Source organism: Chromobacterium haemolyticum (assembly GCF_002081825.1).
Classification (GTDB): domain Bacteria; phylum Pseudomonadota; class Gammaproteobacteria; order Burkholderiales; family Chromobacteriaceae; genus Chromobacterium; species Chromobacterium fluminis.
In genome coordinates, this window is the sequence record NZ_MUKU01000037.1 from 1 (window position 1) to 50643 (window position 50643).

Annotated in this window: 55 protein-coding genes; 11 read left to right on the forward strand and 44 right to left on the reverse strand. The window is 55.3% G+C overall.

Going from position 1 to position 50643, the window contains the following annotated elements:
* From B0T39_RS20225 to flgB, 19 genes are all read right to left on the reverse strand, one after another.
* A partial coding sequence (locus B0T39_RS20225; protein ID WP_217806301.1) for a hypothetical protein occupies window positions 1–982 on the reverse strand: 982 nt, incomplete at its 3' end.
* 170 nt (window positions 983–1152) lie between these two features.
* Window positions 1153–1638 carry a chemotaxis protein CheW gene (locus B0T39_RS20230; protein WP_081549835.1) on the reverse strand — a complete coding sequence of 162 codons (486 nt, stop codon included), beginning with the start codon at window positions 1636–1638 and terminating at the stop codon, window positions 1153–1155.
* Between the two features lie 4 nt (window positions 1639–1642).
* On the reverse strand, window positions 1643–3775 hold the full coding sequence (locus B0T39_RS20235; RefSeq protein WP_081549837.1) for a chemotaxis protein CheW: 2133 nt from the start codon (window positions 3773–3775) through the stop codon (window positions 1643–1645).
* Window positions 3776–4045: 270 nt separating this feature from the next.
* A complete protein-coding gene (locus B0T39_RS20240; RefSeq protein ID WP_081549839.1) occupies window positions 4046–4423 on the reverse strand; it encodes a response regulator in 378 nt (125 codons plus the stop codon).
* A 229-nt stretch (window positions 4424–4652) separates the two neighbouring features.
* Window positions 4653–5450, reverse strand: a complete 798-nt coding sequence (locus tag B0T39_RS20245; protein WP_081549841.1) for an OmpA family protein — start codon at window positions 5448–5450, stop codon at window positions 4653–4655.
* 21 nt (window positions 5451–5471) lie between these two features.
* Window positions 5472–6326 carry a flagellar motor stator protein MotA gene (motA, locus tag B0T39_RS20250; protein ID WP_081549843.1) on the reverse strand — a complete coding sequence of 285 codons (855 nt, stop codon included), beginning with the start codon at window positions 6324–6326 and terminating at the stop codon, window positions 5472–5474.
* Window positions 6327–6583: 257 nt separating this feature from the next.
* On the reverse strand, window positions 6584–7732 hold the full coding sequence (locus B0T39_RS20255; RefSeq protein ID WP_081549845.1) for a flagellin N-terminal helical domain-containing protein: 1149 nt from the start codon (window positions 7730–7732) through the stop codon (window positions 6584–6586).
* A gap of 887 nt (window positions 7733–8619) precedes the next feature.
* Complete coding sequence (locus tag B0T39_RS20260) at window positions 8620–9636, reverse strand: hypothetical protein (protein WP_141111324.1); 1017 nt, start codon at window positions 9634–9636, stop codon at window positions 8620–8622.
* A 3-nt stretch (window positions 9637–9639) separates the two neighbouring features.
* Entirely contained in the window at window positions 9640–10542 is a 903-nt protein-coding gene (locus tag B0T39_RS20265; protein ID WP_081549849.1) for a flagellin N-terminal helical domain-containing protein, read from the reverse strand.
* Between the two features lie 11 nt (window positions 10543–10553).
* A complete protein-coding gene (flgK, locus tag B0T39_RS20270; RefSeq protein WP_081549851.1) occupies window positions 10554–11909 on the reverse strand; it encodes a flagellar hook-associated protein FlgK in 1356 nt (451 codons plus the stop codon).
* Between the two features lie 759 nt (window positions 11910–12668).
* On the reverse strand, window positions 12669–12968 hold the full coding sequence (locus B0T39_RS20275; RefSeq protein WP_081549853.1) for a hypothetical protein: 300 nt from the start codon (window positions 12966–12968) through the stop codon (window positions 12669–12671).
* 382 nt (window positions 12969–13350) lie between these two features.
* Window positions 13351–14433, reverse strand: a complete 1083-nt coding sequence (locus B0T39_RS20280; protein WP_254894614.1) for a flagellar basal body P-ring protein FlgI — start codon at window positions 14431–14433, stop codon at window positions 13351–13353.
* Between the two features lie 26 nt (window positions 14434–14459).
* Complete coding sequence (locus tag B0T39_RS20285) at window positions 14460–15107, reverse strand: flagellar basal body L-ring protein FlgH (protein WP_081549857.1); 648 nt, start codon at window positions 15105–15107, stop codon at window positions 14460–14462.
* Complete coding sequence (gene flgG / locus B0T39_RS20290) at window positions 15107–15889, reverse strand: flagellar basal-body rod protein FlgG (protein WP_176219616.1); 783 nt, start codon at window positions 15887–15889, stop codon at window positions 15107–15109. The genes B0T39_RS20285 and flgG overlap by 1 nt, the downstream gene beginning before the upstream one ends.
* A 14-nt stretch (window positions 15890–15903) precedes the next feature.
* Window positions 15904–16629, reverse strand: coding sequence for a flagellar basal body rod protein FlgF (locus B0T39_RS20295; RefSeq protein WP_081549859.1), 726 nt, complete (start codon window positions 16627–16629; stop codon window positions 15904–15906).
* Between the two features lie 2 nt (window positions 16630–16631).
* Window positions 16632–17804, reverse strand: coding sequence for a flagellar hook protein FlgE (locus tag B0T39_RS20300; RefSeq protein WP_081549861.1), 1173 nt, complete (start codon window positions 17802–17804; stop codon window positions 16632–16634).
* Complete coding sequence (locus B0T39_RS20305) at window positions 17801–18514, reverse strand: flagellar hook capping FlgD N-terminal domain-containing protein (RefSeq protein ID WP_081549863.1); 714 nt, start codon at window positions 18512–18514, stop codon at window positions 17801–17803. The genes B0T39_RS20300 and B0T39_RS20305 overlap by 4 nt, the downstream gene beginning before the upstream one ends.
* A gap of 2 nt (window positions 18515–18516) precedes the next feature.
* On the reverse strand, window positions 18517–18933 hold the full coding sequence (flgC, locus tag B0T39_RS20310) for a flagellar basal body rod protein FlgC (protein ID WP_081549865.1): 417 nt from the start codon (window positions 18931–18933) through the stop codon (window positions 18517–18519).
* 4 nt (window positions 18934–18937) lie between these two features.
* The gene (gene flgB / locus B0T39_RS20315) at window positions 18938–19396 is read right to left on the reverse strand and encodes a flagellar basal body rod protein FlgB (RefSeq protein WP_254894615.1); all 459 of its coding nucleotides are present in this window, start codon (window positions 19394–19396) and stop codon (window positions 18938–18940) included.
* Between the two features lie 24 nt (window positions 19397–19420).
* Between flgB and flgA the strand changes: the two genes are divergently transcribed.
* Window positions 19421–20125 carry a flagellar basal body P-ring formation chaperone FlgA gene (gene flgA, locus B0T39_RS20320; protein WP_081549869.1) on the forward strand — a complete coding sequence of 235 codons (705 nt, stop codon included), beginning with the start codon at window positions 19421–19423 and terminating at the stop codon, window positions 20123–20125.
* Here flgA and B0T39_RS20325 read toward each other — a convergent pair.
* The 15 genes from B0T39_RS20325 to B0T39_RS20395 form a co-directional block, all read right to left on the reverse strand.
* Entirely contained in the window at window positions 20115–20864 is a 750-nt protein-coding gene (locus tag B0T39_RS20325; RefSeq protein WP_081549871.1) for a glucosaminidase domain-containing protein, read from the reverse strand. The genes flgA and B0T39_RS20325 overlap by 11 nt on opposite strands.
* A complete protein-coding gene (gene flgN, locus B0T39_RS20330) occupies window positions 20839–21255 on the reverse strand; it encodes a flagellar export chaperone FlgN (RefSeq protein ID WP_176219617.1) in 417 nt (138 codons plus the stop codon). Before flgN ends, B0T39_RS20325 begins: the two co-directional genes overlap by 26 nt.
* Complete coding sequence (locus tag B0T39_RS20335; RefSeq protein WP_081549875.1) at window positions 21224–21532, reverse strand: flagellar biosynthesis anti-sigma factor FlgM; 309 nt, start codon at window positions 21530–21532, stop codon at window positions 21224–21226. The genes flgN and B0T39_RS20335 overlap by 32 nt, the downstream gene beginning before the upstream one ends.
* Before the next feature lie 13 nt (window positions 21533–21545).
* The gene (gene fliA, locus B0T39_RS20340) at window positions 21546–22238 is read right to left on the reverse strand and encodes an RNA polymerase sigma factor FliA (protein WP_081549877.1); all 693 of its coding nucleotides are present in this window, start codon (window positions 22236–22238) and stop codon (window positions 21546–21548) included.
* Window positions 22239–22243: 5 nt separating this feature from the next.
* Complete coding sequence (locus tag B0T39_RS20345) at window positions 22244–22705, reverse strand: flagellar basal body-associated FliL family protein (protein ID WP_141111325.1); 462 nt, start codon at window positions 22703–22705, stop codon at window positions 22244–22246.
* 22 nt (window positions 22706–22727) lie between these two features.
* On the reverse strand, window positions 22728–23735 hold the full coding sequence (locus tag B0T39_RS20350; protein ID WP_141111326.1) for a flagellar hook-length control protein FliK: 1008 nt from the start codon (window positions 23733–23735) through the stop codon (window positions 22728–22730).
* A gap of 5 nt (window positions 23736–23740) precedes the next feature.
* Window positions 23741–24052 (reverse strand): hypothetical protein, encoded by a 312-nt coding sequence (locus tag B0T39_RS20355; RefSeq protein WP_141111327.1) that lies wholly within the window; start codon window positions 24050–24052, stop codon window positions 23741–23743.
* Complete coding sequence (gene fliS / locus B0T39_RS20360; protein WP_176219618.1) at window positions 24030–24416, reverse strand: flagellar export chaperone FliS; 387 nt, start codon at window positions 24414–24416, stop codon at window positions 24030–24032. The genes B0T39_RS20355 and fliS overlap by 23 nt, the downstream gene beginning before the upstream one ends.
* Window positions 24417–24641: 225 nt before the next feature.
* Window positions 24642–26009 (reverse strand): flagellar filament capping protein FliD, encoded by a 1368-nt coding sequence (gene fliD / locus B0T39_RS20365; RefSeq protein ID WP_081549887.1) that lies wholly within the window; start codon window positions 26007–26009, stop codon window positions 24642–24644.
* A gap of 31 nt (window positions 26010–26040) precedes the next feature.
* Entirely contained in the window at window positions 26041–26478 is a 438-nt protein-coding gene (locus tag B0T39_RS20370) for a flagellar export protein FliJ (RefSeq protein ID WP_081549889.1), read from the reverse strand.
* Window positions 26475–27782, reverse strand: a complete 1308-nt coding sequence (locus B0T39_RS20375; RefSeq protein ID WP_081549891.1) for a FliI/YscN family ATPase — start codon at window positions 27780–27782, stop codon at window positions 26475–26477. Before B0T39_RS20375 ends, B0T39_RS20370 begins: the two co-directional genes overlap by 4 nt.
* Window positions 27782–28453, reverse strand: coding sequence for a flagellar assembly protein FliH (gene fliH / locus B0T39_RS20380; protein ID WP_081549893.1), 672 nt, complete (start codon window positions 28451–28453; stop codon window positions 27782–27784). Before fliH ends, B0T39_RS20375 begins: the two co-directional genes overlap by 1 nt.
* A complete protein-coding gene (locus tag B0T39_RS20385) occupies window positions 28450–29466 on the reverse strand; it encodes a FliG C-terminal domain-containing protein (protein ID WP_081549895.1) in 1017 nt (338 codons plus the stop codon). Before B0T39_RS20385 ends, fliH begins: the two co-directional genes overlap by 4 nt.
* Window positions 29444–30982 carry a flagellar basal-body MS-ring/collar protein FliF gene (gene fliF, locus B0T39_RS20390; protein WP_254894616.1) on the reverse strand — a complete coding sequence of 513 codons (1539 nt, stop codon included), beginning with the start codon at window positions 30980–30982 and terminating at the stop codon, window positions 29444–29446. Before fliF ends, B0T39_RS20385 begins: the two co-directional genes overlap by 23 nt.
* Before the next feature lie 110 nt (window positions 30983–31092).
* Entirely contained in the window at window positions 31093–31413 is a 321-nt protein-coding gene (locus B0T39_RS20395; RefSeq protein ID WP_081549897.1) for a flagellar hook-basal body complex protein FliE, read from the reverse strand.
* A gap of 339 nt (window positions 31414–31752) precedes the next feature.
* Between B0T39_RS20395 and B0T39_RS20400 the strand changes: the two genes are divergently transcribed.
* The 10 genes from B0T39_RS20400 to B0T39_RS20445 all read left to right on the forward strand — a co-directional run bounded on the left by B0T39_RS20400 (window position 31753) and on the right by B0T39_RS20445 (window position 39960).
* Window positions 31753–32694, forward strand: a complete 942-nt coding sequence (locus tag B0T39_RS20400; protein ID WP_081549899.1) for a FliM/FliN family flagellar motor switch protein — start codon at window positions 31753–31755, stop codon at window positions 32692–32694.
* Window positions 32695–32698: 4 nt separating this feature from the next.
* A complete protein-coding gene (gene fliN / locus B0T39_RS20405; RefSeq protein ID WP_081549901.1) occupies window positions 32699–33037 on the forward strand; it encodes a flagellar motor switch protein FliN in 339 nt (112 codons plus the stop codon).
* A gap of 41 nt (window positions 33038–33078) precedes the next feature.
* The gene (gene fliP / locus B0T39_RS20410) at window positions 33079–33777 is read left to right on the forward strand and encodes a flagellar type III secretion system pore protein FliP (RefSeq protein ID WP_254894617.1); all 699 of its coding nucleotides are present in this window, start codon (window positions 33079–33081) and stop codon (window positions 33775–33777) included.
* Window positions 33777–34049, forward strand: coding sequence for a flagellar biosynthetic protein FliQ (locus B0T39_RS20415; protein WP_081549905.1), 273 nt, complete (start codon window positions 33777–33779; stop codon window positions 34047–34049). The genes fliP and B0T39_RS20415 overlap by 1 nt, the downstream gene beginning before the upstream one ends.
* 9 nt (window positions 34050–34058) lie before the next feature.
* Window positions 34059–34814, forward strand: a complete 756-nt coding sequence (fliR, locus tag B0T39_RS20420; protein WP_081549907.1) for a flagellar biosynthetic protein FliR — start codon at window positions 34059–34061, stop codon at window positions 34812–34814.
* Between the two features lie 12 nt (window positions 34815–34826).
* Window positions 34827–35960 carry a flagellar type III secretion system protein FlhB gene (gene flhB, locus B0T39_RS20425; RefSeq protein ID WP_081549909.1) on the forward strand — a complete coding sequence of 378 codons (1134 nt, stop codon included), beginning with the start codon at window positions 34827–34829 and terminating at the stop codon, window positions 35958–35960.
* On the forward strand, window positions 35957–38050 hold the full coding sequence (locus tag B0T39_RS20430; protein WP_081549911.1) for a flagellar biosynthesis protein FlhA: 2094 nt from the start codon (window positions 35957–35959) through the stop codon (window positions 38048–38050). Before flhB ends, B0T39_RS20430 begins: the two co-directional genes overlap by 4 nt.
* Window positions 38051–38102: 52 nt before the next feature.
* Complete coding sequence (locus B0T39_RS25260) at window positions 38103–38498, forward strand: hypothetical protein (protein WP_141111328.1); 396 nt, start codon at window positions 38103–38105, stop codon at window positions 38496–38498.
* Between the two features lie 704 nt (window positions 38499–39202).
* Window positions 39203–39547, forward strand: a complete 345-nt coding sequence (locus tag B0T39_RS20440) for a DUF1484 family protein (protein WP_081549915.1) — start codon at window positions 39203–39205, stop codon at window positions 39545–39547.
* Window positions 39548–39570: 23 nt separating this feature from the next.
* Window positions 39571–39960, forward strand: a complete 390-nt coding sequence (locus tag B0T39_RS20445; RefSeq protein WP_141111329.1) for a hypothetical protein — start codon at window positions 39571–39573, stop codon at window positions 39958–39960.
* Window positions 39961–40744: 784 nt separating this feature from the next.
* Here the strand turns inward: B0T39_RS20445 and B0T39_RS20450 are convergent.
* The 10 genes from B0T39_RS20450 to B0T39_RS20495 all read right to left on the reverse strand — a co-directional run.
* Window positions 40745–41434 carry a Crp/Fnr family transcriptional regulator gene (locus B0T39_RS20450; protein ID WP_081549919.1) on the reverse strand — a complete coding sequence of 230 codons (690 nt, stop codon included), beginning with the start codon at window positions 41432–41434 and terminating at the stop codon, window positions 40745–40747.
* Between the two features lie 178 nt (window positions 41435–41612).
* Complete coding sequence (nirJ, locus tag B0T39_RS20455) at window positions 41613–42845, reverse strand: heme d1 biosynthesis radical SAM protein NirJ (RefSeq protein ID WP_081549921.1); 1233 nt, start codon at window positions 42843–42845, stop codon at window positions 41613–41615.
* An 87-nt stretch (window positions 42846–42932) separates the two neighbouring features.
* Entirely contained in the window at window positions 42933–43934 is a 1002-nt protein-coding gene (gene ahbB, locus B0T39_RS20460; protein ID WP_254894618.1) for a siroheme decarboxylase subunit beta, read from the reverse strand.
* Complete coding sequence (ahbB, locus tag B0T39_RS20465) at window positions 43921–44919, reverse strand: siroheme decarboxylase subunit beta (RefSeq protein ID WP_081549925.1); 999 nt, start codon at window positions 44917–44919, stop codon at window positions 43921–43923. The genes ahbB (B0T39_RS20460) and ahbB (B0T39_RS20465) overlap by 14 nt, the downstream gene beginning before the upstream one ends.
* 2 nt (window positions 44920–44921) lie before the next feature.
* A complete protein-coding gene (locus B0T39_RS20470; RefSeq protein ID WP_081549927.1) occupies window positions 44922–46109 on the reverse strand; it encodes a cytochrome D1 domain-containing protein in 1188 nt (395 codons plus the stop codon).
* Complete coding sequence (locus B0T39_RS20475) at window positions 46070–46387, reverse strand: c-type cytochrome (RefSeq protein ID WP_303245587.1); 318 nt, start codon at window positions 46385–46387, stop codon at window positions 46070–46072. The genes B0T39_RS20470 and B0T39_RS20475 overlap by 40 nt, the downstream gene beginning before the upstream one ends.
* Window positions 46384–46692: a c-type cytochrome gene (locus B0T39_RS20480; protein ID WP_081549931.1), complete on the reverse strand. Its 309-nt coding sequence runs from the start codon at window positions 46690–46692 to the stop codon at window positions 46384–46386. The genes B0T39_RS20475 and B0T39_RS20480 overlap by 4 nt, the downstream gene beginning before the upstream one ends.
* Before the next feature lie 50 nt (window positions 46693–46742).
* Window positions 46743–48425, reverse strand: coding sequence for a nitrite reductase (locus B0T39_RS20485; protein WP_081549933.1), 1683 nt, complete (start codon window positions 48423–48425; stop codon window positions 46743–46745).
* Between the two features lie 222 nt (window positions 48426–48647).
* Window positions 48648–48860 carry a DUF3079 domain-containing protein gene (locus tag B0T39_RS20490; protein WP_048410854.1) on the reverse strand — a complete coding sequence of 71 codons (213 nt, stop codon included), beginning with the start codon at window positions 48858–48860 and terminating at the stop codon, window positions 48648–48650.
* A gap of 421 nt (window positions 48861–49281) precedes the next feature.
* A partial coding sequence (locus B0T39_RS20495) for a nitric oxide reductase activation protein NorD (RefSeq protein WP_081549935.1) occupies window positions 49282–50643 on the reverse strand: 1362 nt, incomplete at its 5' end.

The window sequence follows — 50643 nt, forward strand, 5'->3', positions numbered from 1 at the left end:
GCCGGTTCGCCAACTGCGGCAGCCGCGCTTGCAAAGCGCGGTTGACGAAGCTGATCTGCCGGCGCTCGTCCACCAGCATCACATTGGCCGAACTGGAGTCCAAAGCCACCCGGATCCGCGCGTTCTCCACCACCATCGCCTTGGCCGCCTTCAGGCGTTCCTGCAACTTCGCCAACAGCGCAATCAGGCTCTGCTCCATGCCGGGCCGGTAGCGAATCGGCTGGGAGAAGTCATCCTTTGCGATGTGGTCCATATGCCGGAACAAGCGCTCCATCCGCCCGCCTATCGTGCGCGACACAAAACGCAGCTGCCAGAGTAGAGCACCGCCAACCAGTAGGAGTACCAACAGACCCGTTACGAGGGAGATCCACTGCAAACGGCTCATGAGCTTTTCCAACTCGACCACGCCTGCTTGAGCCCCTTTTTGGCTCAGCTCTTCCAGCTCACTCAATGCCATTACTAATGGGTTCCAATTCATAAGCATCCACTGCTTATGAGCTTGCTTGATATCGCCTTTACCATTGGCAATAGCCAAGATCAAACGATGCATTCCCGCCAGCGATTCGGCTTCTATACCCCGAATCACTTGCCGCAACTCCAACATGCGACTAGCATCTTTTTCACTCAAGTGATCTGAATGCATTTTGATATTTGTGAGCCCAGTCTCGATGCGTTTGAGTATCACCTCAGAGTCAGCAGTAAGTTTCACCGCTGCGCCTTCCCCTCCATTCAGATCTTCCACTTCCTGATGCAACGTTTGCTCATCGACCATCCAAAGAAGGACTCGCATTAAGTTAGTTGCAATCACTTGTGCATCGTTGAACACATCAGACAGTTGAGCAGAATCTTCCAATAAGGTCTGTTGCGTATGTCTCAGTTCGCTCGCAACCTTATTCTGCTGATAGGCAAAAAAACAAGCCTGCCACAATAAAACCAGCATGACCGCGATGACCAACCCAACAATTTTTTGCCTAAAAGTCATACACACCCTTAACCTTTAATTTACTCAACAAACTTTTGTTAGCAAGCCTACAAGGAAAATAAGACTGAGCCGGCACCCGTCAAGCTAATCAGGTCTTAAATCCTCAACGGATTTTCTCCTGCCGTGATCTACACATTCATATCAGCCTAGATATTCACACAACGCCCCCATTAGCCAACCTCACCTGCATCAGGACCAGATTCGGTGCTTATGGTTAAAAACCCCTCGCTTGAAGTCATGCCTTCTATATCCAATAAAATTACCATGCGCTGCTCCAATATCCCCAAACCATCTATGAAGGCAGCATCAATGATCGCCCCCAAATCCGGTGCTTTTCTCACATTATCAGGATCGAATATCACCACGTCCGATACGCCATCCACAACAATCCCCATTGTTCTACCAAGAACATTTAGAATAATCACCACGGTCATATCATCATAACTGAGTTGGCCAATGCCAAACTTCACCCTCAGATCTACAATGGGTACAATATGGCCACGTAAATTGATCACGCCACGGACAAATTCTGGCGAATTGGCTATTTTGGTCACCGGATCACAACCACGGATCTCCTGAACCTTCAATATATCAATACCGTACTCCTCATCTCCTAATCGGAATACCAACATCTCTCTATGTAGCTTCTCACTCATCTCTCTACCCTATGTTAGCCAAGTTATCGATTCGGCTGCTTCTAGCCTTGGCTAGCAGGCCCACCACATCTAGAATCAGCGCCACTCGTCCATCTCCCATGATGGCCGCACCGGATACCCCCGTCACGCGATGATAATTGGTTTCTAGATTCTTAATCACCACCTGGTATTGCCCCAGCAATTCATCAATCAATAATGCTATTTTTTCATTGTCCGACTTTAAAATCAGAGCCAGATTACTTCTGCCATAGGTAATTTTCGTGGCGCCCAATACTTCTCTCAAGGAAATTAACGGCAAGAACTCACCACGCACATTGACCAGCTTGGTGGAATTCTTCACGGTTTTGACATTATCCTGACCCAGTGTTACCGCCTCTATAATAAATGTCAGCGGCACGATATAACGCTCAGTACCAATGCGAATCGACATACCATCCAAAATAGCCAAGGTCAACGGCAAGCGAATAATCAACGACATTCCCTTGCCGGCCTCCGACTCCACCTCAACCCGCCCGCCCATTGCCTGGATATTTCGCTTTACCACATCCATGCCCACACCTCGGCCGGAAACATCCGACACTTGGTCCGCGGTTGAAAAACCAGGCTCGAAGATCAGCATTGCGACATCCCGGTCACTCATATTGTCGGAAACCGGTAAGCCATTCGCCTTGGCCTTGCTAATGATTTTGTCGCGGTGCAGGCCTTTGCCATCATCGCTAATCTCAATGACGATATCCCCGCCCTGTTGATAAGCGCGCAGTACTAGACGTCCTACCCTGGGTTTACCGCAGGTCAGTCGCTCCTCTGGCGCCTCAATGCCGTGGTCCACGCTATTGCGTACTACATGCATCAATGGATCGACCAGCTTTTCCACAAAGCCCTTGTCGAGCTCGGTATGCTCGCCCTCCATCTTCAATTCGACTTCTTTACCCAATTGCTGGGCCAAATCCCTGACCACCCGTGGAAAACGCTGAAACACCGAGGAGATCGGCAGCATGCGCACCGACATCACAATCTCTTGCAACTCGCGCGAATTGCGCTCCAGTTGATTCACACCAGCTTGTAAGCCATCCACCGCCACATCCTCGATCTCGCGCACCATTTGTGCCAACATCGACTGAGTAATGACCAGTTCCCCCACCAAATTCAACAACTGATCCACCTTATCCACACTAACGCGGATCGAAGACGTTATAGCCCCGGATTTGGGCGCGGCTTTTTCATGCTCTACCCGGCTAGGCTCCAGCACCGCCAATACCTCTTCAATGCAGGCGCCATCCACCAGCCCATCATGTAATGGCGTGATGGACGGCAAGGATTCGGGCGCATCCGGCACGGTAGCGCCGACTACACTGCCGCTCGCCGCGACCCCAGGTGCCCCTGCCACCACCGGCACGAAGAAACCATAACCCTCGCACTCCTCGGTCCAATCGATCGACGCGCGGGCCTGCTCGCCGGAACTGTCGATGGTCAAGCGGTCGGGGTGAATCAGGAAGGTCAAGGTCTCACGGATATCCTCCGCGCTATTTTCCGTCGCCAACACATACAGCCACGGCGAATGATGATCGCCAACGCGGCAATCCTTGATCGCGCCATAGCTGCTCAAACAAGATTGCACCGCGGCATCGTCCACCACATCCCCCGCCGCGATGCGTACATGCAAACACCCCGCAGGTGGAGTCACCGACAAATCCTCAGCCGGACACAGCGGCATGACGGTGGACTGAACATCCACCTCATCCGCGGCCTTGCCCTCCCCCAATGCCTCAAGCAATACCATCAGCTCCGCGATCTCAACCTCCGGCAAAGGCGTCTCATGCTGATAAGCCAACACCATTTGCGCCAACACATCGCGAGCGCGCAAAAAACCATCGATCATCCGTGCGTGCAACGGCAGGTTGCCTTTCCTCACCTTATCGAGCACGCTTTCCAGCACATGAGTAACGCTGGTCAACTCCTTAAACCCAAATGCGCCGGCGCCTCCCTTGATGGAATGGGCAGCCCGGAAAATCGCATTCAACTGCTCTTCGTCCGAAGCGTGGATATCACAGGCCAGCAATAAGGATTCCATTGCCGCCAGATGCTCCATCGCCTCCTCAAAAAACACCTCGCTAAACTGACTTAAGTCTATGGACATGATTTTCTCGCATGCTTGTAGACAAGGCTTCGCCCCGCCCCAAACTCTTATTACCTAATTAGAGCGGCCAATATCATCAGTTTTACTTATCATGCCGGCAGTCTTGTACGCGGCAGAAGGCCTAAGCTGGCATCAGCTAGCTGACTAGAACACAACGATGCCTAGTGCCTTAACTTTTTTGCGCGGGTCAATTCACTCGCACCAAACAGGAAATAGAGCTCCACTCAAAATGGCCTGTGCCACACAAACTGTTTAACCGATAATAACCACTTAACCAATTAAACGCCTGACCATTTCCAGCAAACGTTCCGGGTGTACCGGTTTCAACATCCAGCCTGTGGCGCCGGCCTCACGCCCCTGCAGTTTCAAATCATTGCCAAACTCGGTAGTGATTACCATGATGGGCACCATCGCATACGGTTCCAGGCGTCGAATCGCTCGCAACATGGAAATGCCATCCATATGCGGCATATTATAATCAGTCAAAATAAGATCATAAGCGCCCTCTCTGGCACACCTTAAGCCAGCTTCACCATGCTCAGCCTCAGATACTAAATAGCCACCCGACTGCAATACATGCCCCAGCATGCGCCGCATGGTTACGGCATCATCCACTACCAAAACTTTTTTCCCCACTTTATTCACCATGCCTATATTTATCCTTCCCACTGTCTCCATTTCCCCTAGATGGCAAATTCGATATTCGAATGATTTTTAAATTCAAGGCATCAAAAATACTATGCTTGACAACAAAAAACCTGGGCCACATTAGCCCTGCCACTAAAGAACAGCTTGCATAAATGGTAACACCCATATGGTCTAACGACATAAATCATGAATTTACGCAGTGTAAAAATCAATAAGGGTTATTTTCCCACTACGGCTTGCCACTTGGTGAGCGCAACAGTAACTCAACGCGGCGGTTACGCGCATGATGCGGATCTTCTGGCTGAATGAGTTGATTGTCCCCCATCCCTACCACTTGTTCGATTTGTTGCGTCGGCATGCCATCCGCCAACATCACCTGCCTAACTCGCAACGCTCGCCGGGATGCCAGCGCCAGATTATTATCGAATACGCTCGGTGCGTTATATTCCACCGCATCGGTATGACCGGTGATCATTACCTTGCCAGGTTCATCGACAATGGTCGCGACAATACCCGACAAAAGGGTATGAAAGGGCGGATTCATCACATCGCTGCCGCGTTCGAACATGCCTTTATCCTGAGTATCCTGAATGCGGATGCGCAAGCCATCCGGCGTTGCCTCCACTGACACATTCTGCTGCATATCCAGCGCCTTGGCTTTTTGCATTACCTGCTGCGCCAAATCTTTTTGCATACGCCGCAGTCTTTCTTGCTCGCTGGACGCCGCCTCCAATTGACTGCGGCTATTTCTTTCCGCCCTATCCTTTTCTGCCAGACTGGGCCGCTTGCTATTCATCTCAAATGGCCCTGTTCCACCCTCGTGAAACGGCATGCCGCTAACCGCGGCTTGGATTTCTCGCAATTCGCTTCTAGTCGACGCTTGGGTCAGCCAAAGCACCATGAATAAAGCCATCAAGGCCAAGGTAAAATCAGCAAATGCGACTTTCCAGGAACCGGAAGCCTGCTCTTCATGATTTTTGCGAGAAATTTTACGCACCAAGATCATTGGCGTAGCATTATCTTTCATCAAGATGGACCCGTTCTTTTCTTAAACTTCCATGATCCAGCTTTCCAGCTTGGCAAAGCTGGGTTTCATCTCCAGCGGAATCAACTTCCTGCCAGCATCCACCGCCAATAAAGTCGGCTTACCGGCCAATTGCGCGCACAGCACCACTTTTACGCAGACCAGGGCGGAAAACCGTTTTTGCACTTGACTCACCATCGCCGACGACAAAGGCTCCAAAATGCCGTAGCACATCAAAATGCCAATAAACGTGCCCACCATCGCCGCGGCGATCTGTACCCCCACCGACACCATGGACTCGCCGATATTGCCCATCGTGGTCACAATGCCGAGCACGGCAGCCAAAATGCCAAAGCCTGGCATCGCCTCGCCCACTTTCCCCAAGGAGCGCGCCGGCTTCAACAGCTCCTCCTCAATCGCCATCAGCTCCTGATCCAACATGCCTTCCAACTCGTGGGGTGAGATTTTTCCCATAGCCATCAAGCGAAAATTATCTACAATGAAAGACACCAGATGATGATCCGCCTGGATCAGCGGATATTTGCCAAACAAGGCGCTGTCCTCGGGATAATCGACATGGCCATCCAAGGCCTTTAAGCCCCCATCCTTGACCATTTCCAACAGCTCGTACAACAACAACAGCAATTGGCGTTGAAACTCTTGTCCATCCTGCTTGGGCATGAACACCACCCAGCGAATTTGCACCCACATATCACGCAACACATGCATTGGATTGCTAATCACCAATGCCCCCAATCCCGCGCCAAAAATGATCATCAGCTCAGTTGGCTGCCATATCGCATGCAGCGAACCGCCATGCAATACAAAGCCACCAAACACGCCAACGGTCAGCAGCAACATGCCAATTGCAAAGCGCATCCCATCCCTCCTGATTTCAAAATAAATACCGTATTATAGATAGGCACCGCCTGAACATTGCCGCACCCACCGATGAAATTCGCTGAAAATCAATGATTTCGCCCGCCACATTCTCATGTTGAGGCGTCAGCAAAGTAGCTTGCTTAATTTCTGAAATTCAACAATTTCAAAGCCCTATTTTTAAAACATACAAACCAAAAAATCGAAAAAAAGCCAGCCGCAAGGCTGGCTTGAACACATAGGTCAACAACTAAGGCTTAGCTCAACAGCGCCAGCACGTTCTGGTCGGCCATCGTCGATTGCTTCAGCATCTGCACCGCGGCCTGGGTCTTGACATTGAAGGAGCTTTGCACGGTAGATTCCTCAGCCATATCGGTGGACTCGATACCATCCTTGGAGCTGCGCATGGCTTCAGTCATATTGTCGTTACTGCGCTTGCTGGAATCCAGACGGTTGATCGCAGCACCGATGGCGGAACGGAATTCACCGGCTTGGTCAGCGATCAGACTCAAGGCACCGATCATCTTCTGTGCTTCGCCTGCATCAGAAATACCCTTTGTAACTGCCTCGGTCTTACCACTATCCTTATATCCGACATATTCGAACTTTGCAGGATCGCTGTCATCCACTTCAATTCCCAGCTTGACAAGCTCTGGATTAAGCTTATACGCGTCCGCATCACCCTTATCATCAAAGACAAACTTACCACTCTTGTCTTTTACAAAAAGATCAACCTCAGTGCCATCCTTTCCAATAACTTTTTCGTCAAAATTAACTCCAGAGACGAGCTTTTTTCCTAGCGCAACAGTAGCATCCGCCAAGGTTGCTGCCTTCGCCGCATCCTTCTCCCATACTTTTTCGTCAGTCTCCTTAACCAGACCACCAACCGCCTCATGAATTGCCTTCAACAATACAGACTTGTCAAATGCCAGCTTTTCATCCGCACCCGCGCCAATCTGGAAGTTTAACGCCTCTTCCAGCTTACCCCCTACCAGCAGCTTTTCATCGCCATAGGTCGTTTGGCCCAAGATTTGCTCAGCTTGCTTTTTCAGTTCCACATATTCGGCATCCATCGCCGCGCGGTCTTTCTGAGACAGCGAGCTGTCGGCGGCCTGGGTTGCCAGGCCTTTCATCTTGTCCAGCAAACCCCCCAGCTCTTCAAACGACTTGTCCGCGGCGCGCATCATATCGTTGGAACGCGAGATATTCTTGTTCGCGGCAGTCAGGCCGCTAATCTGCATTTGCAGGCGCTGGGCAATTTGAAGGCCAGCGGCATCGTCTGCCGAGGAGTTGATGCGCTTGCCGGTACCCAGGTTGGTCTGAGCGCTAGTCAATGACGACTGGTTTTTTTTCAGGATCAACTGAATTTGTTGAGCCGCCAGATTATTGTTAATGCTCATGCCCATGATTCATTTCCTTTTCATACGGTTAGATAGCAAACAGCACGCCGCCAATTCAGTACTGATTAGGGCTGCTGCTATCTATTCATAGCGACCTCATCACACAGAAATTTTAATTTAATTTAATTTTTTTTTATTTTCCTGAAAAAAACATTATTAAGATGATATCTCGAATCCATCTTTCAGCTTATTGACGCGTATGAGCTCATCCAACCATTGCCGCGACCATCAAAAAAACCACCGGTTCTTGGAACAGTGTTTAGAGTGTACTTACAAGAATGAAACTGGCGAAAGAAAGGGAAAGGGCATATCGCATCTGGAGATTCTGCAAATAAGTTCACCGTGCGACGCCACAGGAGGCGCAACAGACTCTAGGGGGGGCTCGAAAAACCGTCGCGAGCGGTTCGAGAGCAAGGCGCATAGCGACCGAGATAGTACAAGGAGTACAGCGAGGGAGCGAGCACGGAGCAACGCCGCTATCGGACCGTGCAGCAGGTTTTTCGAGGTCCCCTCTAATACTGACTCTTAACCACTGCGGCCAAGGCCTCATAACGAAGCTCGCGAGGTTTCTGCGTGATCAGGAAGGGGAGGCAAAGCAGGCAAGTCGGCATAGGAGCATGCCATCTACGGGAGGAGGCTCGGTTCTTAGTGCCTGTTCAAAGTCTTGCGAACCAAGCGCGACAGGGCGAAAACGGCTGAGGAAGCGGAATGTACGGACAGTACCAAGCCATCTAAAGCGGCACTCCCCGTGCGACGTCTGGCGACGCGCAGCGGACTGGGCACCGCTTCTCAACGCACCGGGCCAGGGAGCCCCCACTCCATGGCAAAACGCGAACCAGCAAGCAATACGCGGCACAAGGGACGGCAGCGCCGCCACCCTGCGCCCCGCCGGATCAATACGCGCGCATGATGTCCGCCAGCGCCGGTGGGACGCGCCCCACCGCGGTCAGCAAAGCCTGCATGCCAAAATAATCCTCGGCGGCAAAAGCCTGCGCCAAGGCCTGGCGCGCGCCCTCCACCCCCTGCCCATCGCCGCCAAGCAAGTGCTGGTCCAATAAGGTCACGATATCGGCTTGGCGCATACGGACTTCCGCCTTGACTCTGGCCACCCGCTGCAAGGCTTCGGTCGCCTGGGCCTGGCTCGAGGCCAGGCGGGAAGGGCGGGTCCAATCCTCCGGTGAAATGACAGCAGGTAGCGGCTGCAAGGGCAGCTCAGTCTGTCCCCTCGCCGGAAACAACCCATCCTCGCCAGTCACGGTCAACCGACCCAACAGCGCCGGCGCGTCCAACTCCCGCATCGACAACAGCAGACGACCGTCTGCATCCTGCTCCACCAGCAGACCAAAAACCGCCAAGGCGCGGTCCCAAGCACGCGCCTGCTCGACTCCATCCATCTCCGCGCGCAAGTTCAAGAAACTTTGCCGCTGTCCGCAACGAAAGCTCAGCCTCTCCGCCGGCAGCAGCGCGTGCTGCGCGCCTTGCAACACAAAACGACAACGCGCCGCGCCGGCGCCACACCAATGCAGCCCATCATCCAGGCCTGCGGCCGTTAGCGGCAAGCGCTGCGCCCAGCAGCGCCTGACCGCCTCCGCCGGCTGGCGCAGGACAGCCGCATTGGCCCTGTCATTCGCCAATAAGGACGCCGAACGCCGAAACCACTTCAGGTCATGGCTCAAACGATCCAGATACAAGATCAAGCGCTGCGCCTGGCTGGCTTGCGCATTTACCAAGCGCTGCGCCACATAGCGCAGCGGTATCCGGCTGGCGCTGCCCTGGTTCGGCAACGGCACCGGCGCCGCCAATGCTTGTCGAGGCCGCAATGCCGGCTGAGCCGCCTTACTGGTCTGAGCCAGCAAGCTGGCCGCCGCCCGCTCCAGCGTAACGGCCGCGCCACGTCGAATCACTGTCATCGATTACAGAATATCCCACACAGAAGTCGACATCATTTTGGCATACGCTTTCTGCGTGCCCTCCAGTGCCGTCAAATAACCATTGATGTCCATCACTTCTTTGCCCATATCCGCGCCGTCGATCCCCTCGCTGCTCACATCCAGCATCAGCGACACACCGCCATGCGCGCTACCTAGCGAGTCCGCAGAATTCCTGATATTGCCGGTCACGGCAATCTTGTTGTCCACCGACCGGCTAAACCGCTCCAGCCCCTCCAACGCGGCAGCCAGTTGCGGCTCCACATCTCCCGGCGTCTTCGACTGCGATGCAGCGTCAATCGCCTGGTCCAGGCCATTCAAAAAATCCGCCATTTCTTCCAGCGTGACATTCGCCGGCAGCCAATCACTGGCGCCCACCTGAATTTTCTGCTGTTCCAGATTACCGTTCCAGCTATAACGTTGCCCAGCCGCTTGCTTGGCGTCATAGGCAAGCGGCGGCGTCATCACCGCCGAGCCGGAAAAAATATACTGATTGCCATAATCCTTGGAATTGGCGCGGCTGAATAGATTATCGCGCAAGGTGGCTAAGCGTGCCGCATGAGTGGCCAGATCGGACTCGCTATTACCGCCATCTTTTGCCTGCAGCAAGCTGGTTTTCACCTCAAGCAGATCCGCGAACATGCTTTGTAAATGTTCTTCATTCTGCTGATGCCGGCTCTTCAATTCACCAATATTGCTCTCATATTGAGACAGTGCCGACTGCATTTGCTCGAAACGCGCCTTCTTCATCGCCCCCAGCGGGTCATCTGACAGACGCAGAATGTTTCGGCCACTGGAAAGGCGCTGCATCGAGTCCGACTGAGCCGCTTTGGCCCTTACCATCAAGCCCAGCATCAGATCATGAATTTGCTGATTCGTTACCATCATTTTCAAACACCTCACATGGCGTTAAGCATCGTATTAAAAATATTTCTGCACACCTCAAGAACCTTGATATTGCTATTCATCATCTGTTGATATTGAAAAAGCGACCCGGCTTCATAATCGTCAGAGATACCGCTGGTCTGCTGCCAACTACTATAAACAGTCTCATAGCGCGCTTCTTCCATGGCGATGGCGTCTTTATTTCCCTTGGCGGCGGTACCCACCTTATTCATCATCAGCGCCAGCCCCCCCTCAAGACTACTCTTACCCATACCCTCCAGCTCGATATCCTGATCTTTCACCTTAATCAGCAGGTTCAAGTTGTCGGAATTACCCTCAACCCCGCTTCCCGCCTTGCCTGAAAAGGCTAGTTCTTCCGGCTTCAATGCCTCCAGCTCGATGCGCCCGGTGTTGGCATCCAGCTTGAACAGATCCTTACCAGGATTGCCGGCTTGATCAAAACCTTTTTTATGCTGAGCGTTATAACGCTCGGCTGTTTCCTTAATCAGCTGCTGATGCGCGCGCATATGCGGACGCAAGGTATCATGCTCATAATCATCCAGGCCTTTAAGTTTTCCACCCAGATCATTGCGCGGCACTTGAAACTCCTGCCGTCCCGAAACAATGCTGATCTCTTGCTGACCATCCTTGCCCTTGGTCACTTTCATTTCGTAGGCCTTGGCGCCTACCACCAGCGGCTGACCACCTTTCAAGCTCACATTGACGGTGCCATTGGCCATGATGGTCGCCTGCCCGCCGGACGCTGCGGCAAGCTGCTTCATCAGATTATCACGCTCATCAAATAGTGCCGCGCGTCCTTCTCCCGCGCCATCAGGCATAGACAGAATCTGCTTATTCACCTCGGCCATATGGCCTGCCAGGCTATTGATGTCCTCTATCGTGCTCGATCTGTCCTGCTGAACGGTATTGAGTTGACTATTCAAGGTATCGGTACGGCCATTAAATGCCCTAACCATATTGGCCGCCGCATCCAATACCGAGGAGCGCAACTCCGGCTTACCTGGATCCGTACTCGCTTTACTCAATGCCGCGAAGAAGTCCTTCATTCCCAAGCCGCCGCCAGCCTTGGCGTAATTGCTGACCTCCGAACCTTGCAACTCATTATAATAGGCGCCTACCGAGTCAAACTGTTGAAGTTTGCTAGCTGCATCCCATAAGCGCTGATTAATATAGTTATTGCTAATCCGAAGAACTCCGCTGCTGGCCACGCCACCATAAGACAGCGAGCTAAAAACGACATCCCGTCTTGCATAGCCCACAGTCTTTAGATTCGCCATGTTCAACTGGGTAATATAGACACCATTCTTTGCAGCGGCGATGCCTGACAGAGTAATATGATTAGAAAACATATGGCCACTCCACACCTAAAATATTTGCCAGCACACTCGTCGATAGTCCACCCATATTCAGTCCCAATAGTCACTGGGGAAAGCCATGTCCATCATTCGAGTTCCCTATAAGACATTAAGCGACCATTTCCAGGAAAAACTTAGTCTTATTCTAAAAATAGGCAAGATTCATCAACAAAACCCACCCCGATGGCATGGAAAAACATTGCCATGCCTGGCCAAGCTAAACGACGGCTGCTTTTAGTGCTGCCTCAGCGGCAAAGCCGGAAGTATTAGCCACGATTACAATCTCATGAGCTGCAGCCGGACAAGGGAAACTACTAAAGAAATGAAATGTCGGTATCATTGATGGGTATTCCAAATGCCGTACTCATTCCATGACGTGCCGAGAAATGTAGATTTTGCGCAGGGCCTTAGCCCAAGAGCATGTTCAAAATCTCGTAAGCTAGTAGCGCGAGACCAGGCAAAACGGTTGAGCAAACGGAGTTTACCAATGCCAAATAAGCAAAGCTGAAGCCATACTCGCCGCGCGACCCTGCACAAAGCGCAGCAGACTTTGAAGCGCTGCTTATGAGCACCCAAAAAAACCCCTGATGCTGCGCTGCGCCAACTTGCCGTATCAAGTACCGCCTGCATCGGCGCGCCTTGCCTCAACCGCGAGACTGATTTTTGTTTGCCACTCCAAGCGCATCATGCTGAGACAGTCGGCAACAGAAGCGGCACCGGCCTGCCTTATCACCGGCACAGCCGCCATTGCCATTAAGTCGTCATGGTTTTGATCAGATAGTCCGCCACGCCAAAAGCACGCTGCTCTGCCATCGCGCCAGCAAACTGCTGATCGATAAAATCAGCCACCTCTCCTGCCGTGCGTTCGCGCGCTTCACTACTGTCGGGATTGATCGCGCGTATGGATTTACGCATTTCCGCCAAGTTGCGGCTGATCAACAAGGCCTCAAATTGGATCGCCGCCTGCTCCAATGCCCCATCGCGGACCATCGCTTCAGCCGCAATCATTTTGCTCTGCCCAATGCCCACCGGCATGTGCATCGATAACTGCATATCTTCTCCTTATCATCTCAAAAAGCCGCTTGCTTAGAGCCACTAACAAAGCCTCATAGAGAACCTAAACCAAGGCGCGCCGACGCAGGACATACCCGTAGGCGCAACGCAGGATCAGGGATTTTGTTAGAACCTGTTTACGATCTGCTGCGCGTCGGCGATACAGCGTTGAAAACACCTTCGAAATGCTCATGTACCGTGTGTACACTCCGCTTTCTCCGCCGTTTTCGCCTTGTCTCACCTTAGCTCGCGAGATCGTAAACACGTTCTTAGCGGGTCTTAGCCCCAAAGCCACCTTACACTCCCTGCATCAAGCCCACCTGCCTGGCCTGTCTTGCTTGCGAAGCGCCAACCAGCTTGTCGAGGTCCTCCAGCAATCGTCTTAAATCACCAGCAACTCGCCATTCAAGGCGCCCGCCTGGTCCAATGCCTGCAAGATGGCCATCACGTCATCCGGCTGAGCACCGATCGCGTTGAGCGTCGTTACAATATCTTGCAGTTGCGCACCGGCTGGCCACTGGAACATCTTGCCGCCGTCGCGATCCACCTGCACATCCGATTCAGGCGTGACTACGGTACGTGCGCCACCGCCAATACCCATATTGGGTTGACTGACATTGAAACGCTCGCTGATAACCACCTTTAGCGCGCCATGGGACACCGCGGCCGGCGATACCGTCATACCCTGGCTGATCACCACCGTACCAGTACGGGAATTGAAGACCGCGCGTGGAGACTCCTGGCCAACCCTTACCTCCAAGGCATTCAGCCTGGCCATGAAGGCGACACGTCGGGTCGGCTCCATCGGCGCGTTCACAACAATGCTGGTGGCGTCCTTGCTGCTGGCGGTTGCCCGGCCAAACTGGCGGTTGATAGCCTCGACGATATTGCTGTTGGTCTGAAAATTAGGACGCTTCAGATTCAGGCGTATCGTCGACTGGCGGTCGAAATCAGTTTCCACCTCGCGTTCAACCGTGGCCCCCTGCGGGATCCGGCCAGCAGACGAGGAGTTGATCCGCACGCTGGAGCCGCTGCGGCCTTGGGCCGCCACGCCGGGCACCACGACATTACCTTGCGCCAGCGCGTAGACCTCGCCATCCGCGGCGCGCAATGGCGCCAATAGCAAAGTGCCTCCGCGCAGGCTTTTGGCATCGCCCACCGACGATACCGTCACATCGATGCGCTGACCGCGCCGATAGCCGGGCGGCAATTCCGCGCTCAGCATCACCGCAGCCGCATTGCGCGAACGCAAGGAAACGCCCTCCGGCACCGATACGCCAAACTTCTTCAGCGTATTGGCCACCGACTGCCCGGTGAACTTGATCTGCTGACCATCGCCGCTGCCATCCAAGCCAACGATCAGGCCATAACCGATCAATTGGTTTTCACGGATGCCCTCGATATTAGCCAGGGAAGCAAGCGGCGCAGCCTGAGCCGCCGGCATGCCCATCAGCGCCAGCCACATTAGCAAACTTATGCTCACGCGTTTCATTAAAAAGGCACCACCGGACTATTGAGGAAGCGGGAGAACCAGCCTGCGGCATTGGCGTCGGACAAGGCCCCTTTGCCCACATACTGGATGCGCCCATTCGCCAGACGGCGGGAAGAGATTCGGTTGTTGGCGTCAATATCGGCCGGCCGCACATAGCCCGCCAGACGCAAGATCTCCTCACCCTGATTCAAGCCGAGGATCTTCTCGCCCTGAACCCGCAGCAAACCATTGGCCAACACCTGCTGCACCACCGCCGTCACCTCGCCGGTCAAGGTATTCTGCTGCGAGCTGCTGCCATTGCCGGAAAACCCCCGGTTGGCATCGAGATTGGCTTCGCCAAGATGGCCGCTAGCCGACTTGACCCCCATATTGCTGCTCTTGTCGAAGCTGGTGCCGGCCCGCTTGCTGGCCTGCGTCGCCTCATCCAAGGTCACCGTCAGCGTGTCCCCGGCCCGGAATGCGCGGGTATCCGACGCCACCGCCATTGCCGATGCCACATTGAAAACGCCGCCGGACTGCCCCCGCAGCGGCGCAGACTCCGGCAGTGGCGGCAAGGACACGGTAATGTCCCGCGGCGGCACATTGATGGTGCAAGCCGCCAGCGGCAGCCATAGCATGCCAAGGCAGAAAGTGGAAAGCCTAGCCATTATCGTGCTGCCTGGGCCAATTGCTTCTGCATATCGTCGGCGGCGCTCAGCACCTTGGTGCTCATCTCGTAAGCGCGCTGGGTGGCCATCATATCCACCATCTCTTCAACTACCTGCACATTGGAACCTTCGAACATCCCGCTCTTCAGCTTGCCGAACACGCCGGTTCCCGGCTCACCCTCGGTGGGTGCACCGCTGGCCACGGTTTCCTGGTACAGATTGTCGCCCAATGCCAGCAAACCGGCCGGATTCGCGAAATTCGCCAACTGCAGCTGCCCCAGCTCCACCGTCCCCGTGCCCACGGTCGCCACTACATCGCCGCCCGCGCCGATCGAGACCTTGCTCGCGTCTTCCGGAATAGTGATTTCCGGCACCAGCGACAGGCCCTGACTGTTGACCAGACGACCCTCGGCATTGCGTTCGAACTTGCCTACTCGGGTATAAGCCATCTCACCATCCGGCCGCTCCACCTGGAAGAAGCCACGGCCCTCGACCAATACGTCCAGCTCTCCGCCAGACGACTCAGCCTGCCCCTGCGTAAACACCTTGGAAGTGCCCACCAGGCGCGTGCCGCTGCCCAATTGCACACCGAGCGGAGAATCCGTATCCGCGTTCAACTTATCGCCCGGCATCCGGTCCAGGCGGTAAGCCAGGTCCTCGAATACCATGCGGTCGCGCTTAAAACCCGCAGTCTTCACATTGGCCAAATTATTGGCAATCGCCTGCAGACGCGCATCCTGTGCCTGCATCCCGGTTTTACTAATCAACATGGCTTGATTCATTCTGCAAACTCCCGTTAACCGCGCATCAGACGATTGCCCGCATCCGCCATCTCGTCGGCGGACTTGTACATGCGCATCATCATTTCAAAATCACGCTGCAAAGACATGGTGGCCACCATCTCCTCCACCGGGGAAACATTGCTGCGCTCCAGATGCCCCCCCTTGACTTGCACCGTGTCGCTGGCCGGCAACTCCGCGCCGTCGGCGCTGACCAGCAAACCCGTGCTGGTCTTAAGCACTCCGCCGGGGCCCGCAGTTACCAGTTTCAGCTTATCGACAGTCTCCGCCTGGCTTTCGCCATCGGTGGTGACGGAAATGGTGCCATCCGCGCCAATGCCGAGACTGCTGAACTCGGGCAGCATGATAGGACCGCCCTCCCCCAGCACCATGCGGCCATCCAGCAGCAGTTGGCCTTCGGCATCGATCTGAAAATGCCCGCTCCGGGTATAAGCCTCACCGCCGCCGTCCTGCACCGCGAAATAGCCATCCCCCTCGATCGCCGCATCCAGCTCGCGCCCCGTCCTGTCCAGCACCCCAGAATGAGTGCTGACCGCATGGCCGGCCAGCAAGGTCTGATGGCGCGCATCATAGCCAAACCCCGGCACCGTACTGGCTTGCGCCACCTGCATGTCGGCACGGAAACCATCGGTTTGCGCATTGGCGATATTGTTCGCGCGGATTTGCAGCGCCTGCTGGGTACGGCTAGCGCCGCTCATGACGGTATAAATCAGCGGATCCATGCTTAAGTCACCTGCATCAGCGCGCGCATCATCTCGTTATTAGTAGAGATTACTTTGGAGTTGGCTTGATAATCGCGCTGTGATCCCATCATCGCCACCAGTTCCTGAGTCAGATCCACATTCGATCCTTCCAAAGCACCGCCAACCAATCGACCCGCCATGCCTTGATCCGGCTTGCCAAACAAGGGGGTACCGCTGCCAGCGGTCGACTCCCAGGAAGTATTGTCGGTTTGCTTCAATGCATTGGCGTTGGCAAACGACGCCAGCGCCACTGTCCCCACTTTCTTGGTTTGCCCATTATTATATTTGGCGATTACATCACCATTTTTTTCGATCTCCACCTCGACAAACGAGCCTGAAGCATTGCCATTGGCCGCTTCCTTGGATGGCGGCTTATCCTCGCCACCATACATTGTCGTGCCGGAGTAATTCACATCAATGGACAGTGGATTCGCATCCTGCGGCGTTCCCAAATCAAGGGCAAACTTTTCACCATTCGTCAGCTTGCCCTGAGCATCAAACTCCAAATCATGCGTTTTACCAGGGAGCACCTCCCCATCCATCGCATAATGCACCTTGACCTTATTACCCGGCTCTTTGACAAAATACTGAGTCACCTCATGCTCACGACCCAAAGAATCGTAAACTTTGACAGTCGATGACTTGTTAAAAGAATCTCTGTCTTTTGGATCAAAGGTATTGTTTTTAGGCACCTCCCAGTCCGCGCTCATATTCATGACAAAGTCAAGTCTATCGCTGGCCGCCGCCGGGATATCGCCCGTTTCCACCTTAAGATCGCCAAATGCCCCACCCATGCCATAGCCTTGCAACGTTCGGCCAAATGGATCAACAACATGACCATCTTTATTCATTTCAAAGCGACCAAAACGGGTATATTTCATTACCCCATCCAAACCCTTGACTGCAAAAAAGCCATTGCCTTCGATAGCAGCATGCAGTTTGCTATTACTAGTCCCAATACTGCCTGCTTGCGTCATGCTCTGCCAGTTTGAGCTCACCGCCACGCCTGCAGGCTGACTACCCGCCAACATCGCGGCAAAATTCACCCCTATGCTTCTATAACCATTGGTACCGCTATTGGCCACATTATTGCTAATCGCCGCTAATTGCCGGCTCACCGCATTCAATCCACTCAATGCAATATTGTAACTCATGCCACTACCCTTCTAAAATTTGACTTGGTGGTTTGCTCGTTTTGTAGGAATTTCATAACCTTACTGACATTAACCGAACCTACACCCTTCACTTTAGCCAAAATGCCTTTATCGGGATGTCTTTCAATACTTTCCAAAACACCGGCAATCTGCACACTTGGCGTTTCTTTAGTCGAAGTACTCACCTTGATTTTATATTTACCTTCCGGCAACTTATGCTGCTTCGGATCGATTTCAAAATCAATTTGGCCCTTACCTTGCGAAACCGTCGGAGCAATCTTATACTCCTTGCCCTGCTCATCCACCAATACCAATTCGATTTTATCGCTACTGTCTTTTAGTTCGAATCGCCCCTTGATCTTGTCTGCAGCCACCTCAATACTGTCGGTTTCCACCATCACCGTTCGCCCCACATGTCCAGACAGGGAAGAGAACAATGACTCCATAGTCAGACTTAGATTTACATTGGAAACATTCACCAATCCCTCGGTCAGTTCCAACTGCGTCAACTGCGCCATCTGGCTGACCATTTGCGATGAATCCATTGGATCCAATGGACTCTGGTTTTGTATTTGCGCTAGCAGCAGCTTCATGAAAGTGTCGCCTAATCCACCACCGCCGTTATTATTAGCGGGCGGCTTATCCTGCGTGGCTTTATCTTCGGGCTTATCCGCCGAAGCATAACTTCCGATTTGCGGTACCTGACTCATCACTATTGCCCCATTTTCAGCAGCGCTTGCTGCATGATATTACTCCGCGTCAGCAATTCCACATTGCTGGCGAAAGCGCGCGATGCGGATAGCATGTCCGTCATTTCCTCGACCATATCGACATTCGAATAAAAGACATTGCCGCTCTCATCCGCCATCGGATGCCCCGGCTGATAGACTTGGCGCAGCGGTTGCGGGCTTTCCACCACATCCAAAACCTGTACCCCCACCGCGCCATCGGCCACCTTGCCGCCTTGCAGCAGCATCGAGGCAAACACTGGCTTGCGCGCGCGGTACGCCTCGCCCTCACCCTCGGTTGCCACCTCGGCATTTGCCATATTGCTGGCAATCGCATTCATCCTCACGGTCTGCGCCGTCATCGCTGATCCAGCAATCTGCGCAATATCGCGAAAACTCATCTCCTTACGCCTCCCCACGAATTGCGTGCATCAATCCGCTGACTTTTAAGTTAATAAAGGACAGGCTGGTTTGAAAATCATTGGCGGTTTGCGAGAATGCCGCCTGTTCAACACCAAGCTCAACCGTATTGCCATCTTTTGATGGCAGGTTTGGTCGTCGATAGCCTCGCGCAACCCCAGCATCCAGTCCGCTACTCAAGCCCGCCGCCCCGTGCCGGGCGGAAGCCATCGCCTCCTTGAAATCCAGATCCACCGCCTGATAACCCGGCGTGTTTTGATTCGCCAGATTGGAAGCAATCAACTTCGTACGCTCCGCATGCAGCTGCAGCGCCATTGAATGCACTCCTAGCACACCTCCCAGATCAAATGCCACAACGCCTCCTAACACTTGCTTCGAATCGCCAACCTGTTGCATTCTGTCAGAAAAATTTTCTTTTCCACTCAGCAAGATACGTCGTTTCATCGAAATTCACGAAAGATTCACACCATGTCACCCCTCTTTAATACCGCCAGATTATTAAAACTCTCACTCATGCTTTCATTCAGCATGCCCTTGCACGCCAAGCCCTCAGCCCAGGAACAGATAACTAAGGCGGTGCAAGCGCACTTTGCCCAAATCGGCTTGAGCCATGGCGTGAGAAACCTCCGGGTGGAGTTGCAGATCCCCACACCCGAAGCAATATGCGGCAAGCCCTATATTGTCCGTATCAACCCACAAAGAAACTTAGGCAAAGTGGCCTTCCACGCACAATGCGTGGATAAACCGACTGCTACTTTTTCCATGCAAAGCCGTATCAAGATTTATGCACCCATCCCCACTGCCAAACATGATCTTGCATCAGGAAAGCCCATCCAGGCGCAAGACTTGATCTTGGCTGAACAGCAATTAACATCGTGGAATAAGCTGGTATTAACACCGGAACACGCACTAGATAAAAGTCTCAGGCGCAGAGTAAGAGCGGGACAGCCCATTCTGCAAAAAAGCCTGCGTTCCACTATTTTGGTAAAACGCGGCCAAAGTGTGCAGATCAAGGCGAGCATGGGGGGAATAATGATTAGCGCGCCAGCGGTGGCGATCACAGCTGGCGCGCTAGGTGATATGATTACAATCAAGAACAGCACGACAGGAAAAACCCTCAGCGCCCACGTCACAGCCGCCGGCGAAGTTACACCGCTGGCGGCTACCGAATAAGTTGATTCGTCCTTCCCTGCTTGATCGCCGCAATTTCCGCGGCGACTTCTGATATTTTAGCGGCATAGCCGGGGTCGGTCGCATAGCCGGCCTTAGCCAGCTCAGCGCCAAAGCGCTGCGCATCGCTACCACTACCCAACACATTTTGATAACGAGCCTGGCTGCTAAGCAAATTGGCATAATCGTCAAAAGACTGCTGATAACTGCCGTAAACCCGAAACGTATCCTCTAAACCCACCAACTGACCCGCCAGATACTCCTTGGTCATGGTGCCGGCTTTCTTCCCGCTCCAATTCAAACTTGCTTTTATTCCGAACAAGTTGTAACCATTGCTACCATTTTCCGCAGTGATAGGCTTATTGCCCCAAGCGGACTCCAGCGCGGCATGCGCCAGGATCAGGTCTTCCGACACCCCGATCTTGGCCGCCGCCTGCCTGGCCAAAGGCAGCATGCCGGCAATAAAGTCACGCTTATCCGCAAAATTGGCCTTGGTGTCATCCCTTGATTTCTGCGCGGGCAACCTAAGCGCTTCCCTTTGATAAAGCGCCGCCCGCAGCGGCGTTTGATCAAAACCTTTGGCAATGGATTGAACAATATCGTTCTGGACGCGCTGCATTTCCTGGGTGAATGAGGTCGCGCCATTCAGTGGTCGCTGCCCTTGGGAAAAGGCCGGCATAGGATCATAACGAACCCGATGGATCGCCGTCATCTCTTCAAGCATAGGTATGACGTTCGCCATTTAACAGATCCTGCAGCAAATCGTGCTGTTCACTAGATATTACAGCATTACGCTGACTTAGAAATTTGCACCGCTCCGCCTTTTCTTTCAGCATTACGCAACGTTGGTTTAACGCCTCCTTGACCCGTCCATTCAAGCTGGCGATATATTGTGTCAAACTCATATTTTCACGTGAACCGGATAAGGCACGAATCAAGACCTGCCGCTTTTCTTGCTGCTTATGCAATAATTCCGACAATGCCACCATCTGCAGGCCGGACTCCTCCAGCATTTTGGCATCATGGTGCTGCATGGCAGACAGCTGCTGCTCCAACAATGCTTGAAATGCGTCATAATGATTCAAGTCTTTGTCCAGACTTTCAATCATCACCTTCAACAGGTCTTTGCGCATTACCATTTTCTCCCTGCACGCCATGAAACTGCTGTATCATCCTTGCCAATTTTTCCGAATCAAATGGCAAGGAGCCATTTTTCAACGCCATTTTCAACGCTCTTACTTTCTCTTCATCATAGTCCGACGCCTCGCTCAATAAAGCTTCTCGGATGCTCGCAATGGCACACGGACCCGCTTCCATGTTTGTTTTGCTCGACGCGCTAGCTATTGTTTTTTTGTTTTTCCTTATATCCTTCACCGCATTCAAAAGCTGCGTGCGTTTAATCGACACCATTTTCCAAACCCCTCTACTCTTCCAGAGTCAGCGTGTTACGCATCTTCGCTAATGCCGCCCGATGAATTTGGCTCACTCTAGCCTCCTTAACTTCTAAAATGGCAGATATCTCCTTAAGCCCCATGTCAAACTCATAGTAAAGCTGAATCACTCGCTGCTCGCGCTCATCCAGCCCTCCCAAGGCCTGCGCCAGGCTTCTGCGCTGCACCACCAAGCGTTCCGGACTCGCATTATCGACCAGCGCATCCGCATGCAAGCTTTCGTCAAAACAAGCAAAGGCCTCCGCCTGATTCGCCAGTATCAGTTCATGATAGTCTTCCAGGCTTAAATCCAGCGCCATGCACATCTCTTCATCACTGGCCTCCCTGCCCAGTTGACGCCTCAGCTCCCGCTCCATATCGCGCGCGCGGTGAGCCTGCTGCCGCAGCGAACGTCTCCGCCAATCCTGCCGCCGCAACTCGTCCAGGATCCCTCCTCTCACCCGTACCGCGGCATACGCACCAAACTGTTGATCCGGCGCTCCATACCGCCTGTACGCATCCAGCAAGGCGATTAAGCCGGTTTGCTCCATATCCTCGCGGCTCATGCCCTCGCCGGTCCTGGAAAACAGCTGGCTGGCTATCCTTTTCACTAAGCTCACATAGTCTTTCAATACTTCCCACTCGGCATTGGAATCCCACTCCGGCTCACGATATACCGCTTCCATTGCGCCTACTCGGCTAAAAACTTGGTGATCTGTACCGAGGAAAATGGCTTGGCTTCACCTTGCTGCCGGTAGCTTTCGTTCAAAGCTCTTTCTATGATCAAGGTCAAATCCTTGATCGACTTTCTTTTGACCTCCTCCAGGGTAAACAGGGACAGCGCCTGCACCACCACGCTCTGTACATTGGGGGATTGATCCTTCACCACGGCCTCCTGCTTGGCCGGCGCTTTCAATACCAAATTCAACAAAGCGTAATTAAAGTTTTCGCTTGTATTTTCAGACTGCTTTAACATCACAATGATTTGATTAATTGGCACATAACGACTATTGCTTGTTGCCAACGCCCCTTGGTTGGCGCCATCCACCTGCCAGGGAAGCTTGCCAAACGCCCATAAGGTCGTCGCCGACACCACCACCACCACGATAGCGGTAATGCCCGCCACCAAACTGACAACCATTCCTTTATTCATTTCATCACCATAAGGGTTTTAATCATACCCGCAGATCTTTGTTCAACTCGGACGCAAATGCATCGACCTCTTCCGCGCTGGCTTCCCGCAAACTATGGGAGGGTTGTTTCTGCTGCGCCTGCTTGTGTTTATTACCGGAACCCGGCTCCCCCCAGTTGGCTTGCGCATTCGCATGGCGCACAATCACCTGAGCCTCGCCGCTTTGCCGCTGCGACAATTCCTCTCGCATAGTGTCGACCAAGGTATTCAACTGCTTGAACACCTCATCATGGCTGGCGATTAAATGCACTTGCATTGCGCCTGGGTTGTCCTTGATCACGATTTGCAAGGTGCCCATATGCGGCGGATCCAAACGGATCACCGCATGGCGAACCCCATCATGCAGCTGCATCTGCAACTGCTCGCCAATGACTTTCTGTAAATTATTCATCCATGATGGCGGCCGCTTCAGTGCATGGCTCTGTGCCGCGCCGGCCTGTCCGCTTTCAAGCACCTGCAGTGGTAGCGAGTGATCCACGCCGCCGGGATTGAGCCCCTGCGCCAATTGACCGTGATTGATCATTTGGGCGGACTGCTGACTCGCGCCATCGCGCAGTTCAGCCGCCTTGCCCTGCGCCGCCACTTTGGCCAGCAGATCGGGACTCATGGCGCTTAGTGTTGCGGATGACTCAAGCTTCGGCAGATTGGCGAGCACGCGGCTCAACTCCGCGGCTGGCATGCGAGCCTCGACAGACGGCTCGCCGACACGCAGTGAGGCAAGCAGCGCCCCCGCACGCGCTTTATCACCGCCAAGACGCGGCTCGGACTCGCCAACTCCTTCGCCCTCGCCCGGCGCCTCATCTGGCTGGGCGTTTTGATCGGCATCGGCGCGGCCTTGCCCTAGTTCAAAGTGAAGCAAGGCTAGAAACGAACCTGCCGTATTCAGCGCCGGGTCCTCGCTCAGCAGCGGATGGAGTTGGACGCCATCGGTCTCGGAGCCATCCGGCAGCGCCTTGTCGCGGCGCGGCAAACCGTTCATGGAATTGATCATGGAAGTCACCAAGTTTGCGCCTCGCCATATGCCAGCACCCCGGCTTTATTGCCGGTCGCCACCTGCAAGGCGCTCTCCAGCTGCTGCACTGCTGCCGCCAAGACCGGCAAGCCGCGCTGGGTAACGCGATGCACTTGCTGCAGCACGCGCAGCTCGGCAACACTGAATTGCATTCTCTGACTCCGCCCGGCAATCCAGCCCTCCAACTCCTCGGCTATCGTCGCCACCAGCTCCCAATCTTCATTCTGAAGCGCCTGCACCAAGCGTTTCGGCATCGTGGACAGAGGCGTGCGCTCACCGGTTTTCATCGAATGCATTTTGCCAGCCCTCTCTGATATCCGAAGTCAGTTTAATCACCTCATCCAAGGGCTCCACCACCAAGCGCGCGCTGGCGTCATTCAACTTCCACGCGCAGTGCATATACAGCTTATCCATTTCATGCGCCAAGCTGTCTTGTCGCTCCAAGTCCAAAGACGCGGAAAGCCCATGGAGAATACGCAAGCACTTATCCACGCTCTTTTCTTTCTCGGCCAAGCGTTGATGGAGAATATGGCTTTTTACCCGACATAGTTCCTCCAACAGGCCATCGGTCAGCAATAAAACCAGCTCCACTGGCGAAGCACCAACCAATCTCATATCGACATGAGCGCGGGTATAATTATCTACCGCCGCATACTCCATACCTACCTCTATTCTCATTAAATGCGAAACCACTACCAGCGCACGCCCTCTTCCGGCTTTGCCACGCTAGACTTGCACAACCCGCGCCAGTTTGACGCGGGGATGAGCGACTAACAAAAGCTCCTAGCACATGAGCAAACAGGAGTTGACGCAGGGGGCCGGCGTACATTCGTAGCCCACAAAGCAACACAATCAAGCGCCGAAGTTTTGTCAGCTCGCTTTGGTTTACTTCTTTGATCCATTGCCAAACAAGCCGTCCAACACTGAGTTGCTGATCTGCATGCTCATCCAAGCATTTTGAACTTTGGCAAACTTTGCTACATTTATCTCAATGTCTCGCTCTATTGCTTCCTGCAGAGATTTAGCCGCTTCTTTTGCCTCATCGGCCGAATCTTTAGCCTGCTGGGTCATCTTATCCAGCAGCCCATCTTTTTTAATCCAGGAGGTCATTTTTGGGCTTATCTCACCCAACCAGCCGCCATCCTTATTGCCAATAATTTTTGAAATATAATCAGGATCCTCTTTCAACTTAGCGTCCAGCTTCTCCTTGTCAAACTTTATCGTCCCCTCTTTTTTATCAATATCAAATAACGGAATACTCGTTACGCTCGCCTTCAAGTCACGAACCAATAAGCGTACTAGGCCATCACTACTGAACGGCCCGCTTTCAATACCATCTTCCTCACTCCCCTGTCGGCACAGTTCATTCAGTTTCGTTATCGCATCATTAAACGACTTTACCAAGGCATCCAGCGCTTCCGTAGTTTTATCGCCGTCTTGCTCTACCGTCAGCACAAACGGCGTCGCACCTTTGGCCCAATCAGAGTCTTTATCATTCACCCCTTCCGATACTTGCTTAAAGGTAACTTTGATACCTTCAATGCCATCAAAGGTATTGCTTGGCCAGGTATATTCTTGGCCGTTATATTTAAATACAGCATCCTCTCCTCCTGTCGTTACAGCACCTTCAAAAATATCTTTTAACGCCTGACTGTTGCTGCTCACCTCCATTTTTTGACTTGCGCCCGTTTTCACGGATTGCAGAGTCACACTTACGTTTCCGTCAGGCAAAGTCACCGTGCTAGCCCTGACTAAGCTTTTATTGTCGGGATGATCATTGATAGCTTGCGCCAACGCCTTGGCGCTCACCATGCCATCACTATCCCCCAATCCATCCAGCTTGACCGTGATTTCTTTACCATCAATTTTTATCGTTAGCGGGCCATCCTGATCGCTTAATCCATTAACAGCTTTGCTTGATATCGTATGATGGCTTGCCAACTGTTTCACATAAAATTCATGAGAGCCAGGCAAGGCCCCTGCGCCGATAGTCGCGCTACCATGTTCCGACTTGGCAAACGCTCCCTTATATTTGATCGCACTTCCCGACTCAAGAAATTTGGCAATGGACTTATCCAACCCACGAATCACTTTAGATAGTTCGTTCGCACCTTCTACACGCGCTGTGGCGGCATTTATTCTGGCCTCACTTCTATCTGTAGCCGCTAGATATTTCAAGCCAGTAACATACTCGGCATTCTTGCGTGCAAACTGTGAGTCATCAAAACGCACGCCATTTAAATTTTCAAACATAGCTATTACTCCCTTTACAGTATTTCTTACCCTAGCAAATCAGAGGCTGACGTAAAAAAATCTGACTTGCCAGCTCATCCTGCTGCTTCTGTTCTTTTACTTTCTGAAGATGACAATACTGCTTTTCCACTTTTTCATAGGCACCCTCCCATTTTTTTTGAACCAGTGCGGACTGCCACAGCTGCTCCCGGCCTGCCTGCATCTTCGCCTCGTGTACGGACAGCTCCCACTGATGTAGCTTGACCATCTCCAGCACCTGCCGCCGATAGTCCGCGCGATTCATTTCCAGTGCGCAACTGGCGCCGCTAACTCTCATGCTGTCAAACATATGCTGTAGCGACTGGATGTTTTTTAGATAGGCGTCGCGCTGCTGATTCAATAGCGCCAGATCCTTTTCCAGCTTTTCCACTCTCACCCGCTGAATGGCCTTTAAACAACTCAAATTTTTCAGCCGATTCTCCACGCTCATGCGCTTATCCTTCTTAATTCATCCCTGGTTTCTTGCCAGCTATCGCTTTCGTCGCTGGACTGGCATAGAAAGGATTCGATAGCGTCATAACCAGACACCGCGCGGTCGGTCATCGCATCTGCACCTGCCACATAGCCGCCCAGAGGAATCAAATCGCGGATTTGCTCGTAACGTGAGATCAGGGCTTTTAATAAGCGCGCATCTTTTAATTGCTGCGCGTCGCAGACCAGACTCATGCAGCGGCTCACCGAGCGGGTGATATCTATCGCCGGATAATGCCCTCTATCCGCCAGCTGCCGGCTCAGCACAATATGGCCATCCAGAATGGCTCTGGCGGTATCGACTATCGGGTCATTCTGATCGTCGCCTTCGGCTAGAACGGTGTAAATCGCACTCATGCTGCCGCTACTATCGCTATTCCCGGCACTTTCCACCAGACGCGGCAACATGCTAAAAACCGATGGCGGATAGCCTCGCGTCGCCGGGGGCTCACCCAATGACAAAGCCACTTCCCGCTGCGCCATCGCATATCGGGTCAACGAGTCCATCAACAACAAGACATGATGGCCCTGGTCTCTAAACTCGCTGGCCACGCTATGACACAGTTCGGCGGCCATCAGCCTCATCAACGGGGATTCATCGGCCGGCGCGACAATCAGAATCGCTTTTTCCAGCCCCGATGCGCCCAATACCTGCTCAATGAACTCCGCCACCTCCCGGCCACGTTCTCCAATCAAACCCACCACCACCACGTCGGCGCGACTATTCCGCGTCATCATGCCCAGCAGCACGCTTTTGCCTACGCCGCTGCCCGCCATCAGGCCAACCCGCTGCCCTTTGCCAAGCGTCAATGCCGCATCTATCGCCCGAACGCCCACCTCCAGTACTTCCCGGACCGGAGCCTTGGTCAGTGGGTTGATGTGCCTGGCATGCATATCGATGGACCAACTGCCCTGCAGCGGCCCCTTGCCATCCAGCGGCTCGCCAAGTCCATTGACCACCCGGCCCAACCATTCCGGCCCTATGCACAATTTGTCATGACTGTCTTTTGGGAGCACTCGCGCGCCAGACAGCAAGCCATGTGTTTTTCTAAGCGGCATCAAAAAACACTCTTCATGACGGAATCCCACGACTTGCGCGTCCATCCAGTCGCCCTCCGCCACTTCGATCTGGCAACGTTGACCAATCTGCAACTGGCAGCCCACCGCGTGCAGCAGCAAGCCGGATACGCCAATCAAGCGCCCCATCGGCCTTGCCACTGGTACGTCTTGCAATTCGAAATGCCGCAACCCTCTAAGTGCCATTACTGCTCACCCAATTGGGAACGCAATTGGGACATGCAGGCCTCCAGCCTATACTGACAACCGGCATCAACCTCATGTCCGCCCAAGGTCACCCGACATTCCCCGGGCGCCAGATTCGTATCTTCAATCAGCTTCCAATCCAGCTTCCGCTCAGGCAGCAAGGCTTGAATCTTCTGGTGATCCTGCGGATTCAAATACACTTGCGGGTCTTCGGGCGATGCCGGCAGTGTCGATACCGCCTCATTGATCAGCTCAAGCATTTGGGCCGGCTTGAGCGACAACTCGCACCGGATCACCTGCTGCGCGACTTTGCACACCAATTCGATCAATTCATTTTTTGCGGCATCGGCATGAATGTCCTGCTGCTGTTTCATTGCCTCCATGATGGACTCCAGCACCTCGGTCAAACCGGAGTACTTGCTCTGAACCTGAGCCTCCGCCTCGCCGATGGCTTGCCGCCAACCATCGGCCTTGCCCAGAGGTAAGCCCTCGTCCCAGCCGGCTTGCTTACCTTGCTCGTAACCAGCTTGATAGCCTTGTTCCATACCTTGTTGAAAACCGGCATCCACAAAAGACTGGTAATCTTCGCTGGGAATATCGTTGTCCTGCGGCATTTGCATGACTTCGGCCTGCACCAGCGGAGGAAAACGATAGCGTTGGTAGCTCATCATGCAAGAACTTCCTCATTGCCCAAAACGAACTCGATTTCACCTGAGCCAACCATCGCCTTGACTTTTTCCATTAATTCGCGTCTTAGCTGATTCACGCGCGACATTGGAACCGGACCGCTACGTCTAACCGCATCCTCGAAAGATTGCACTTGCCGTCTTGGCATAGCTCTGGTCAAGGCGGAATGTAGCTCGGCACTGCAGCCTTTAACCGCAATAGCCCATTCTTCTATCGGCATTTGTTCGAAAATCAGCGTCAATACTTCATCGCTTTGCAAGGCCAACAAACTGAAGTCATACATGCTGGCTTCAATTTCAGTCACAATGCCCGGGTCCAAACTACGCAGCATATCCATCATCTCGTCTCGATTTTTTGATAGATGATGGATAATGTCCGCCGCGGCTCTCACCCCCTCCACCTTGGTGCCTTGCTGTTCTATATTTACAAGACACAGTTCCAACAATTGCTCTAGCTCAAGCAAAACGTGATGCTCGACTTCATTCAACCTGGCGATCGTTATCAGAATCAGATCACGGCTGTCTTCCGGCAGTAAATCAATCACCTGCCCCGCCAAGGAAGGCGGCAGGAACACCAAAAACATCGCTTGCACCTGAATATGCTCGTGAACGATATGATCGGCTAGCCAGCTTGGCGATACCCACTGCAGCTTGGTCATCTTGCTACGGATATTGTCGCCATATACATTATTCAGCACGAGGCTGGCGGCCTCGCTGCCCAAAGCCATCGTCAATGATTTTTGCAAGAAGGTTCTGGATGCACCTCTCACCCCGCTTTGATCTCTATAGTCCCCAAAAAAGCGGGCAAGCACTTTCTGCATAGTTTCAACAGAAACGCCTTTCATGTCGGCCATCGCTTGAGTAACTTTCAATAACTCTTCTTTTTCGAGCTGGGCCAACACAATGGAGGCACGCTCCTCCCCCATACTTAGCAGTACAATAGCCGCTTGCTCAATCTCGTTAAAATCCAGCTCTTTATTTATTGCCAGCTCTGCCATTACTCTGCACCCATTGTTTTATTACCTCAGTCACACGCTCTGACTCATTATCAGTCAATGTCTGAAGATGTTTCACCATCACCTCGACACCAGAGTTTTCTGGCGGCAGATCCACCATACCAAGCAGAGGCACTTGTGCATTATTGCCTGGCAGTTGACCTTCCTGGCCTTCTTGCAAGGAGGGCAACGCCGTCAGCGGACTATCGGAAACCACTTTCTCCATGCGATAGTGCAACTGTTCGGTCAATAGTTTGAGCAAAGGACTAAAGACCAGCCAATAAACCATAATCGCCGCTAGTGCATAGACCGCGTACTTCACCCACTCCATCCAGTTGTCTGGGTTTTCCCACCACAGCACTTCGCTTACACTGGCAAAGTTCACGGCGCTGACCACGAGTTGGTCGCCACGATCACTATTAATGCCGAGCCCTTTGCGCAAAATGTTTTCAACATTCGCTATCTGCTGCGGGCTCCATGGTTTATTAGCGGTCGGAGAAGAAGAATTATTTAATACCACAGCCACATTTATTTGATCGATACGCGAGCCACTACTCTTTATTTGCTTTAGATTTCTATCATAAGCATACTGGCGGGTTGCCGCATTGCGCTGCACCGCAACCTCTCCCGCCGGTGCCGACGCTCCCAATGGTCGATTGCTCAAGGAGCCGGGCACCCCCATTGCGGCACGTTCCTTGTTTTGCTCATCCCGCAGCGCCTCATTCAACACCCGCGGATCTCCTCCATACTCTTCTCTGGTCTCACTAACCTTGTCATGATTAATGTGCACCAGCACGCTGGCCTTGTAATTGCTCGCTCCAACCATGGGTGTAATGAGTTCGCGGATATTGTGTAAGATATCCTCTCTAAATTTTTGCGCCTCATTGCCAGAAACCACGCCAACAATGTCGTCCAGATCTACTTGCGAGGAAAGATAATTTCCCGCCTGGTCCACCACCGACACTCTCGCGGGATCAAGATTAGCGACGCTGCCTGCCACTAGATTGATCACCGCCAGAATCTGCTGCTTGCTTAAGGCCTTGCCTGGCTTCAACACCAAGAGCACGGATGCGGCGCTCTTATCCCCATCGGTAATGACAAAGGAACTAGACTTGCTGATGGCCAGATGCACGCGGGCCTGAGCCACGGGTTCCAGCGTTGCAATGCTTTGAGCCAGTTCCGCTTCCAAACCACGACGAAAACGAACATCCTGAACAAACTGACTTACACCAAGCGGATCGGATTGATCCACCTGCTCCAGACCAAGCGGCATTTTTGCCATCACGCCTTTTGCCGCCAGCAACATCCTTACTTTGCTCAGTTGGCTAGAAGCGATAAGCAACTGCCCACTATCGGGATGAATCCTGTAGTCAATTCCCTCAGCGTCCAAAATCGCCGTCACATCTGCCGCGGACACCTGCTCATTCTGTCCAAAAATAGGCTTATAGTTTGCCTCGTTATAACGTAAATAAACGATGACCAACACGGTCAGCGCAATAGCCAACAAAATAATTGGCAAGGCTTTTCCTAAGGCCTCCGGTGAGAACTTCAACCTAGACGACCAGTTCGGCCATCTTTCTTGAATATTACTTTTTATATTCGCAAACACGTACCACCCCAAAACTTAAGTTAGACCGGCATTTTTAAAATATCGTCAACGGCCCCAACAAGCTTATTTCTAACTTGAGTCAGCATGGCGAAGGACAGACTAGCCTCTTGATTCGCCACCATCGCCCCTACCAAGTCATCGCTAGCGCGAGTATCAACCTCAATCATTTTATTCGCCGCATCATGTTGCTTCTTATCCACACCATCAAAAGCCTCAGCCATATAATTCGAGAAGCCATCTTGTCCAACCTTAAAGCCTTGACCAGGTGCAATCTCATTATGACTTATATGCTTCTGCCAACCTAATTGGTCCAAAAATCCGATGCTGTCTATAGATTGCATTTCATCTCTCACTGACTAAAATATGGCTTGCGCTTGGGAGCAGAACAGGTTAAACGCTCAGCAGCCCATAGCAAATGAACTCTTTTACATCAGACCTGTACACGCAAGCCACTGAAATCACATGACATCACGCAATTTCATCCATCACAGTTAAAACCCAAACCCCAATCACCACATTTCATGGGAATTCATCGCCGATCATTAGCAAGTCCGCTGCTTGTGTTTGTATACTAAGTCGTTAGATTCCAGCGGTTTGGGCCGTGGTAGCATCTATGCAAGCAATAAGCTCAGCCATGCGCCCTCCCACCACTCAATGACATTGAAACTTATTGAAACAATATGCAGCCCTTGCGCAGAACAAACCTTAGCCAGCCAAGAAGTCACCAGGCACTAGACCCCTGCTTGCTCGGCAGACCTATTCATTTGCTCGGGAAATTCACCTCCATCATCACCATCGATTTGAATAACTTTTTTTCGGAAAAGCTGAATCGACGTGGCGGCCTCAGCTTTAAAGTTAAAAACGTAAATTTTCTACCCACCCTTGATGAGCTTACGCGCTCCGAGCCACAACTTGATAGTTTGGATGGGGTCTCTGTCGCCATAGATCGACGTATCGTATTGACCGTCTTGGAATCACGTTACGGACGAGTCAAACACCGGGATCGTCAACTAGAAAATGAGCAGAATGCTCACGCCGCCCATCAGGCTGGTCTGGACAATTCCGCTCAACTCCCAGCTGAAAACCAAATCGAAAAAGCGGCCGGGAATCATGAGCATTCAAGCCAAGCGGCACCAACCGCGACGGAACTGCGACAGCGGCAAACCTTGGCAACCGCTCTACTAAAAACCTTGATCGGATCTCTAAACCAGGAAAATGGGGCAATTCACCCGCAGGCTGTTACCGATAAACATGCCGCCTTCATTGTTGAGTGTGACTTAGAAGAGGAATACAGCGGACAGTCCAGCAAAATAACATTCACGATGGACAAAAGATGGCAGCAGATATTGCTGACTCAGTTGGCAATGAAAACTAGTGGTCAGAGCCGCAGAGTAAAAGACGATAGGCCATTGGCCAAAAAGCTGGAGATTAAACTCACAGCCAGATTGCTTGATGTGCGTATTTCCCTATCCAAGCTATTAAGTTTAAAGACTGGCGATGTCCTACCCATTAATATCCGCACACGCGCTCATGTCTATGCGGGAAGCTCCATACTATTTTCCGCGATTGTCGCTGAAAAAAATGGCCAGCTTTGCTTAACCTCTTTTGCCTCCCAGGAGTAAATAAATGAACGACACCGCCACCGAAAACTTCGACGATATTCTTGATGATTTCGATGAAAACCTTGAGGAAAAAGAGGAAAAAACTAATAAGCGCAACCCGCATGACTTGCTTACGCGCATTCCGGTTCATCTTTCTCTTGAAGTCGGCTCTACTACCGTATCGCTAGCGGATTTGCTGGCTTTAGATGAAGGTTCGGTACTCGAATTAAATCGACTGGCTGGAGAACCTCTATTAATCAAAGTTAATGACACCGTGGTTGGCACGGCGGAAGTTGTCGTGATTGGGGAAAGCTACGGTCTAAAGATTGTCGACCTTGACAATATGGGCAGCGTTATTCCATGAGGAGGCTCATTCCTACCCTAGTAGTTCTCTTTGCAAGTACGGTGCTTTCCAGCACCGTGCTTGCCGCGCCCGCTCAGGCCATGTTTAATGGCCTGTCTTTGGGCGACGACTTTAGCGCCAAGACTCAAATATTCCTGATCATGACCGCGCTAAGCCTGTTGCCAGCGCTCATCATGGTCGTGACCAGCTTTGCCCGCTTCTTGATTATTTTGTCACTGCTGCGTCAAGCCCTCGGCCTCCAGCAGGGCTTACCTAACCGGGTGATCACTGGTATTGCCTTGCTATTAACCTTATTAGTAATGAGACCTGTGGGAATGGAAGTATGGCAGTCATCGATAGAGCCATTTGACCAAGGCCGCATTACCTTCAAACAGGCGGTAATGGAAGCAGAAAAACCCTTATCCCGCTTCATGCTCGCCCAGACCAATAAAGCCACGCTGGCGATGATTGCCAAGCAAACGGGGGAGAGTCAGGTCTCAAACCCAATGGAACATAGCTTCATGGTAAAGATGTCCGCGTTTATGTTGAGCGAACTAAAAACCGCGTTTCAAATTGGATGCGTACTATTTATTCCATTCCTGGTTATCGATCTGGTGGTCGCATCGGTGCTGATGTCAATGGGGATGATGATGTTGTCGCCTTTGGTCATTTCTTTGCCGGTCAAGCTACTACTATTTGTCTTGATCGACGGCTGGACATTAACCATCAATACCCTTACCACAAGTATTCAAACCTATTAATGCTTACTCCTGACATTGCGGTTGAACTTGTTGTAAACGCATTGCGTGTCGCAACCATTCTTGTGTTAGTGATGATAGTTCCCAGCATGATTGTTGGCTTATTGGTCAGCTTATTTCAGGCCGCCACTCAATTAAATGAACAAACACTAAGTTTTTTACCTCGCTTGTTGGTTACACTTAGTGTGTTAGCACTAATGGGACATCGGTTGGCTCAATATTTAATGGATTATTGCCTAGAGGTTTTCCAACAGGCGGCCACTCTTATTGGGTAATGACTGTCAATGGAAGATTTAATTTCACTATTGCCAATTTGGGTAGGAAAGTTTTTTTGGCCATTTTGTAGAATTTTGTCAGCTATCAGCATCGCACCTATTACCGGCGATGTCGCAGTGCCCGTTCGGTTTCGTATTGCAATTTCTTTTGGCTTAACCTTAGTGGCCATGCCTATGCTTGACACTATCCATGTGAATGCCTTTTCACTTCAGGCCATTGCATTAATGTTTGAACAAATTTTCATTGGCCTTATTTTTGGCTTAGCATTTTTTTCTATCATGTCGGTTTTCAATATGCTGGGCTATTACATCTCCTCTCAAATGGGCTTATCCATGGCGGTGATGAATGAACCTGGCACTCACAATTCTTCAACCGTTATTGCTTCTATTTTTTATGTTCTTAACGCGCTGCTTTTCTTTGCATATGATGTGCACTTGTTGATTGCCAATTTGGTTTTTTCCAGCTTTCAAAGTTGGCCAATCAATTCTGGAAAGAGTCTTTTTTCAATTAGCATGGTTATCAATCAGGTTGGCTGGTCTTTTTCCGCAGCACTGTTGTTGGCCACCCCGGTTGTGTTTGGTACGTTGGTGGTACAAGTGGGCATGGGGATGCTGACCAGAGCAACGCCAACCATTAATATATTTTCACTAGGTTTTTCAGTTACGGTACTACTGGGTTTATTTCTACTGGGCTTGCAAGTTCCTTCTCTTTCGGGTCATTACCAACAAATGACTCAGCAAATTTTAAACATGTTTCTTTCATAGATATTAGCTGCCATGAGCCAAGCCAGCGATAAATCAGAACAGGCCAGCAACCGGAAATTACGCAAGGCGCGAGAGAAGGGGCAGGTAGCTCGCTCTCGCGACCTGCCGACAGCCATTGCATTATTGTGCAGCTTGGCTTTAATCATCTATTTTTCCCCTCTCTGGTTGTCGGACTTTAAGCATCTTTTCCAATTAGGACTTAACAATCTTTCCAGCTCTGATGCCAACAAGGAATCTTGGGCAACGCTTCTTTCCAGCATGCTGTTGTTGTTAGCTAAAATGATTGCTCCATTAGGCCTTTCCGCTTTGCTTGGTATTGTTTTTGCGCTTTTTCCGGGCGGACTGTTGTGGAGCAGCGAAAATTTCAAGCCTCAACTCTCCAGGCTTAGCCCCATTAGCAATTTAGGCAAGTTTTTCAAGTTTAAGCATTATGCTCAATTTTTGATATCTTTATTAAAAACGTTATTACTGATTTTTGTATTGTTCTTGGTGTCAAAAAATGCTATCTCCCAGTACATCTCTCTTCAAGCCATGCCGTTATTTAGCGCACTGGGCCAAGGCTTGGATCTTTTGATTCATGCAACGCTCATGCTCTGCTGCGTAATGATTATTTTTGGTCTGATTGACGCCCCGATGCAGCGCTTTTTATTTTTGCGAGGCCAGCGCATGACAAAACAAGAGGTTAAGGAGGAGCATAAACAAACGGAAGGCAACCCCCAAATCCGCAACCGGATACGCCAGGTTCAACGTCAAATGGCTTACCGTAGTCTATCAAAGTCGGTTCCAAGCGCTGATGTCATTATTGTCAACCCGACGCACTATGCGGTTGCCTTGCGTTATGACCCCAAAAAAGCGGAAGCACCCTTTGTTGTTGCCAAAGGCCTGGATGAAATGGCCTTGGTCATCCGACGTATTGCGCAGGAAAATGGTATCGAAGTTTTACCCATTCCAATGTTAGCGCGAGCCATTTACCATACTAGCCAGGTTAATCAGCAAATTCCGACCAGCTTATTCCGGGCGGTTGCACAAGTCATTAATTATATTATGCAGCTTAAAGCTTTCCGGCGGGGACAGTACCATCACAAGCCTGATATGCCTACGCGACTTTCCATTCCCAAAGAGCTCACCAGCAAATATTCTTCATGAAAGATCTATTCAAACAACTACAGGCGATACGCCTGCATAAGCTAGCGATTCCATTCTTTTTACTCGCTATCTTGGTAATGATCATTCTGCCATTACCACCGCTAGCTCTTGACGCACTTTTTACATTTAATATCATTCTTGCGCTGATTGTCATTCTGGTTAGCGTCTCGGTAAAACGCCCGCTTGAATTTTCGATATTCCCAACAATCATTCTCGCATCCACGCTATTGCGCCTGACGTTGAATGTTGCATCCACCCGCGTTGTACTGCTTTCCGGTCATGAAGGAAGCGGGGCCGCCGGCCATGTGATTGAATCTTTTGGTCATGTCGTCATCGGCAGTAATTTCGTTGTGGGTTTGGTGGTTTTCATCATTTTGATAATCATTAACTTTTTAGTGGTTACCAAAGGGGCTGAAAGAATCTCTGAAGTATCCGCTCGATTCACGCTTGATGCCATGCCAGGCAAGCAAATGGCGATTGATGCCGATTTGAGTGCTGGCTTGATTAATCAAGAACAGGCACAAGCACGCCGCAAAGAAGTCACTAACGAAGCGGACTTTTACGGCGCGATGGATGGTTCATCCAAGTTTGTACGTGGCGATGCGATTGCTGGCATCTTAATTCTCATCATCAATATGCTTGGCGGCACGGCCATTGGTGTGTTGATGCATGATCTGAGCATTGGCGATTCGTTCCAGCTTTACTCTTTGCTGACAATTGGTGACGGCCTAGTTGCGCAGATCCCTTCCTTGCTTCTCGCCGCCGCCGCCGCCATTATTGTTACGCGAATCAATGATGATAAAGCCGAGGGCTTAGAGCAGCAAGTTGGCAAGCAACTCCTAGCATCCCCCACTATTCTATATAGCGCCGCCGGGGTGATGTTCTTCCTCGCCATGATTCCAGGCATGCCTTGGGTCCCCTTTGTCACCTTTGCCATCGCTCTCGCTTATGTGGCTTGGCGGGCCAGTAAACTCTATAACGCACCGCAAGAAGAGGAGCTTCAGGACTTACGCCATATCCTGGAACAGTCGGTCCCAAGCGAATTTAGTTGGGAGCAATTGGGAAAAGTCGAGCCTCTTAGCGTCAGAGTTGGCTATGGCCTAGTAGAAATGATCACTCCGGCAAAGGGAGCCGCACTGTCTAAACGTATTGCTGGCATGAGGCGAAATCTTTCCGAGTCCATTGGCATTGTTGTTCCCAGCGTGTCGGTCAAGGAAAATCTCAGCTTATCGCCCTACAGCTACTCACTGCTATTGTATGGTGTTGAAATTGCTCAGGCCGACTTGCAGCAACAGCAACTCATGGCCATCCCGGGCCCCAGCGTCTATGGCGAGCTAGATGGCATGCCCAGCACTGATCCTGCGTATGGAATACGAATTATCTGGATAAGCCCGGAGAAAAAAGCTCACGCTCTCGGCTTGGGATATCAGGTAGTCGACCACCCAACAATTATCTCTACCCATCTTGACAAGATCATCAAAAAACATCTGGCTGAATTATTCACCCATGACGATGTTAACGCACTTCTAGAGAGGCTGTCCCATTTAGCGCCCAAACTACATGAGTCTATCGAAAAAACTTTTTCTCACAATCAACTGAAGAAAATATTTTGCCGTTTGCTCGCTGAACAAGTTTCCTTAAAAAACATTGTATGCGTGGCGGGAACTTTAGCTGAACATGCCGACTTCACCATGGACCCTATTCTGCTTTCCGCCGAAGTCAGGAGTGCATTGCGGCGAGAGATTGTTTACAAGCTAAACCGGGACAAAGTTGATCTGCATGCATTTAATATTTCGACTGAACTGGAAGGCATGTTGTTGAATTCGCTACAACAGGCGCAACAAGGCGGGCAATTCTCGTTGGATAGCTTTCCAATCGCTCCAAATATTCTGGCGCAATTACAAACCAATCTACCCTCGATTGTGGAAAATATGAAAGAGAAACTTCATTCTCCTATTTTGCTGGTTGCGCCTCAGTTGAGACCTTTAGTTAGCCGTTATGCGCGGCTACTATCTCCCGATCTGAATGTTTTATCTTACAACGAGATCCCCGAGCATAATAATGTAATTTTCTTAGGCTCATTAGGATAAAGGCATAGCCTGCGTCATCCATTTCAATTACAGCAAACACAGAGAGAACTTCATGGAAAATAATCTAAACACCCAAGACAACGCCGACTATTCCAACACTCTGGACTTGAATCATAATGAGCTGATTCAACAAGCCGTCACTCATAGAAAAAAGGAGAAGGCCGCACTCATTGTGATACGTTGGTATATGGCCTCCGTGGTGATTTTTGGCGTTGCCATATTGTATTGCCTTTACCGCCAGGACACTGAGGGCGGCGTCATCACAGCAATATGCATGATTCTCATCTGCTGTCTTGGTCTGGTATTCAATCTTCCTGAAGTTGCCAGAGCTCATGGTCGCGCCGCATCGGATTTATTCAATCTTGCTTCTCATATTTCTCAGAAAACTACTGAAGATGGCCGTGAGAACTGGTCCTCCATACTGATCAATATTAAAAGCAATGTTTAATGGCTTAGCGACTATCGCCGCCCAGCGCTTTTAGATCACTCAAAGGAAAACCAAGTCCATTGAGCATCTAGCCGATGGTCTGCCTTCGCCACAGGCTTGCTGTAGGACAAAGTCCGTCACAAAAACGCATGACGGAAACCATGCTCAGCAGGTTCAACAAAGCGCAGACCATCGCCGCCTCCCACAGGCCAAATTCAATCCGGATTTCGAGAATGCCTCTGTTTTACGGCTGAAGAGGGCGTCAGCCGATGTGGGCGAGGCGGCGTTGAAACTGCTTCGAATTGCTCACCCTCCCCTGTTCGCTTTCTCGGCGGTTTCCGCCTGAGCTCGCGAGAGCGTAAACACGTTCCAAGGTTTCGTGAAGCGCTACAGCTTCCTTTGCATACGGGTCTTTAGCTTTACTGCCCAGCTCCACTCCCTCCACCCTTGACGCCCCCACCCAGCCTGTTTAGGCTTGGTTCCGCGCCGTGCTCAATCACACAGCGCAGGGCTGGCAAGCCCAAACTAGCTTCTCCCGCAGACACAACGGTCCGCTTTGGCACCGTTACGTCTGTTGCCACGCCGTACCCATTCGGGGCGGGCCGTGGCAGGGAATCCGAAAGGATTGCCGGTTCTTTGGAAGAAGCTAGCCGGTCTTGCCACCTTGTCATGTGCCTGCCCTAGCCTCGCTTGGGCAGGTTTCCAAAGATGACATGGAGACCGTGATGACCTTCTCTACCTTTCCCCCCGCCATGCCGCCGCCCGTCGCCGCACCGTTGATGGAGCAGTTGCACCGCTGTTCAAAGCGCTTGCCCGCCGTCACTGGCGATCTGGTGCAGCTCGGCGAACTAGGCCAGCAGTTGAACCATTGCTATGTAGAACTGGACACCGCGCTGCTGCGCGGCGTGATGGACATGCGCACCGCCCACACTGGCTTATTGGCCTTGATCACCTTGTTGGAACGCCGCGACGAGCCGCTGCTGTTCAGCAGCGAGGACGCCTTGGCCTTGCTGGAGCCGATACAGCAGCGTTTGAAACAGGGGTTGGAACACCTTAACGGCGTGTTGTGATGGCTATTAGGGAGAGCATTGCCATGATGAGGTTGCTGATCCAGCACCACGACGTCCTCCAACGCGCCGCCAGTTTGATCTCCGCCTACGAAGAACGCATCGGGGCCATTGCGCTGGCGGACGACCACCCGGACCACCCGGCCGATACCGCCTCTATCCATCTGGAGATCAGGCAGGCGCAGACGAGTTTTTACCTGTGGGACAAATGGCGTGGCGAGCACGAACCGGCCCGCACCGCCCTGTTGCGGATGTGGGCGTCAGGGAAGTGGACCAACCGCGACACCTGTGTGCGGGAGTGTTATCGCCTGGCGGGCTTCAGCAATATCGTCACCGCCCGTCAGGCGCTGGTGGGCGCGCCAGCGCCGGAGCCTATGGCCGTCCGAAGGCAACGCGCCATGTGGGAGACGCCGTAGCCGACTATCCGGCGGCCTGTGGCGTTGAATCCGTTGCCGCGTGGGTATCGCTGCGCTCCACCCACCCTACGGTTGGAGCCGTGTTTGGGGCCGCGCTTGGGTAGGGTGGGTGGGGCCGTCAGGCGATACCCACCAAACAGGCGGCTGTCCGGCAGCCTGTGGCGTTGAATCCGTTGCCGCGTGGGTATCGCTGCGCTCCACCCACCCTACGGTTGGAGCCGTGTTTGGAGCCGCGTTTGGGTAGGGTGGGTGGAGCCGTCAGGCGATACCCACCAAATCGGCGGCTGTCCGGCGGCTTATGGCGTCGAATCCGTTGCCGCGTGGGTATCGCTGCGCTCCTCCCACCCTACGGTTGGGGCCGCGTTGGGGCTGCGTTTGGGTTGGGTGGGTGGAGCCGTCAGGCGATACCCACCAAATCGGCGGCTGTCCGGCGGCTTATGGCGTCGAATCCGTTTCCGCGTGGGTATCGCTACGCTCCTCCCACCCTACGGTTGGGGCCGCGTTGGGGCTGCGTTTGGGTTGGGTGGGTGGAGCCGTCAGGCGATACCCACCAAACAGGCGGCTGCCCGGCGGCCTATCGCGTCAAACCGTTTCCGCGTGGGTATCGCTACGCTCCTCCCACCCTACGGTTGGGGCCGCGTTGGGGCTGCGTTTGGGTAGGGTGGGGGGAGCCGTCAGGCGATACCCACCAAACAGGCGGCTGCCCGGCGGCCTATCGCGTCAAACCGTTTCCGCGTGGGTATCGCTACGCTCCACCCACCCTACGATGGGGGCGTGGGGCGTTTTAGGCGCAGCTGCCAAAGGCCTTCAGCTTGTCCACATCCACCAGCGTGATATCGCGCCCGTCCACCTGGATCAGTTCCGCCTCGATCAACTGGTGCAACATGCGCGAGAAGGTTTCCGGGGTCAGGTTGAGCCGGGAGGCGATCAGGCTTTTATTCACCGGCAGCGATACCTGCTGTGTGAGGCTGTCGCCGTCTTCCGGGAGGTGTTGCAGCAGATAGCCAATCACCCGCTGCAAGGAGCTTTCTATGGAGTAGCGCTCCACGTCCCGCACCAGGCCGTGCAGGCGCAGCGACAGGCCGGCCAGCAAGCGCCGGGCGAAGGCCGGGTCGTGGTCTATCGCTTGCAGGATGCCGGCCGCTTCCACCTTGAGCAGCATGCCGTCCTCCAGGAACTGGGCCATCACCGGGCAGGGCCGGCCCAGGAACATCACCGCCTCGGCAAAGCTTTGGCCGGGGTGGATGATTTCCATCACTTTTTCACTGCCCTGCGCCGAGGACAGCGCCAGCTTCACCCGGCCGTACACCACCAGGAACATGCCGTCGCAGGGGTCGCCCTTCTGGAAAATCACCTGGCCCTTGAGGCCGCGCAGTTCTTGGGTGTGCGGCACCAGCGCCTGGATCTGTTCCGGGGACAATTGCTGGAACAGCGGCTGGTGGCGCAGGAAGGATGGGATGTCCAGATGGCTCATGACGGTGTGGCTCGATAATGGCGGAGGCTTACACTATAAAAGCGCGCTCCGCCAAGGGCCATGGGCCATTGGCAGCAGCCGCCTAGTTCGATGTGATTAGAGCCGCCAACAAAACCCCTGGTCCTGCGTTGCGCCCCTTGTCGTACTTCTTGTACTGCTTGCGTCGGTGCGCCTTGGCTCAGCTACGCTGCGCGATCTTGTTAGCGGGGGACTCCCTGCTCCACGGCGTCAGCGCCGGCAGCGTGTGGCGGCCCGGCTCCACGCCGATTTCCGCATCGCTCAGATAACAGGCCGGGTCCGCCGCCCAGAAGTCCCCGCTCAGCTCCCAGGCGCGCACTCGGGTATTGCCATTGCAGATGGCCAGATGGGCGCAAGCGCCGCAGCGGCCGGCCACCGGGCGCGGGGATTGGCGCAGGCCGCTCATCAGCGGGTGTTGCGGCTGTTGCCATATCGCGGAAAACGGCCGTTCCCGCACATTGCCCAGCGTCACTTTCCACCACATGGTGTCCGGGTGGACGTTGCCCAGGTTGTCGATATTGGCGATGTTGACGCCGCTGGCGTTGCCGCCCCAGCGCCGCAGCGCCCGCAGCAGGGTGTCGGCGCGCTCCGGGTAATGCCGGCGCGCCCAGTGCAGCAGGTAGACGCCGTCCGCGTCGTTGTTGCCGGTGACGAAGTCCCGCGGCCGGCCGGCGTCCAGCTGGGCCATCGCCTGCCGGATCAGCAGTTCCAGCGCCCAGCGGCTGCGGGCGTGGCGGGCGTCGTCCGCGCGGTGCTTGTTGCCGCGTCCGGCGTAGTTGAGGTGGGAGAAGTAGAACTTGTCGATGTCTTCGTCCGCCATCAGTTGCAGCAGCGCCGGTAGGTCCGCGGCGTTGTCTTCCGTCATGGTGTAGCGGATGCCCACTTTCAGGCCGGCGTCGCGCGCCAGCCGCAGGCCGCGCAGCGCCAGTTCAAAACCGCCGTCCAGCCGCCGGAAACGGTCGTGAGTGGCGCCGATACCGTCCAGGCTGACGCCCACGTAATCAAAACCGATGTCCGCCAAGACGGCGACCTGGTCTGGGTCCATCAGGGTGCCGTTGCTGGATAGGCCGATATAGAAACCCAGCGCCTTGGCGCGCCGGGCGATGGCCGGCAGGTCCGGCCGCAGCAGCGGTTCGCCGCCGGACAGGATCAGCACGCGCACGCCGTAGGCGTGGAGATCGTCCAGCACCGCATAGGCTTCGTCGGTGCTCAGCTCCCCGGCGAAGTCGCGGTTGGCGGAGGTGGAGTAGCAGTGCTGGCAGGTGAGATTGCAGCGGCGGATCAGGTTCCAGATCACCACCGGGCCTTGCGGGCCGACGGGCATGGCGCGGCCCGGCGGTTGGGACGCCGCCGGCTCGCGCAGCAGGCGCAGGTATTGGGTTAATCGCAACATGGCCGGCTCCGTCGCGGGAAGATGGCTCAGTGTGCGGCCGGGGGCGGCGGCGGCTCCTTGATGCGGGTCAATGGAATTTGGAGCACCTCAAAGCCTCAAGCCCGTTTTCTTCAAAATCCGGCTGGAAAACAGCACCTCGTGGCTATGGCAGGCCTCGCCCAGCAAGGCGCGCGCGTCGTCCACCGCGGCCAGCACCGCCGGCCGCTCGCTGCCGTGCAGCATGGCGAACAGATTGTACGGCCAGCCCGGCCGGCGCGGACGGCGGTAGCAATGGCTGACCGCGTCCAGGCCGCCCAGTTGCGCGCCCAGCGCGTCCACCTGTTCGTCGGCCACGTCGAACACCGCCATGCCGTTGGCGCGGTAGCCGATGGCGTAATGGTTGGGCACCGCGCCGATGCGGCGCACCACGCCCTGTTCCAGCCAGCGCGCCAGCTTGGCCGTCACTTCGGCCTCGGCCCAGCCCAGCCGCCGCGCAATGTCGCGGTAGGGGTAGCGGCACAGCGGCAGGCCGGCCTGGGTGGCGCGGATCAGCAGCCGGTCGTCTTCGCTCAACGCGGCCGGCGCGCCAGCCCGCCGCGCGCCGGCGGCCGCGCCCACCGGGGCCGCGCCGCCCACCTGAAAACGCATGCCCACAAAGTATTCCCGCTCTTTGGGAAACAGGTTCACTTCCAGGCCGGTCACCAGCTCGATGCCGCGCCGGGCGGCGTCGATGGCGGCGGCGCTGTCCGCGGCCAGCACAAACCACATATTGAGCCGGTGTTCGCGGCGGTAGTTGTGCGCCACCGCGGGCAGCGCGTTGACGGCGGCGGCCACGTCGTCAAAGCGCGCTTCCGGCGCGGCCAAGGCGGCCAGCACGAAGCGGCCGCCCAGGCGTTCTATCTGGTACATCGGCCCAAAGCGGCTGAGCACGCCGGTCTGCAGCAGTTGGCGCAAGCGCCGGATCAGGCCGTCTTCGCCCAGGCCCAGGCTGCGCCCGGCCGCCGCGTAGGGGCGCGAGACCAGCGGGAAGCCGCCTTGCAGCCGGTCTATCAGCCGCGCGTCCAAGGCGTCCAGCGTGTCCAGCATTGCCAACGCTTCAGGCGTATCCATAACAGGCTCCGGTTTGTTTGTAGCGCCGGGTGGAGCGCAGCACCGCCTGCGGCAGCCGTTCCAGGCCGTGCCGGCGGCGGATGTCCGCCAGCGCGGCGTCCAGGCTCTGCGCGTCGCGGGCATGGACCATGGTGAACAGTTGGTAGGGCCAGTCCGGCGGACGCGGCGGACGTTCGTAACACAGGGTGACGGCCGGCTCCGCCGCCAGCGCCAGCGCCACGCGCTCGCGTTCGGCGTCGTCGTCTATCCGCCACACCCACATGGCGTTGGCGCGGTAGCCCAGTTCCCGGTGGCGCACCACCATGCCGAAGCGGCGGATGACGCCTTGCTGCCGCCAGTGGGCGATTTGCGCCAGGGTCTGGGCTTCGCTCAGCGCGCATTGCGCGCCCAGCGCTTGGTAGGGCCGCTGGGTCAGCGGCAGGCCCGGCGACAGCGCCGCCAGCAGCCGCTGGCGGTGGCCGGCGGCCAGCCCGGGGTCGTCCGCCGTTGGCAATGCAGCCGTCTCCGCCGGCGCGGCGTCCGCCAGGAAGGAAAAGCCCAGGTCGATGTGGTATTCGCGCAGCAGCGGCAAGTCCAGCGGCGGGATGCCGGTGGCCAGGCGGATGCGGCTCAGCGCTGCGGCCACGCCGGCCGATGAGGCGGCGGCGACGACGAACCACAGATTGTAATGATGGTCCCGCCGGTAGTTGTGGTTGACCTCGCGCTGACGGCTGACGAAGGCGGCCACGTCTTCCAGCCGCTCCGCCGGCACCGCCATCGCCGCCAGGGTGCTGTTGCCCACGGTGTTGGGGGCGAACACCGCGCCGACGCGGGCCAGCAGGCCGGCCGTCTGGGCGTCTTGCAGCGCGGCCAGCAGCCGGGCTTCGCTCCAGCCCTCCTCCATGCCGGCGGCGAGCGCGGCGAAGGGGCGCGGCTGCAAGGGAAAGCCGCGCTGGCAGCCGTTGATCAGCCGCAGCAAGGCCGGATCGGCGTCTGAAATAACCATGGCTACATCCCGATGCGGCTGGCGCGCCAGCTGAAGAAGATGCCGGACGGGCTACGCGCCGGCAGTTCGCGCAGCACTTTGAGGCTGGCGGTGTCCACCACCACCAGCTTGTCGTCGTCGCGGCTGGACAGCCACACCGCGTCGCCGCGCGGGGTGAACTCCATGTGCAGGATGGCCTTGCCCGGCTTCAGGGTGGCGATCACGCTGCGCGTGGGCACGTCGATGACTTGCACCTTGTTGTTGTCCGGGAAGGCGAAGTTGACCCAAACCCGCCGCCCGGAGGGTTCCGCCATCACGAACACCGGCTGGCCCAGCACTGGGACGGCGGCCTGTTGCGCCCAGCTGCGGTTGTCCGCCAGCAGCACTTCGTGGCGGCCGATGGCGGGCAGGAAGGCGTAATCGCCGGCCAGCGCCCAGCCGCGCAGATGCGGCATCTTGTACACCGGCAGCGGCTGTTGGCCGCGGCCGTAGCCGGCCAGGATGCGGCGCACGCCTTGTTCCGGCCGCCAGGTGTCCAGCAGGGACAGGCCGTCTTCGCCGTAGAGCCCGGCCAGGAAGTAGCGGCCGTCCATGCTGGCCAGGCCGTCGTAGGGGCGCTTGCCGGCGTCGCGGTAGCGGGTCAGTTTCGGCTGGGCCGGGTCCGCGGCGTCCAGCACGTCGATTTCGTCGGCGTCGAACAGCGCGTAAACAAAGCGCCGGCCCGGCAGGTCCGCCAGGCCCACCACGCGCGAGGGTTTGCCGTCCGCGCCCGGCGCGGCGGGCACCGAGGCCAGCGGCGCCAGCGTGACGGCGTCGAACAGGCGCACGCCGCCCGGCTGGTAGTTTTGCGCGGCCAGCACGCGGCCGTCCGAGGAGATGGCGCCGCCTATGCTGTTGCCGGCCTGCACCACGCGCCGTTCCAGCCGCCGGCGCAGCAGGTCCACCTTGCTGATGGCGCCGTCGCGGCCAAACACGTAGGCGTAACGCGCGTCGCGCGAGAACACCACCGAGGCGTGGGACAGATCGCCCAGCCCTTCCACCCGGCCCAGGCTTTCGGCGCGGGTGTTGTCCACCACTTGCACGCTGCCGCTAGCGCGTTCTATCACCACGCCCAGGTCGCCGGTGCCGCGCGGCGCGGCGCAGCCGCCCAGCAGCGCGGCCAAGGCCGGGATCAGGGCGGCGCGCCCTGCTTTAACCAGTAAACCAGCCATATCGCTTCTTCTTCCGTCAAAAAAGGCCGCCAGGGCGGCATCGGGGTGCCGGGCCGGCCGGCCAGGATCACGGCGGCCAGGCCGGCGTCCGGCTTGTCCTTGAGCGCCTCCGGCGTCAGCGGGCTGCCCAGGCCGCCGCGCAGGCTCAGGCCGTGGCAGGCGCCGCAGTCCTGGCGCGCCAGGTGGCGCAACTGGGCCGCCCGCTCCGGCGCGGGGGCCACCGGCGCGGCGACGGCGACGCCGCAGAGCAGCAGCAAGGCCGCCGCGATGCACGTCAACGGCTCAGCACCCATTGCACCATGACCTTGAGATCGGCATCCGGCACTTGCGGATTGGGCGACATCGGCACCGGGCCGAAGCTGCCTGAGCCGCCCTTTTTCACCTTGTCCATCAGCTTGACGGCGGCGTCCTGCCCCTTGTACTTGGCGGCCACTTGTTGGTAGGACGGCCCCACCAGCTTGGCGTCCAGCGCGTGACAGGCCAGGCAGTTGTGCTGCTTGAGCAGCGCTTCCGGCGCGGCGGCCGCGGCTGGCAGCGCATGCAGCGCCAGGGCGGCGCAGGCCAGGATCAGGCTTGTTTTCATTGCGGTCTCCTCCGCCCGCCGGGGCTGGCCCGGCGGGCGTGCTGGCGGGGTCAGTAGATGTCGTGCTGGGTGTTGTAGACGTTGAATTTGCCGGTGGGGGTGACCAGGCGCGGGTCCTTGATCACGGCCTTGAGCTTGCGGGTTTTGTCGTCCACCACCACGATGGCGGATTGCTTGTCCTTGGCGCTCCACACCGAGAACCAGACTTCGTCGCCGGCCTTGTTGAATTCCGGCTGCAACACGCGCTTGGCGCCGTCGCTCAGGCCGGACCATTCGCCTATCGGCAGCATGGAGAAGCCCTTGTCCAGGTGCTTGATGTCGAACACCGCCACGCTCTGGCTAAGCTTGGCGTCCGGGTTGAACACGGTGTCCACCCACAGATTGGCGGATTGCGGATGGGTCTTGATGAACAGCGAGCCGCCGCCCTGCCCCTTCAGCGTACGCACCACTTTCCAGGCCTGGGCCTTGTGTTTTTCCGGATCGGTGCCCACCAGGCTGATGCTGTCGTCGCCCAGGTGGCTGGTGGCCCAGACCGGCCCGTATTGCGGGTCCGTGAAGTTGGCGCCGCGGCCAGGGTGCGGGGTTTTGCCCACGTCCACCAGCGCCGCCAGCTTGTCCAGCTTGGTGTCCACCACCGCCACTTTATTGGAGGCGTTGGCGGCCACCATGAAGTAGCGGCCGCTGGCGTCGAAGCCGCCGTCGTGCAGGAATTTGGCGGCGTCTATGGTGGTGGTCTTGAGGTTGGCCAGATCGGAGTAGTCCACCATCATGATCTTGCCGGTTTCCTTGGCGTTGACCACGAACTCCGGTTTGTAATGGCTGGCCACGATGGAGGCCACGCGCGGTTCCGGGTGGTATTCGTTGTCCACCGTCATGCCGCGGGTGCCGACGATTTTCAGCGGCTTGAGGCTGGCCCCGTCCATGATCACGTATTGAGGCGGCCAGTAAGCGCCGGCCACGGCCAGCTTGTCGTCGTAGCCGCGGTATTTGGAGGTTTCCACCGAGCGCGCTTCCAGGCCGATGCGGATTTCCGCCACGCTGTCCGGCTTGGCCATCCACAGGTCCACCAGGTTGATCTTGCCGTCGCGGCCGATCACGTACAGGTAGCGGCCGGATTTGGACAGCCGGGAGATGTGCACGGCGTAGCCGGTCTTGATCACGCTGACGATTTGCTTGCTGTGGCCGTCGATCAGCGCGATTTCGCCGGCGTCGCGCAGGGTGACGGAGAACAGGTTGGAGATGTCCAGCTGGTTTTCCTTTCGCCGCGGACGCTTGTCCACCGGCACTTGCACTTTCCAGGTGGCCAGCATGTCCTGCATGCCGAATTCCGGCGGGGTGGGCGGCTCTTGCTGCACGTAGCGCGCCATCAGGTCCACTTGCTGGTCGTTGAATTCGCCGGAGGTGCCCCAGTTGGGCATGCCGGCCGGGGAGCCGTATTTGATGAAGGTTTTCAGGTATTCAGTGCCGCGCGCCAGGGTGATGTCCGGCGTCAGCGCCTTGCCGGTGGCGCCTTTGCGCAGCACGCCGTGACAGCCGGCGCAGCGTTCGAAGTAGATTTGCTTGCCGCGGGTAAATTCCGCCTCGGTCATCGGCGGGGCTTTGGCGTTGGCGTTCTGGTGCATCGCCTCGCCGGCGGGCAGGGCGGCGGTGTCCGCCCAGACGGGGGCCGCGGCCAACGGCAACAGGGCGAGTAATACGCTCTTGGTGAACAGGGACTGCTTCGGAGACTTCATGGCGTGCGCTCCAGCGTTAGGAATAACCCTCAGAACCTGTTCAAGGTCTGCTGCGCGTCGGCGATACCACGTTGAAACCGTCTTCGAAATGCTCATGTACCGCCTGTACATTCCGCTTTCTCAGCCGTTTTCGCCTTGTCTCGCTCTAGCTCGCGAGACTTTGAACAGGCTCTTATTGACGGCATGATCATCCCGGACGCATATGGACAGCCTTGATTCGAATCAACGCTTGCCGGAGCCGTCCTGTCCTGTGACCGGGGAATCCTCCAAGCCCCAGTCGCCGTATTGATACCAGTCGTCGCCCAGCACTTCCGCCGGATGTTGCGTGCGGCTGGAGCCGTTGCCGCATTGCAGGGAGTTGGCGGGGCAATAGAGATCACAGCCCCAGCAGATGCGCTCGGGGTGGGCGGGGTGCAGCGGGAATTTTTTGGCCATGGAACTCCTTGATTACTTGCTCAACTATGCCAGTTCGCCACTTTTAGGACTTTGCGTGTCATCAACGAAGCAAGCAGGTATGCGACGCTACCCCCACTCCCTTCAAGCCTGCCGACGGGTGGCAGGCCCGAGGTTTTAGCTACGCAGAAACTTCGCTATGCTCGTTTTAAGCGGCTGCTTGTTCGAGCAGCGCGACGTTAGCGCGCTGCGAGTTCAGCCGCGCCTCGGGCCTGACGGGAACCGGCGGGAAGCCGCAGGCCAGGCTTGCAGGGCGGCCTTTGGGGGACTACGTGCGAATCTTTGATTCGCTCAGTGATAGGGGAATTTGGCCGAGCAAATTCCCCTTCCTGCCCGCCGGGCAGCCCCGGCAATAAAAATCATCATCCGCGCAGCGGATACAAAAAGTTGATTCGCCCCAATCTCACGTCGTCAGGCTGGCATACAGCCTGGTCAACGCCTGCGGCAACCTCTCCGCCTGCCTCACCAGCGCATAACCATTGCGGCCAAATAAATGCGGCAGGTAGTCGCCCGCCTCGCGGTCTATGGTCACGCAGAACGGCGTCAGGCCGGCGCGGCGGGCTTCCAGCACCGCCTGGCGCGTGTCTTCTATGCCGTAGCGGCCTTCGTAATGGTCCAGATCGTTGGGCTTGCCGTCCGAGATCAGCAACAACAAACGGCGCTGCGCCGGCCGCTCGCTCAGGATGCGGGTGCACTGGCGGATGGCCGCGCCCATGCGGGTGTAGTAGCCGGGCCGGATGGCGAGGATGCGGCCGCGGGCGGCGTCGTCGTAACGGTCGGCAAAGTCTTTGAGGATCTGCAAGCGCACTTCCTGCCGCCGCAGCGAGGAAAAGCCGTACAGGCCGAAGTCGTCGCCGCTGGCGGCCAGCGCCTCGGCGAACAGCAGCAGGCTGTCGCGGATCACGTCGATCACCCGGCCGGTTTCGCCCAGCCAGCTTTCGGTGGACAGCGACAGGTCGGCCAGGGTTAGGCAGGCCAGGCTGCGCTCGCCCGGCGGCCAGTCCTGATACAGCGCCGGTTCGCTGAGCGCCGCGCCGCCGCGCCGTTCGGCGAGGAAGCGAATCAGCCGGTCCAGATCGATGTCCGGCCCGGCGGTTTCGCCGCTGCGCCGGCGGCGCTCCGGCGCCAACGACTGGAATTGCCGCCGCAGCCGGCGCGCCAGCGGCTGCAAGCGTTCCGGCAACGGCGCCGGCACGGCGTCGCGCGGCAGCATCGGCCGCAGCAGGCAGTGGTCCTCCACCAGGCATTGCCGCTTCCAGTGCCATTCCGGCAGCTTGATGCCCGGCCCCAGCGGGGTGTCGTCGTAGGCGGCGGCCGGCAGGTCCAGATCGAAGCGCAGCCGGCTGCCGCGGGTATGGGCGTCCTGGCCCAGGGTCAGCCGGTTCATGTCTTCGGCGGCGATTTCGCCGTTGCCGTCATCATCGTCGTCATTGTGGCGGTTAACTTTGACGTATTCGTCCCAGGTAAATAGGCTCTCGGCGCGGAACACCATCAGCATGCCGTTCTTGCGCTGGTCCTGTTCCATGCGCCGCGCGCGATAGCGGCGGCGCTGGCGCTGGGCGTCCTTGCCGCCGCCGCGTTCGCCGTCGGCGTGGCGGCTGCCCTGCCCGTCGGCCTCCGTCAGCGGCGGCTCCGGGTGCAGCCACAGCGGCACCGGCTGCGGCGGCCGGCTCAACGGCGGCAGCGTCACCGCCTGTTCCGGCCGGCTCAACGCCGCTTGGATCGCGCGTTCCACCGCGGCTTCCGCCGGCGGCAGGCCGGCGGG

Bases quoted from the DNA above. Each gene is read 5' to 3' on its own strand.
- B0T39_RS20230 (WP_081549835.1), bottom strand. From the start codon at position 1,638: ATGAGTGAGAAGCTACATAGAGAGATGTTGGTATTCCGATTAGGAGAT.
- B0T39_RS20235 (WP_081549837.1), bottom strand. From the start codon at position 3,775: ATGTCCATAGACTTAAGTCAGTTTAGCGAGGTGTTTTTTGAGGAGGCG.
- B0T39_RS20240 (WP_081549839.1), bottom strand. From the start codon at position 4,423: ATGGTGAATAAAGTGGGGAAAAAAGTTTTGGTAGTGGATGATGCCGTA.
- B0T39_RS20245 (WP_081549841.1), bottom strand. From the start codon at position 5,450: ATGAAAGATAATGCTACGCCAATGATCTTGGTGCGTAAAATTTCTCGC.
- motA (WP_081549843.1), bottom strand. From the start codon at position 6,326: ATGCGCTTTGCAATTGGCATGTTGCTGCTGACCGTTGGCGTGTTTGGT.
- B0T39_RS20255 (WP_081549845.1), bottom strand. From the start codon at position 7,732: ATGGGCATGAGCATTAACAATAATCTGGCGGCTCAACAAATTCAGTTG.
- B0T39_RS20260 (WP_141111324.1), bottom strand. From the start codon at position 9,636: ATGACAGTGATTCGACGTGGCGCGGCCGTTACGCTGGAGCGGGCGGCG.
- B0T39_RS20265 (WP_081549849.1), bottom strand. From the start codon at position 10,542: ATGATGGTAACGAATCAGCAAATTCATGATCTGATGCTGGGCTTGATG.
- flgK (WP_081549851.1), bottom strand. From the start codon at position 11,909: ATGTTTTCTAATCATATTACTCTGTCAGGCATCGCCGCTGCAAAGAAT.
- B0T39_RS20275 (WP_081549853.1), bottom strand. From the start codon at position 12,968: ATGCAGTTATCGATGCACATGCCGGTGGGCATTGGGCAGAGCAAAATG.
- B0T39_RS20280 (WP_254894614.1), bottom strand. From the start codon at position 14,433: ATGTGGCTGGCGCTGATGGGCATGCCGGCGGCTCAGGCTGCGCCGCTT.
- B0T39_RS20285 (WP_081549857.1), bottom strand. From the start codon at position 15,107: ATGGCTAGGCTTTCCACTTTCTGCCTTGGCATGCTATGGCTGCCGCTG.
- flgG (WP_176219616.1), bottom strand. From the start codon at position 15,889: ATGAATCAAGCCATGTTGATTAGTAAAACCGGGATGCAGGCACAGGAT.
- B0T39_RS20295 (WP_081549859.1), bottom strand. From the start codon at position 16,629: ATGGATCCGCTGATTTATACCGTCATGAGCGGCGCTAGCCGTACCCAG.
- B0T39_RS20300 (WP_081549861.1), bottom strand. From the start codon at position 17,804: ATGAGTTACAATATTGCATTGAGTGGATTGAATGCGGTGAGCCGGCAA.
- B0T39_RS20305 (WP_081549863.1), bottom strand. From the start codon at position 18,514: ATGAGTCAGGTACCGCAAATCGGAAGTTATGCTTCGGCGGATAAGCCC.
- flgC (WP_081549865.1), bottom strand. From the start codon at position 18,933: ATGAGTTTTCGCGATATTGCGCAGATTGCTGGATCAGCGATGACGGCG.
- flgB (WP_254894615.1), bottom strand. From the start codon at position 19,396: ATGAAACGACGTATCTTGCTGAGTGGAAAAGAAAATTTTTCTGACAGA.
- flgA (WP_081549869.1), top strand. From the start codon at position 19,421: ATGTCACCCCTCTTTAATACCGCCAGATTATTAAAACTCTCACTCATG.
- B0T39_RS20325 (WP_081549871.1), bottom strand. From the start codon at position 20,864: ATGGCGAACGTCATACCTATGCTTGAAGAGATGACGGCGATCCATCGG.
- flgN (WP_176219617.1), bottom strand. From the start codon at position 21,255: ATGCGCAAAGACCTGTTGAAGGTGATGATTGAAAGTCTGGACAAAGAC.
- B0T39_RS20335 (WP_081549875.1), bottom strand. From the start codon at position 21,532: ATGGTGTCGATTAAACGCACGCAGCTTTTGAATGCGGTGAAGGATATA.
- fliA (WP_081549877.1), bottom strand. From the start codon at position 22,238: ATGGAAGCGGTATATCGTGAGCCGGAGTGGGATTCCAATGCCGAGTGG.
- B0T39_RS20345 (WP_141111325.1), bottom strand. From the start codon at position 22,705: ATGAATAAAGGAATGGTTGTCAGTTTGGTGGCGGGCATTACCGCTATC.
- B0T39_RS20350 (WP_141111326.1), bottom strand. From the start codon at position 23,735: ATGATCAATTCCATGAACGGTTTGCCGCGCCGCGACAAGGCGCTGCCG.
- B0T39_RS20355 (WP_141111327.1), bottom strand. From the start codon at position 24,052: ATGCATTCGATGAAAACCGGTGAGCGCACGCCTCTGTCCACGATGCCG.
- fliS (WP_176219618.1), bottom strand. From the start codon at position 24,416: ATGGAGTATGCGGCGGTAGATAATTATACCCGCGCTCATGTCGATATG.
- fliD (WP_081549887.1), bottom strand. From the start codon at position 26,009: ATGTTTGAAAATTTAAATGGCGTGCGTTTTGATGACTCACAGTTTGCA.
- B0T39_RS20370 (WP_081549889.1), bottom strand. From the start codon at position 26,478: ATGAGCGTGGAGAATCGGCTGAAAAATTTGAGTTGTTTAAAGGCCATT.
- B0T39_RS20375 (WP_081549891.1), bottom strand. From the start codon at position 27,782: ATGGCACTTAGAGGGTTGCGGCATTTCGAATTGCAAGACGTACCAGTG.
- fliH (WP_081549893.1), bottom strand. From the start codon at position 28,453: ATGATGAGCTACCAACGCTATCGTTTTCCTCCGCTGGTGCAGGCCGAA.
- B0T39_RS20385 (WP_081549895.1), bottom strand. From the start codon at position 29,466: ATGGCAGAGCTGGCAATAAATAAAGAGCTGGATTTTAACGAGATTGAG.
- B0T39_RS20395 (WP_081549897.1), bottom strand. From the start codon at position 31,413: ATGCAATCTATAGACAGCATCGGATTTTTGGACCAATTAGGTTGGCAG.
- B0T39_RS20400 (WP_081549899.1), top strand. From the start codon at position 31,753: ATGCAGCCCTTGCGCAGAACAAACCTTAGCCAGCCAAGAAGTCACCAG.
- fliN (WP_081549901.1), top strand. From the start codon at position 32,699: ATGAACGACACCGCCACCGAAAACTTCGACGATATTCTTGATGATTTC.
- B0T39_RS20415 (WP_081549905.1), top strand. From the start codon at position 33,777: ATGCTTACTCCTGACATTGCGGTTGAACTTGTTGTAAACGCATTGCGT.
- fliR (WP_081549907.1), top strand. From the start codon at position 34,059: ATGGAAGATTTAATTTCACTATTGCCAATTTGGGTAGGAAAGTTTTTT.
- flhB (WP_081549909.1), top strand. From the start codon at position 34,827: ATGAGCCAAGCCAGCGATAAATCAGAACAGGCCAGCAACCGGAAATTA.
- B0T39_RS20430 (WP_081549911.1), top strand. From the start codon at position 35,957: ATGAAAGATCTATTCAAACAACTACAGGCGATACGCCTGCATAAGCTA.
- B0T39_RS25260 (WP_141111328.1), top strand. From the start codon at position 38,103: ATGGAAAATAATCTAAACACCCAAGACAACGCCGACTATTCCAACACT.
- B0T39_RS20440 (WP_081549915.1), top strand. From the start codon at position 39,203: ATGACCTTCTCTACCTTTCCCCCCGCCATGCCGCCGCCCGTCGCCGCA.
- B0T39_RS20445 (WP_141111329.1), top strand. From the start codon at position 39,571: ATGATGAGGTTGCTGATCCAGCACCACGACGTCCTCCAACGCGCCGCC.
- B0T39_RS20450 (WP_081549919.1), bottom strand. From the start codon at position 41,434: ATGAGCCATCTGGACATCCCATCCTTCCTGCGCCACCAGCCGCTGTTC.
- nirJ (WP_081549921.1), bottom strand. From the start codon at position 42,845: ATGTTGCGATTAACCCAATACCTGCGCCTGCTGCGCGAGCCGGCGGCG.
- ahbB (WP_254894618.1), bottom strand. From the start codon at position 43,934: ATGGATACGCCTGAAGCGTTGGCAATGCTGGACACGCTGGACGCCTTG.
- ahbB (WP_081549925.1), bottom strand. From the start codon at position 44,919: ATGGTTATTTCAGACGCCGATCCGGCCTTGCTGCGGCTGATCAACGGC.
- B0T39_RS20470 (WP_081549927.1), bottom strand. From the start codon at position 46,109: ATGGCTGGTTTACTGGTTAAAGCAGGGCGCGCCGCCCTGATCCCGGCC.
- B0T39_RS20480 (WP_081549931.1), bottom strand. From the start codon at position 46,692: ATGAAAACAAGCCTGATCCTGGCCTGCGCCGCCCTGGCGCTGCATGCG.
- B0T39_RS20485 (WP_081549933.1), bottom strand. From the start codon at position 48,425: ATGAAGTCTCCGAAGCAGTCCCTGTTCACCAAGAGCGTATTACTCGCC.
- B0T39_RS20490 (WP_048410854.1), bottom strand. From the start codon at position 48,860: ATGGCCAAAAAATTCCCGCTGCACCCCGCCCACCCCGAGCGCATCTGC.